Raw genomic sequence first — 57,077 nt, 5'->3', positions numbered from 1 at the left:
GCAACTCACGCGCACTCCGTCGGAATTTCTTCCGCGCGCCCTAGCGCGCGCGATCTCGCTGGCTACGTTGCGCGCCGCTTCTGACCCTTCGCTCCTTTTAACTCCGTCCCGCGAGGCGGAGAAAGGCGCTCGATGGCGAACGACGGCTCCGGACAGCACGCGCGCGCAAGCACGGACGCAGCGCCCTCCGAGTCGCTTCTCCTCGACGACGCCGCGATTCGCCGCGCGCTGATGCGCATCGCGCACGAGATCGTCGAGAAGAACGACGACATCTCGCGCCTCTACCTCGTCGGCATCCCGAACGGCGGCGTGCCGCTCGCGAAGCAGCTCCTCGCGAACCTGCGCGAGATCGCCGGGATCGACCCGCTGGTCGGCACGCTCGACACCACGCTCTATCGCGACGACCTCGTCTCGAGCGGGGCGCGCCCGCGCCTGCGGCGCACCGAGATGCCGAGCTCGGTGGACGAGCGCGTCGTGATCCTCGTCGACGACGTCGCGAGCACGGGCCGCACGATCCGCGCCGCGATGGACGCGCTGCTCGACTTCGGCCGCGCGCGCTCGATCCAAGTCGCAGCGCTCGTCGACCGCGGCCACAGGGAGCTGCCGATCAAGATCGACTACGTCGGCAAGAACATCCCCACGCAGCGCGGCGACCGCGTGCAGATGCGCGCGAACGGCGCCGCGCTCGAAGTGGTGTTGTTACGGAGCGCCAGCGCGGCGAGAGCCGGCGACGCGGGAGGAGCGGCCTGATGATGGGGCGCGGTCTGCTCAGCATCGAAGACCTCGATCGCGACGACATCGAGAAGATTCTCGATACGGCGATGAAGATGAAGGAGGTCGGCGAGCGGGACGTGAAGAAAGTCCCGACGCTGCGCGGGCGCACGATCATCAACCTGTTCTTCGAGCCGTCGACGCGCACGCGCACGAGCTTCGAGATCGCGGGCAAGCGCCTCAGCGCAGACGTCGTGAACTTCTCGCCCTCGTCGTCGAGCCTCACCAAGAGCGAGAGCATTCTCGACACCGCGAAGACGCTCGACGCGATGGATCCCGACGCGGTGGTGATCCGGCACAAGGTGAGCGGCGTGCCCAAGCGCATCGCCGACGAGCTCGATGCGCCCGTGATCAACGCGGGCGACGGCGCGCACGAGCACCCGACGCAGGCGCTGCTGGACATGATGACCGTGCTCGAAGAGAAGGGGCGCCTCGACGGGCTCACCGTGACGATCATCGGCGACATCGCCCACTCGCGCGTCGCGCGCTCGAACATCTACGGCTTCCGCAAGATGGGCGCCGAGGTTCGCGTCGCGGGGCCGCCCACGATGATGCCGGCCCACGTGGAGTCGCTCGGCGTGAAGGCGTACTCGTCGCTGCGCGAGGCGCTCGACGGCACGGACGTGGTGATGGCGCTGCGCATCCAGACGGAACGCCTCACCGGCGCCGCGTTCCCGACCGTGCGCGAGTACTCGTCCACGTTCGGCCTCGATCGCCAGAAGCTCCGCTTCGCGAAGGACGACGCGATCGTGATGCACCCCGGCCCCGTGAACCGCGGCGTCGAGCTCTCGCACGATCTCGCCGATCGGCGGCCCAGCGTGATCCTCGACCAAGTGCGCAACGGCGTCGCGCTGCGCATGGCCGTGCTCTACCTGCTCGCCGGCCGGCGCAAGCAGGCCGCATGACGCGCGTGTACATCGAGGCCGCGAGCGAAGTCAACGCGGTAGCGGCCTAACAAGGAGTGCTCCCCCCATGTCCCGAGTTCTGATCCAAGGCGGGCGCGTGATCGATCCCGCGAGCGGACGCGACGAGGTCGCGGACGTGCTGCTCGCGAACGGCGTGGTCGAAGCGGTCGGCGCAAAGCTCGCGGCGAACGGCGCCGACGTGGTCGACGCGCGCGGCTGCTGGGTGACGCCGGGCTTCATCGACTTGCACACGCACCTGCGCGAGCCGGGTCAGGAGTACAAGGAAGACATCGCGTCGGGCGGGCGCTCCGCGGCTGCGGGCGGCTTCACCACGATCGCCTGCATGGCGAACACGAACCCGGTGAACGACGACCCCTCGGTCACGGACTACATCCTCGACCGCGCGCGGCAGGACTGCCCCGTGAAGGTGCTGCCGGTCGCGGCGGCGACGAAGGGGCTCGCGGGCGAGGTGATGACCGAGATGGTCGCGCTCGCGAAGTCGGGCGCCGTCGCATTCAGTGACGACGGCAAGACGATCATGGACAGCGGCATGCAGCGCCGCGTGCTCGAGTACTCGAAGCTGACGGGCAAGCCGGTGATGGTGCACGCCGAGGACCGCTGCCTCGTGAAGGATGGCGTCGTCAACGAGGGTCCGGTGTCGACGAAGCTCGGCCTGCCGGGCAATCCCGCGATCGCCGAGACGGTGCACGTCGCGCGCGACATCCAGCTCGCGGAGCTGACCGGCGCGCACCTTCACGTCGCGCACGTCTCGACCGCGGGCGCCGTCGCGCTGATTCGCGACGCGAAGAACCGCGGCGTGCACGTCACCGCGGAGGTCTCGCCGCATCACCTCACGCTGACCGACGAGGCGACGCTCGGCTTCAGCACGAACACGAAGATGGCGCCGCCACTGCGCAGCGCGGCGGACGTCGCCGCCTGCGTCGCGGGCCTCGCGGACGGCACGCTCGACGCGATCGCAACGGATCACGCGCCGCACGCGGTGCACGAGAAGGACGTGGAGTTCACCGCGGCGCCGCCGGGCATCCTCGGCTTCGAGACCGCGCTGTCCGTCGTGCTCGCGCTGGTTCGTAACAACTCGGTGACCGCGCAACAGCTGGTCGCCTCGCTCACCGTGAACCCCGCGCGCGTGCTCGGGCTCGCGCAGGGGCGGCTCGAAGCGGGCGCACCGGGCGACGTGGTGGTGATCGACCCCGAGAAGAAATGGATCTACGACCCGGCGAAGGGATTCTCGAAGAGCCGCAACTCGCCGTGGGCCGGGCAGGAGATGCACGGCCGCGTCACGCACACGCTCGTGAACGGGCGGCTCGTCTATCACGCTGACCGAGGAGTGCTGGTTCCGTGAGCAAGCCCGCTTCCGCGCCTGCGCCCGCCGCGCTCGCGCTCGCCGACGGCACGATCTACCGCGGCATCGCCTGGGGCGCGCGCGCCACCGCCGCCGGCGAGGTGTGCTTCAACACCTCGATGATGGGTTATCAGGAAATCCTGACCGACCCGAGCTACGCCGGCCAGATCGTGACGATGACGTACACGCAGATCGGCAGCGTCGGCGCGAACCCCGAGGACGACGAAGCCGCGCGGCCGTTCCTGCGCGGGTTCGTGGTGAAGGAGATGTTCGCGAAGCCGAGCAACTTCCGGTCCACGGAGACGCTGCCGGAGTTTCTCGCGCGCTTCGGCGTGCCCGCGATCAGCGGCATCGACACCCGCGCGCTCGTGCGGCGCATCCGCGACACGGGCTTCCAGAACGGCGTGATCAGCACGGACCCCGAGCACCAGGGCGCGGAGGAGCTCGTCGAGCGCGCGCGCAAGGCGCCGGGGCTCGAGGCGACGGACCTCGCGTACGAGGTGAGCACGAAGCGCACTTATCAATGGAGCGAGCCGGGCTGGCGCGGCGTCGACGGCCAGCTGAAGCGGGCGGCGCGGCCGGAGCCGACGCTGAAGGTGGTCGCGTACGACTTCGGCGTGAAGCGCAACATCTTGCGCCGCCTCGTCGACCAGGGCTTCGACGTGACGGTGGTGCCTTCGCGAACCCCCGCTTCGGAAGTTCGCGCCATGAAGCCCGACGCAGTGTTCCTCTCGAACGGGCCCGGCGACCCAGCCGCAGTGCAGGCGATTCGCGAGAACGTGCGCTCGCTCGCAGACGACTACCCGATCTTCGGGATCTGCCTCGGGCACCAGATTCTCGGCCTCGCGCTCGGCGGCGAGACGAAGAAGCTGAAGTTCGGGCACCACGGCGGCAACCAGCCGGGCAAGGATCTCGCGACGGGCAAGGTCGCCATCTGCGCCGAGAACCACGGCTACGCGGTCGATGCCGACTCGCTGCGCCGCGCGGGCGAGCCCGTCGAGATCACGCACATCAACCTCAACGACGACACGGTCGAGGGCCTCGCGCATCAGCGCCGGCCGCTCTTCAGCGTGCAGTACCACCCGGAGGCGTCTCCGGGCCCGCACGACGTCGACTACTTCTTCTCGCGCTTCCGAGAGATGACGCTTCGCCACAAACGCGGCGAGAGAGTCAGCGGAGCGCAGATCGCCAAGGGGAATTAGGGAAGTGCCGCGCCGCGACGACCTCCACACGATTCTCGTGATCGGCTCCGGGCCGATCGTGATCGGCCAAGCCTGCGAGTTCGACTACTCGGGCACCCAAGCGTGCAAAGCCCTGAAGGAAGAGGGCTACCGCGTCGTGCTCGTGAACTCGAATCCGGCGACGATCATGACCGACCCCGAGACGGCGGATCGCACGTACATCGAGCCCATGACGGTCGAGTCGGTCGAAAAGATCATCGCGAAGGAGAAGCCCGACGCGCTGCTCCCGACGATCGGTGGGCAGACCGCGCTGAATCTCGCGGTGGCGCTCGCGAAGGCGGGCGTGCTCGAGCGCCACGGCGTGAAGCTGATCGGTGCGAACCTCGCCGCGATCCACAAAGCCGAAGACCGCGACCTCTTCCGCGCGGCGATGAAGAAGATCGGCCTCGAGCTGCCTGCTTCCGGCGTCGCGACCACGCTCGACGAGGCGCGCGCGATCGTGAAGCGCACGGGGATCCCCGCGATCATTCGGCCGAGCTTCACGCTCGGCGGCACCGGCGGCGGCATCGCGTACAGCGAGGACGAGTTCGACACCATGGTGTCGTGGGCGCTCGCGCAGTCGCCCGTGACGCAGTGCCTCGTCGAGCAGAGCGTGCTCGGCTGGAAGGAGTACGAGCTCGAGGTGATGCGCGACACGGCGGACAACGTCGTGATCATCTGCTCGATCGAGAACTTCGATCCGATGGGCGTGCACACCGGCGACTCGATCACCGTCGCGCCCGCGCAGACTCTCACCGATCGCGAGTACCAAGTGATGCGCGACGCCGCGATCGCGATCATTCGCGAGATCGGCGTCGACACCGGCGGCTCGAACATCCAGTTCGGCGTCAATCCCGAGAACGGCGCAATCGTCGTGATCGAGATGAATCCGCGCGTGTCGCGCTCTTCTGCGCTCGCGTCGAAGGCGACGGGTTTCCCGATCGCGAAGATCGCCGCGAAGCTGGCGGTGGGGTACACGCTCGACGAGCTGCGCAACGACATCACGCGCGAGACGCCCGCGAGCTTCGAGCCGACGATCGACTACGTCGTGACGAAGATCCCGCGCTTCACGTTCGAGAAGTTCCCGAGCGCGGACAACTTGCTCACGACGCAGATGAAGAGCGTCGGCGAAGTGATGGCGATCGGGCGCACGTTCAAGGAGAGCTTCCAGAAGGCGCTGCGCAGCCTCGAGATCGGGCACGCGGGGCTCGAATCGCCCGCGCTGCCGCCCGGCGAAGCGGGCGAGAAGGCGCTCTGGAACATGATCGATCGCCCGAGGCCCGGCCGGCCGTGGGCGATCGCGGAAGCGTTCCGGCGCGGCCACTCGCTCGACGAGATCTTCGCGCGCTGCAAGATCGATCCGTGGTTCCTCGACAACCTGAAGGAGATCGTCGACACCGAGCGCGCGCTTCAGGCGGCGGCTCCGAATGACCGCGCCGCGTGGCTGCGGCCCGCGAAGCAGATGGGCTTCAGCGACGCGCGGCTCGGCGCGCTGTGGGGCATGCGCGAGGACGCGGTGCGCGCGCTGCGCAAGCAATCCGGCGTCGTGCCCGTGTACAAGCGCGTCGACACCTGCGGTGCCGAGTTCGAGGCGCACACGCCCTACCTCTATTCGACGTACGAGGACGAGTGCGAGGCGCGCCCGACGAACGCGAAGAAGATCATGATTCTCGGCGGTGGCCCGAATCGCATCGGCCAAGGCATCGAGTTCGACTACTGCTGCGTGCACGCGGCCTTCGCACTGAGCGACGCCGGCTTCGAGACGATCATGGTCAACTGCAACCCCGAGACCGTCTCGACCGACTACGACACGAGCGACCGCCTCTACTTCGAGCCGCTCACGCTCGAAGACGTGCTCGCGATCGTCGACAAGGAGCAGCCGTTCGGCGTGATCGTGACGTTCGGCGGGCAGACGCCGCTGAAGCTCGCCGTCGCGCTCGAGAAGGCGGGCGTGCCGATTCTCGGGACGCCGCCCGACGCGATCGACCGCGCCGAAGACCGCGAGCGCTTCGACCTCGTGCTCGACAAGCTCGAGCTGAAGCGTCCCCCCTCCGGCATCGCGCGCAGCTTCGAGGAAGCCCGCGCCGTGGCCGAGCGCATCGGATACCCCGTGCTCGTTAGGCCGAGCTACGTGCTCGGTGGGCGCGCGATGGAGATCGTGCACGATACGGAGAGCCTCGCGCGCTACATGCAGTACGCGGTGAAGGCCTCGCCCGAGCACCCCGTGCTCGTGGACCGCTTCCTCGCGGACGCCACCGAGGTCGACGTCGACGCGCTCGCGGACGGGAAGCGGGTCGTGATCGGCGGCGTGATGGAGCACATCGAGGAAGCGGGGGTTCACTCGGGCGACAGCGCGTGCTCGATTCCGCCGTACTCGCTCTCGAAGACGGTGGTGGACGAGATCGTCGAGTCCACGAAGAAGCTCGCGCGCGAGCTCGGCGTCGTCGGCCTCGTGAACGTGCAGTACGCCGTGAAGGGCAGCGACGTGTACGTGCTCGAGGTGAATCCGCGCGCGTCGCGCACGGTGCCGTTCGTGGCGAAAGCGATCGGGCGACCCCTCGCGAAGCTCGCTGCGCTCGTGATGTCGGGGAAGACGCTCGAGGAGTTGGGGTTCACCGAGGAGATCTGGCCGAAGCACTACTCGGTGAAGGAGGCGGTGTTCCCGTTCGTGAAGTTCCCCGGCGTCGACACGGTGCTCGGCCCCGAGATGAAGAGCACCGGCGAAGTGATGGGCATCGACTCCGACTTTGGGCGCGCCTATGCGAAGGCGCAGATCGAGGCGAACAACCCGATCCCGACCGCGGGCACGCTGCTCGTGTCCGTGCGCAGCGCCGACCGCGCGCGCGTGGGCGAGGCGGTGCAGGAGTTCGTCGACGCGGGCTTCAAGGTGCTCGCGACGGACGGCACCGCGCGCGTGCTCGAAGCGATCGGCATCAGCTGTGAGGTGGTGCCGAAGGTGGGGCAGGGCGCGCCGAGCGTGGTCGACCGCATCGAGCGCGGCGACGTGCACCTCGTCTTCAACACGGTCGAGTCCGTGCCGAGCGCCGTGCGCGACTCCTTCTCGATCCGCCGCGCCGCGCTGAACCGCGGCATCCCGTACTTCACGACGCTCGCCGGTCTGCGTGCCGCGGCGGGCGCGATTCGCGCGCTGCGCAAGGGCTCGATCGGCGTGAAGCCGCTGCAGGAGGTGCACGGGCTGAAGTAGCGGCGGCGTACGCGGGCCCGCCGCGGACGCCGTTACCCTGCGCCCCATGCACGCGACGCCCTTCGCCGCCGCGCTCGATGCGGTCGCTGCGCCGCTCGAGTTCGCGGCGAAGGACGAGTTCGCGCGCGCGGATCGCGTGCGCAATCTCGAGGCGTCCGTAACAACCGCCGCCGACCGCGCGCTCGCGCTCGCGATTCCGCCCGAAGCGCGGCGCCTGCTCGAGGCAGTGCGCGCACGCTTCGCGGCGCCGCTCGCCGAGAGCGAAGCGCGCCGCCGCGCGACCGCCGACTCGCTGCACGATCTCGCGCCGCTGCGCGACGCGGGCTACCCGGACCGCGCGATCGCGCGCGCGGTGGCGACGCTGCCGGGCGTCGGCCCGAAGCGCGCGCAGCAGCTCGCGCAGCGCGGGCTGCGCACGATCGCGGACCTCTTGTTCCACCTGCCCACGCGCTACGACGACCGCCGCGATCAGAAGACCATCGGCGAGCTGCCGCCCGGCTCGCGCGGCACGTTCGTCGGCGAGGTGATCCTCGCGGACTTCGTGCCGATCCGCGGCCGCGGGCGCATCTATCAGGCCGTCGTCGGCGACGGCACCGGAACGATCAATCTCAAGTGGTTTCGCGGCGGTGAGGCCGTCGCGAGCTCCATCAAGAAGGGAGTGCGCCTGCGCGTGACGGGCGACGTGAAGCGCTTCCGCTTCGACAAGGAGATCATTCACCCCGAGATCGATGTGTTAGGGGAATCCGGGGACGGCGGGAGCGAGGGCGTCGTGCCCGACTACGCGACGCCCGAGGGCATCCCGCCGCGCACGTTCCGCCGCATGATCGCGGCCGCGGTCGCGGACTACGCGGACCTCGTGCTGAACGCGCTGCCCGAGAAGCTCGCAGCGGAGCGCGGCCTGCCGGCGACGCCGGACGCGCTGCGCGCGATCCACAAGCCCGGCCGCGACGCCGACCCCGACGCGCTGCGCGCGCGCGCGACGCCCGCGCACGAGCGGCTCGTGCTCGAGGAGCTGTACCTGCTCGAGCTCGGCCTCGCGCTGCGGCACGCCGAGCGCGCCCAGAAGGCGGGCATCGCGATCGCGCCGGACGGCGCGAGGCTGCGGGCCGCGCTCGCTGCGCTGCCATTCTCCCTGACCGGTGCGCAGCAGCGAGCGTGGAACGAGATCGCGCGCGATCTCGCGCGCCCGCATCCGATGTCGCGCTTGCTCCAGGGCGATGTCGGCAGCGGCAAGACCGCGGTTGCGGCGCTCGCCGCAGTCGCGGTCGCCGAGGCGGGCGCGCAGAGCGCGCTGATGGCGCCAACCGAGATTCTCGCGGAGCAGCACGCCGCCACTCTGCGCACGCTCGTGCCGAGCCTGCGTATGGCGCTGCTCACGGGTTCTACGCCGCGCGCAGAGGCGAGCGCGATTCGCGCGCAGCTCGCTGCCGGCGAGCTCGAGCTCGTCGTCGGCACGCACGCGCTCGTGCAAGAGGACGTGCGCTTCGCGCGCCTCGCACTCGCAATCGTGGACGAGCAGCACCGCTTCGGCGTGCTGCAGCGCGCTGCGCTCGCCGCGCGCGCGCCGGCCGGCCTCGAGCCGCACATGCTGGTGATGACCGCGACGCCGATCCCGCGCAGCCTCTCGCTCACGCTGTTCGGCGACCTCGACGTCTCCGTGATCGACGAGCTGCCGCCCGGCCGCACGCCCGCGCACACGGAGTTGTTACGGGCGGGCGAGGGCCGCCGCGTGATGGAGGCGGTGCGCGCCGCGCTCGCGCGGGGTGAGCAGGTGTACGTGGTCTACCCGATGGTCGAGGAGAGCGAGAAGGTCGACCTGCGCGCCGCCACCGAGAGCGCCGAAGCGATCCGGCGCGCGTTCCCGCAGCAGCGCGTCGACCTCGTGCACGGGCGGCAGACGCAGGCCGAGCGCGCCGCGGCGATGGATTCGTTCAAGCGCGGCCAGACGCAAATCCTCGTCTCGACCACGGTGATCGAAGTCGGCGTCGACGTTGCCAACGCCACGCTCATGGTGATCGAGCACGCCGAGCGCTTCGGCCTCGCGCAGCTGCACCAGCTGCGCGGCCGCGTAGGCCGCGGCAAGAAGCCCGGCACGTGCCTGCTCGTCGCGCGCGGCAGCTCCGAGCAAGGCGAGGCGCGCCTGCGCGCGATGCTCGAGACGACCGACGGCTTCGTGATCGCGGACCACGACCTGCGCATCCGCGGCCCCGGCGACTTCCTGGGCACGCGCCAGAGCGGCTTCCTGCCCGACCTGCGCTTCGCCGACCTCGTGCGCGACGCGCGTCTCGTCGCGCTCGCGAAAGAAGCCGCGCGCGAGACCGTTCGCCGCGACCGCAAATTGTTACGGGCGCCCGAGCTCGCGCGCGCGGTAGAGACGCGCTGGGGCGAGCGGCTCGCGCTGGTGGGGGTGGGATGACGAGCCCCGCCGCGCTCGAGGCCCGCGTGCAAGCCATCGGTCGCGAGTTGTTCGAGCGCGCGCAGGGCGAGACGCCGGGCGTGTTCTCCTCCGCGTACTGGGAGGGTCAGCTGCTCGCGTGGGCGATGCGCGACGCGAGCTTCAAGGTCGACCTGTTCCGCTTCGTCGACGCGTTTCCGATGCTGCGCACGCGCGAGCAGGTGGCGCAGCACGTGGAGGAGATGCTGCTGCGCGACGGGCGCGAGCTGCCCGCGGCGATCGCGACCGCGCTGCGCGCGACGACGTCGCGCATCACGGGCAGCGTCGCGCAGGCGGCGCTGCGCAAGAACGTCGAGGCGATGGCGCAGCGTTTCATCGTGGGGCGCGATGCGCGCGACACGCTGCCGAGCTTGCGCAGGCTGTGGGACGCCGGCATCGGCTTCACGGTCGATCTGTTGGGCGAAGCGACGCTCAGCGAGCCGGAGGCGGCGGCTTACCTCGCGCGCTAACGCGATCTGATCGAGAACCTGCCCGCGCAGATCGCGAGCTGGCCGCGCGACGAAGTGCTGGAGCGCGGAGCGCAGCGCGAGATCCCGCGCGCGAACGTGAGCGTGAAGCTGTCGGCGCTCGACCCGCAGATCGACGCCGTCGATCACGAGGGGTCGGTCGCGCGGCTCGTTCAATGCGCGCTTCCGCTGTTCCTCGAAGGCAGGCGTCGCGGCACGTTCCTCAACGTCGACCTCGAGCAGTGGGCGAGCGCGGGCATCGCGTACGACACGTTCGAGCGCATCGCGCTGCACTCCGAGCTGAGAGACTGGCCGCACCTCGGCGTCGTGGTGCAGGCCTACCTGCGCGACGCGGAGCGGATCTACGAGCGCTTGCTGGCGCTCGCGCGCCGGCGCGGCGCGCCTCTCACGATTCGGCTCGTGAAGGGCGCGTACTGGGATTACGAGACGGTGCTCGCGGATCAGAACGGCTGGCCCGCGCCGGTGTGGCGCACGAAGGCGGAGACCGACGCTTGTTATGAGCGTCTCGCGCGGCGGCTGCTCGAGACGCATGCCGAGACCGCGCCCGCGTTCGGCTCGCACAATCTGCGCTCGCTCGCGCACGCGTTCGCGGTCGCGGAGGAATCAGGAGTTCCGCCGAGCGCGTACGAGGTGCAGATGCTCTACGGCATGGCGGAGCCCGAGCGCGCCGCGATCCGGGCGAGCGGGCGGCGCGTGCGCGTGTACGCGCCGGTCGGCGAGCTGCTGCCCGGCATGGCGTACCTCGTGCGGCGCCTGCTCGAGAACACCGCGAACGCGGGCTTCCTGCGCCTCTCGCATCACGAGCACGCGGACCCGAGCGCGCTGCTCGCCGCGCCGCAGCCGAGCGCCGGGCCGCAAGCGGCGCCCCCTCGCATGAAGCGCGGCGACCTCGCGACTCCGTTCGAGGGCTGCCCACCGACCGACTTCGCGGACGGCGCACAGCGGGCCGCGTTTGCGGCTGCGGTCGAAGCCGCGCACGCGCAGTCTCCGATCGACGTGCGCGTCGCGATCGCAGGGCACGTCGCGAAGCCCGCCGGCAGCTTCGAGCGCGCATCGCCTTCGGATGCATCGCGCAGCGTCGCGCGCGTCGAGCTCGCGAGCGTCGCCGACGCAGACACGGCAGTAACGACCGCGGCGGGCGCCTGGCCCGAGTGGCGCGATCGGCCGCTCGCCGAGCGCGCCGCGCTGCTGGAAGCGCTCGCGGACGCGATCGAGCGAGACCGCTGCGCTCTCGCTGCGCTGCAGTGCCTCGAAGTGGGAAAGCCGTGGCGCGAAGCGGATGCCGACGTGGCCGAAGCCGTCGACTTCTGTCGCTACTACGCGCGCCAAGCCCTCGTCGAGCTCGGGCCGCGGCGCGTGGGCGATGCGCTCGGAGAGGAGAACACGTTCTCGTATGAGGGCCGCGGCGTGTGCGTCGTGATCGCGCCGTGGAACTTTCCACTCGCGATTCTCACGGGCATGGCGACGGCGGCACTCGTTGCGGGAAACACGGCCGTGCTGAAGCCAGCCGAGCAGTCGAGCGCGATCGCGCAGGAGCTGCATCGCCGCATGCTCGCGGTGGGCTTCCCGCCTGACGTCGTCGCGTTTGTACCAGGGAGCGGAGAAGAGGTCGGCGCTGCGCTGGTCGCACATCGCGAGGTCGCGCAGATCGCATTCACCGGCAGCAAGAGTGTCGGCCTCGCGATCGTGGAGGCGGCAGCGAAGACGCGGCCGGGGCAGCGACAGGTGAAGCGCGTCGTGTGCGAGATGGGCGGCAAGAACGCGATCGTCGTGGACGACGATGCGGACCTCGACGAGGCCGTCGTGGGCGTGCTGCGCAGCGCGTTCGGCTACGCCGGGCAGAAGTGCTCCGCTTGCTCGCGCGCGCTGGTCGTCGACGGCGTGTACGACGCGTTCGTCGCGCGTCTCGCCGCGGCGGCGGGCTCGCTCGCGGTAGGCGCGGCGCATCTCGCGAGCACGACGGTGAGCCCCGTCGTCGACGCCGAAGCGCAGCAGCGCCTGCTCGCCGCGATCGAGTCTCCCGGCGCGCGCAAGCTCTTCGTCGGCGCTGCGCCGAGCGGCGGCTGCTTCGTGCCGCCCGCGATCCTCGCGGTCGACGACGCGCAGCACGCGCTGATGCAGCGCGAGCTGTTCGGCCCCGTGCTTGCCGTGTTTCGCGCGCGCGACTTCGCGCACGCGCTCGACGTCGCGACGAGCAGCGAGTTCGCGCTCACCGGCGCCGTCTACTCACGCTCGCCCGCGCATCTCGACGAGGCTCGCCGGCGCTTCCGCGTCGGCAACCTCTACCTGAACCGCGGCTCCACCGGAGCGCTGGTCGCGCGCCAGCCGTTCGGCGGCTTCGCGATGAGCGGCATCGGCACGAAGGCGGGCGGCCCGAGCTACCTGCTGCAGTTCGCGGATCCGCGAGTCGTCACGGAGAACACGCTGCGGCGCGGCTTTGCGCCGGAGCTCGTGGAGTAGCCCCGACTCAGCCCGCGCCCGCGAGAAACTCGCCCACCGCGCGGTTCCACGCGTCCGACTCCTCGAAGTACGGCGAGTGCCCTGCACGCGGGATCGTGACGACGCGCGCACGACATGCGGGCGGGAGCTGCTTCGCGCTCGCGGCGATCAGCGAAGGCGAGAACAGCGCGTCGACTTCGCCGACGAGGAGCAGCACCGGGCACGCGAGCTTCGCGAGCGCGGCGGCGTCGTGACGCGCGGCGACGAGGCTCGGCAGCACGTCGGCGAGCTTCGGATCGCCGAAGCCGCCGAGCTGCTGGTAGAGCACGGCGCGCTCGGGACGACGATCGAAGAAGTCCGGTGCGACAGCGGGATGGCGGCCGAGCTCATTCGTCGCGAAGCCGGCCCCGCGGCCCACGTTCGCCCAGCTGGCTCGCAGCTCCGGCGTGTCGATGCCTCCCGGCGTGTCGGCGAGCACGAGGGAGCGCACGCGTGCGGGCTGAGCGAGCGCGAGCCCGAGCACGGCCCAACCGCCCATCGACTGGCCGACGACGTCGGCGCGCGCGATGCCGAGATGGTCGAGCAGCGCGCCGAGATCGGCCGTGGCGCGCGCCGGGCTGTTAGGGCCGCCGCGCGCGGTGGAGCGGCCGAAGCCGCGCTGGTCCCACAGCACGACGCGCCGCGACTCCGCGAAGTGGGGAACTTGCTGAAACCACACCGCGTGATTGCCGCCGGCGCCATGGGTGAGCACGAGCGGCGGGCCGTCGCCGCTGACCTCGTAGTAGATGCGCTCGCCGTCGCGCTCGAGGTAGCCGGTGTCGCGTTTCATCGCGCGACCGTATCACGGGGCCGACACCGCTCGGTGTCGCGCATTGACACTCACGCGCGGGCTCGGCTACTCCACCCCGCGATGCAACGAAACGCGCACAGCCTGCTGGCCCTCGGCCTGCTCCTCCTTCGGAGGGCGGGAAGGGGCTAGCGCGCAGCGCACCACGAAGCCCTCTCCCGCCGCGCCGGCCGGAGAGGGCTTCGTGTTTCGAGGGTCGAAATCGCGAGAACTCCTGGTACGGCGCCGCGGGCGGGCGAACCAGGAGACCTCATGCCCAGCTCTCACGATCGATCTCGAGTCCCGAGCAACGCGGCCGCACCCTCGCCAAGTCCGTCGACACCGGGTGCCCGATCAGCGCACCCCGAGGTCCCGCCGCAGATCGAGGCCGCTGTTCGATCTCCGCTCGGCTCCGAAGACTCCGCCTCGCTGCGCGCTGCGCTTGCCCGGCGCATCGCGATCTTCGACACGACCCTGCGCGACGGCGAGCAGTCCGCCGGCGTGTGCTTCTCGGCGCACGACAAGGCGGAGATCGCTTTGCTTCTCGACGCGCTCGGCGTGGACGTGATCGAGGCGGGCTTTCCGGTGAGCTCGCCGGAAGAAGCCGCCGCGGTCGCGGCCGTCGCGCTCGAAGTGCGCGATGCCAGCGTGTGCGCGCTCGCGCGCGCGGTGCCGCGCGACGTCGCCGCGGCGGGAGAAGCGCTGCGCCACGCGCGTGCGCCGCGCATCCACGTGTTCGTGAACGCGAGCGACATGCAGCTCGCGCATCAGCTCGGGAAATCGCGCGAGCAGGTCGTCGCGATGGCCGCGGCGATGGTGCGAAGCGCGCGCGAATTCACGGATGACGTCGAGTTCTCACCGATGGATGCCACGCGCGCAGAGCCGGAGTTTCTCGCGGAGCTGGCGCGCGCCGTGCTCGCGGCGGGAGCGCGCACGCTCAATCTGCCCGACACCGTGGGATGCGCGACGCCCGAGCAAGTCGCCGAGATGATTCGCGGCGTGCGCGCGCGCGTGCCGGAGCTCGAGCGCGCGACGATCTCGTTCCACGGTCAAGACGACCTCGGCCTCGCCACCGCGAACTCGCTCGCCGCAATCGCCGCGGGCGCTGGCCAGGTGGAGTGCACCATCAACGGCATCGGCGAGCGCGCGGGCAACACCTCGCTCGAAGAGGTGGCCGCTGCGCTGCGCGTGCACGGCGCGCGGCTCGGCATGACGACAGCGCTGAAGCTCGACACGCTCTACGCGCTCTCGCGCATCGTCGCCGAGCGCAGCGGGATCGAGGTGCCCGCGAACAAGGCCGTCGTGGGGCGCAACGCATTCCGCCACGCTTCGGGCATCCACCAAGACGGCGTGCTGAAGCACCGCGAGACGTACGAGACGCTCGACCCGGCGTGGATCGGGCATCCCGTCGGCAGCGAGATCGTGCTCGGCAAGCTCTCGGGGCGCGCGCGCTTCGCGGCGCGAGTCGCTGCGCTCGGCGAGGTGCTGAGCGAGGCGCAGTGCGAGCGCGCGTTCCGCGCGTTCCAGCAGCTCGCGGCGCGAAGCCGCGAGGTGAGCGACGTGCAGTTGCGGGAGATCGTGGCGCGCAGCGCCGCGTGAGATCGGGCACGAAGCGGCGTGCAGCGGCGCGGTAGGATGAATCGCGCCGCTGCTCGTCAGCCCGAGGAGCCCGACATGCCCGCCTGCCTCCAGCGCCTCCGCGCGACCGACTCGCTCGACGCGATCCATCAAGCTCTCAAAGACGACGGCGGCGTGATCGTCGAGGGCTTCCTAACAAGCGACGTCACCGCGCGCGTCCGGGACGAAGTCGCGCGCGCGCGCCGCTGCGAGCCCCGGGCTCAAGCACCTGAACCCCGCGATCCAGTTCTTCTTCGGCGACAAGACGCGGCACGTGAACGGGATGGCCGCGCAGTCCCGCACGTTCGCGACGGAGGTGATGACTCACCCGATCTTCCTCGGCGTGTGCGACCGCGTGCTCTTGCCTGCGTGCGCGCGTTATCAGCTGAACCTCGGGCACCTGATCGATCGCGGTCCCGGAGCCGCCGCGCAGATGCTGCACCGCGACGAGCTCGTGTGGGTGCACCTGCCGCGGCCGCATCCCGAGGTGCAGGTCGCGTCGATGATCGCGCTCGAAGACTTCCGCGTGGAGAACGGCGCGACGCGGCTCGTACCGGGCAGTCACCGCTGGCCGCACACGCGCAAGCCCGAGCAGCACGAGATCGCCGACGCCGTGATGCCTGCGGGCAGCGCGGTGATCTACCTCGGCTCGACGATTCACGGGGCGGGCGCAAACTCGACCGCGAGCGAGTGGCGGCCGGGGCTCCACATCTCGTACGTGGTGGGCTGGCTGCGCACCGAGGAGAACAACTACCTAGCCGTGCCGCCCGAGATCGCGCGCACGCTGCCGCGCGCCGCGCAGGAGGTGCTCGGATACGCGGTGCACGACGCGATCGCGAGCGCGGGTGGTTACCTCTGGATGTTAGGCCTGCGCGATCCGGTCGATCTCATGCAAGAAGGGAAGCTGTGATCGCAAGTTGACGAAGGCTCCGCCGCCGGAAAGTGGGAACTGTCGTGAGCAAGCTCGAGCTCGTCTCTTTGACCGGGGAGCTGGCGCCGCCGCAGACGGGCGCGTGGCACGTGAAGCTCACGGACCCGGCGCGCAGCGTGATGACCGACTTCAACGAGCACGGCATCGTGAGCGTGCGCCGCGACGACGCGATCGACACCGCGCTGGAGCACATGCGCCACGCCGGCGTGCGCTCCGCGTTCGTGCTCGACGAGCCGCGCACGCGCGTGCTCGGCCTGATCACGGCCTACGACATCATGGGGGAGAAGCCGCTGCGCACCGCGCAAGAAGCGAACATGCGCCGCGACGAAGTGCTCGTGCGACACCTGATGGAGTCTACGCTCGACTGGAGCGTGCTCCGCTTCGAGGACCTCGCGCACTTCTGCGTGAGCGACGTGCTCGATGCGTTCAAGCGCTCGCGCCGCACGCACCTGCCCGTCGTCGAGAGCGCGGCGGGCACCCGCCTGCGCGGCGTGTTCTCGTCGGCGAAGTTGTTACGGCTCACCCACTGAGTCCGCTCGCCCGCGCTGCTCCGCCTTCCAGCGCATCGCCATGAGTATGCGGCTGCGCCCCGACGGGTGATCGAACATCAGCGCCTCTTCGAGCGGGCCTGGCGCGAGCTTGCGCGCCGGCGCCGGCCCAAGCCCACCACGCACGCCCGGCGCGGCGAATCAGCGCGCAGAGCGCGGCGATCGCGGGCGCGAGCATCACGACGTCCACGCCGAGCGCGATGCCTTGCTCCGCGAGCCACGCGCCGAAGCCCTGCGTCGCGAGGCCGTACTCGTGCTCGCGCACGAACTCGGCGTAGATCGTCCAGGGCAGCTCGAGCAGCGTGATCGCGACGATCGCGAGCGCGCCGAAGATCAGCGCGACGAGGCTCGGACGCTTCGTCACGCGCTCCGCGAGTGCCCGCATGCGGACCGCGGCGCCGAAGGACAGCAGCAGCCACGCAGCGGCGATCGACCAGAGCGCGCCCCACAACAACAGCCAGTAGCCGCCCTCGAAGTACGCGTCGGAGCGCGCCGCGACGTCGGGCGGAACCGTGGCGAGGAGCGCTTCGGTGGCGGCGACCGGATCGAAGCTGTCGGGCATGAGAACCTCGGGGCGCGAAGTGCGCGCGCTACGCGACGCCGCGCGCGGCGGATCGCGCGCTCACGCCAGCACCGCCTCCACGAGCGTCGGCCCCGGCGTCGCGAGCGAGCGCTTCAGCGCCTCCACGAGCTCGCTGTCCGTCGCGGCGCTCACGGCCGGTACGCCGAAGCCCCTCGCGAGCGCGGTCCAGTCGATCGTCGGGCTGCCGAGATCTGTTAGGGCGCGCGCCTTCGGACCCGGCTCGGCGATGCCCGCTCGCGCGAGCTCCGCCTGGAGGATGCGGTACTTGCGGTTCGCGCAGACGACGACCGTGGCGTTCACACCCTCGCGCGCCATCGACCACAGCGACTGCAGCGTGTAGAGCCCGCTGCCGTCGGCCTGGAATGCGATCACGCGGCGATCCGGGCACGCGATCGCGGCGCCGAGCGCGGTCGGGAGGCCTTGACCGATCGCGCCACCTGTCAGGCCCAGCATCGTGAACGGCGCGGCGCTCGCGGCGGCGCCCGCGTTCCAGGGCAGCCCGCTCGTGGCCGCCTCGTTCACGACGATCGCGTTCTCGGGCTGCAGCGACGCGAGCGCGCGGCCGAGCGAGGTGAGGTCGAGCTTCGCGCCCGTGGGTGCGAAGCTCTCGTGCGCGCGCGCGGGAATCTCGACGCGCGCGGGCGCGCCGAGCTCGTCGGCGAGCGCTTCGAGCGCGCCCGCGGCGTCGATGCCGGCGTCGGGATCCGCGAGCGCGCACAGCGGCGCGTTCGCAGGTGCGAGGCGCGGGGCCTCGTTCGCGTAACCGAAGAAGCCCACGGGCTCGCGCGCGCCGGCGAGCACGAGGCTCTTCGCCTTCGCGAGCGCGGCGCGCGCCTGCTCGGGAAAGTACGGGAGACCCGCGAAGCTCGGCAGGTGGCGGCCGCGCTCCATGCGCGACGGGAACGTCTCGATCAGCACCGTCGCGCCGCTCGCTGCGGCGATGCGCGCGGCAGCTGTTAGGCCGCGCAGCCCGAGCGCGTCGCCGCCGAGCAGCACGTAGCCGCCGCCGGCGCGCAGCAGCCGAGCGGCTTCGCGCACGCGCTCGGGCGCCGCGCTCGGGGCGCTCGCGCGCGGCGCAGGTGTGATGGCCGCGCTCGCGGGATCCCACTGCGCATCCGCAGGCAGGATCAGCGAGGCGATGCGCGCGGGGTGGCCGAGCGCCGCCGCGATCGAGGCTGCGCTCGCTTCCGCCATCTCGCTCGCGCTCTTCACCGCGAGCGTCCAGCCCGTCCAGCCCGTGAGCGCTGCGATGTCGGAGGTGAGCGGCGCGTCGAACGGGAGGTGCTCGACGGTCTGGTCGCCGATCCAGTTGATGACGGGCACGCGCGCGCGGCGCGCGTTGTGCAGATTCGCGAGACCGTTGGCGAGGCCGGGGCCGAGGTGCACCAAAGTCGCGGCCGGTCTGCCGCTCATGCGCGCGTAGCCGTCGGCGGCGCCCGTGCACACACCCTCGAACAGGCCGAGCACCGCGCGCACGCCCGGCGCCTTGTCGAGCGCCGCGACGAGCGGCATCTCGGTCGTCCCGGGGTTCGCGAAGCACACCTCGACGCCACCGCGCCGCGCCGTCTCGATCAGGACCTCTGCGCCGTTCATGGTTCGCCTCCCAAGTTGGGAATCGATAGTCCAGCGTCAGACGCCGAGTCCTCGATTCCGGAGAAATCGCAAGTTCAGCGTCAGACGCCGGATCCTCGATTCCGCGAGTCCAGGGAGCGTCCAGCATCGCTGATCTCGCCTGCTTCCGAACGGAGTTCTGCGCGCGCCGTGCGCCAAATTCCTCTGGAATCACGCGGGTCATGCCCCTATCGTGCGGCCCGCCGCGACCGGGCCGGTGCATCGCTCCGCACGCTCGCAGCGAGCGCCCGCCTCGCCGTTACCTCGGCGCGCGCGGGGCCCACTCACGCCCCGTTTCTCGAAGACTGCTCAGGAGATGTCATGGATTTCTCGGTACTTGCCCTTGCTGCCGGCGTTCTCGCCGTGGTGTTCGCCGGTCTCTGGTATCGCGCGGTGCTGGCGTCGCCGACCTCGACCGACAAGGCCAACGAGATCGCGGCTGCCATTCGCGAGGGCGCCGAGGCCTTCCTGAGCCGTCAGTACCGCACGGTCGCGATGGTCGGCGTCCCGCTGCTGATTCTCATCGCCGTCGTGCCGTCGCTCGGCATGTGGTACGCGATCGGCTTCCTGGTCGGTGCGCTGGCGAGCGCGGCGGCGGGCTTCATCGGCATGAACGTCTCGGTGCGCGCCAACGTGCGCGTCGCGAAGGCGGCGAGCAGCGGCTTCGGTCCCGCGTTCGACCTCAGCTTCAAGGGCGGCGCCGTGACGGGCATGATGGTCGTCGGCGCGGGCCTGATCTCGCTCACCGCGCTCGTGATGGCAGCGCCCGGTGCGCTCGAGAAGACCCACGCGCTGATCGGCCTCGCCTTTGGCGGCTCGCTGATCTCGGTCTTCGCGCGCCTCGGCGGCGGCATCTTCACCAAAGGCGCCGACGTCGGCGCGGACCTCGTCGGCAAGGTCGAGAAGGACATTCCCGAGGACGATCCGCGCAACCCCGCCGTGATCGCCGACAACGTGGGCGACAACGTCGGCGACTGCGCGGGCATGGCCGCGGACTTGTTCGAGACCTACGGCGTGACCGCCACCGCCGCGATGCTGCTCGGCCACATCCTCTATCCCGGCAGCGAGGCGATGTTCCTGTATCCGCTCGCGGTCGGCGCCGTCGGCATCGTCGGCTCGATCATCTCCGTGTACTTCGTGCGCATCAGCGAGCCCGCCGCCGGCGAGACGCCCGCGGTGATGGGCGCGATGTACAAGGGCCTCGCGATCGCATCGCTCCTGATGCTCGCGGGCGTGTGGTTCATCAACGGCCAGACCGCGATTCCCGCTGAGCTCAGCGCAAACGCGCTGCTGCTCTGCGCTGCGGTCGGCGCAGTCGTCACGGGCGCGATGATGTGGGTGACAGACTACTACACCGGCGGCAACTCGCCGCACGTCGTGCACATCGCGACCGCGAGCAAGGGCGGCCACGCGACGAACATCATCGCCGGCCTCGCCGTCGGCATGCAGAGCACGGTGATCCCGGTGCTCGTGATCGTGGCCGCGATCTGGGCGACCTACGACCTCGCGGGCCTTTACGGCGTCGGCATCGCGGCGATGAGCATGCTCTCGCTCGCAGGCATCGTGGTCTCGATCGACGCCTACGGCCCGATCACGGACAACGCCGGCGGCATCGCGGAGATGGCGGAGCTGGGCAAGGACGTGCGCGCGGTGACGGATCCGCTCGACGCCTTCGGCAACACCACGAAGGCGGTGACGAAGGGCTACGCGATCGCGTCGGCGGGCCTCGCAGCGGTGGCGCTGTTCGCGACGTTCATCGAGGACCTGAAGCTCGCGGGCGTGACGGCGAACTTCTTGCTGTCGGACCCGAAGGTGATGGCCGGCCTCTTCATCGGCGCGATGACCCCCTTCGTGTTCGCCTCCTTCGCGATGAGCGCGGTCGGCGAGGCCGGCGGCAAGGTCGTCGACGAAGTGCGCCGCCAGTTCCGCGAGATCCCGGGCCTGATGGAAGGCACGGGCAAGCCGGACTACCGCACCTGCGTCGACATCGTGACCGCCGCTGCGCTGCGCCTGATGGTCGCGCCCGCGCTGATCCCGGCGGCGATTCCGATCGTGGTCGCGCTGGCGCTCGGTGCGGAGGGCCTCGGTGGCCTCTTGATCGGCTCGATCGTCGCGGGCGTGTGCCTCGGCATCTCGATGACGACGGGCGGCGCCGCGTGGGACAACGCGAAGAAGTACATCGAGAGCGGCGCGCTCGCGGGCGAGAAGAAGGGCAGCGACGCGCACAAGAGCGCGGTCACCGGCGACACCGTGGGCGATCCCTACAAGGACACCGCGGGCCCGGCGATCAACCCCATGCTGAAGCTCGTGAACATCGTCGCGCTGCTGCTGATCCCGTTCCTCGCGTAGCAAGCCGTCGCCGGAGTGCGTCGAACGCACAGGGCTGGCTAGCCTCGCGGGGCGGAGGCACCAGTCATGCGAACCGTACACGTGCTGCTTCTGTCGGTTGCTGCAGTCGCCGGCGGGCAGCGAGTTCACTCTGAGGTCGAGACCGGAGACTTCCTTTCGACCGGCGATGGCCTGCTCGTTCGTGACACTGTTGCGAATCGAGAGTGGTTGAATCTCACGCTGCTCAAGGGGAAGGAGTCGACGTATCTCCACGGCCACCCCTACCTGACGCTCCATTGGTTCACTCACGCAGCGCGCAGCGATGTCTCGGAACTGTGGTTGAACGCGGGGATCCCATTCCAAACTGGAGCGAGTGGCGCGAACTCGCCGGGCGCCCAGAACCTCGTTGCGCTTTTGGGAGCGACCGAGGGCACCATCGGTGCCCACGGCACCTACGCCGACCCGCTGGGAGCGTCAGGAGCTCGCGTAGCATGGCTCTCGATCGGCGGGGCCGTGCCGAGCGCAGACATCATCGGTTCGCCGATTCACTCCACCCTCGGCAACCCGATCGTTGGACACTACCTGATGCGGCCCTCCACCGGCGCCGATTGCTCTGACGGAGTCGACAACGACCGCGATGGCCTCGCGGACTACCCGACAGACCCGGGGTGTGACTCACCGACCGACGAGCTCGAGCGGAGCGACGCCTTCGAGTGCGACGATGGGCGGGATCAAGACGGCGACACATTCATCGACTTCGCGCCCGGAGGCGGCGGCGATGCCGAATGCGACTGTCCGTCCGACGCCTCAGAAGCAGGCGCGCCGAGCTGTCTGATCTCCGTCGACTTCGCGGTCACGGGAGACGGGAAGCTCACGCTGGACCTCGGCAGCGGACTCGAGTGGCTCGACCTCACGGTCACGAGGGGAATGAGTCCCGTGAATGTCGGGAACTCTGTCTACGTGACGCAACATGGGTTTTCGATGTCCGACAGCGCGGGCGTCTCAGAGCTCTGGAGCGACGCCGGGATTCCTTTTCAATCGGGCTCTCACCCTTCCAACTCACCGGGAGTACAGAGCCTGATCGCGCTGATCGGGGCGACTGATGGAACCGATGCGGCGCACGGAGTCAACGTTGGCGGCAACCTCACTGGAACGAGTGTGTCACGACTCTGGACGAACGGCGGCAATCCGATCGCATCTCTCAACAACGATCCGATCCACGCGACCGTAGGAAACTCCGCAGTGGGGCACTATCTCGCGCGCCCCACCAGTGGACCCGATTGCAGCGACGGCGTTGACAATGACGGCGACGGGCGCGTCGACTCTGCGGACGCAGGGTGCTCGGGGCCGACTGATTGGCTCGAGCGTCGGAACGGGATGGAGTGTGACGATGGCGTCGACAACGACGCCGACGGCATGATCGACTATCCAGCGGATTTCGGCTGTTTCGGGCCCAACGACAGTTGGGAGGGTGTCTCGTCCGGGTCCTGCGGGATTGGGCCCGAGTTGCTCCCCGCATTGGGCGTGATCGCGCTGCTCCGAAGGAGGCGGCGCGGTTGATCGAGTCGAATACGTCCGAGCGTGATCCGCGCGACAAGCTGCGACCGCAGCTCGGGCTGCAGGATGCGGTGTTTCTCGTGGTCGCGTCGGTGGTGGGCTCGGGGATCTTCCTCACGCCCGGCGAGATCGCGGATCGGCTGCCGCACGCGGGGCTGATCTTCGCGGCGTGGCTCGTCGGAGGTGCGCTCTCGCTCGCGGGTGCGCTCGCGAACGCCGAGCTCGGGGCGATGTTCCCGCACGCGGGCGGCGACTACGTCTACCTGCGGCGCGCGTTCCATCCCGTCGCCGGCTTCGTCGTCGGCTGGATCACGTTCTTCGCGATCTTCGCCGGCACCGTGGCGACGCTCGCCGTCGGCTTCGCGGACCGCGTCGGCGCGCTGTACGGCTGGTCGCTGCCGAGCGTGTTGTTACTGGCGGCGCTCACCACGCTCGCCTGCACGTGGCTGAACGTCGCGGGCCTCAAGTACGGCGCGTGGGCGAACAACGTCACGGGCTACGTGAAGGTGATCGCGCTCTTCTCGTTCGGCCTCGTCGCGCCGTTCACGGGTCGCGGCGAGGTCGCGAACCTGTTCCCCCTCGTTTCGGGAGCGACCGAGGCGGCGAGCTTCACGGCCTTCGCCCTGGCGATGTCGCCCGTGCTGTTCAGCTACCTCGGCTGGAACGCGATCGTGTACGTCGCGAGCGAGCTGAAGGAGCCGCAACGCAACCTTCCGCGCTCGCTGTTCGCGGGGCTCGCGCTCTGCACCGCGATCTACATCGTGATCAACGCGGTCTACCTCTACGCGCTGCCGCTCGCAGAGCTGCGCCAAGCGAGCGATGTCGGCGCCGCGACGGCGACGGTGCTGTTCGGCGACATCGGCGGGAAGCTGATCCAAGGCTTCGTGCTGATCTCGATCCTCGGCACGCTGAACGCGACGGTGCTCGTGGGCGCACGCATCGCCTATGCGATGGCGCTCGACGGCCTGTTCGTGCCCGGCGTCGAGAGGGTTCACGAGACCCACGCAACGCCGGCCGTCGCGCTCTGGCTCCAGGCCGCCGTCGCGATCTCGATCATCGCGTTGCTGCAGACCTATCCCGGCGCGCTCGATTTCACCACGTTCGCGATCCTGCTCGCGACCAGCGCCGACGTGACCGCGCTCTACGCGCTGCGCATGCGCCAGCCGCAGCTCGCGCGCCCGTATCGCGCATGGGGCTACCCCGTGGTGCCTGCGCTGTATCTCGCCGCGAACCTCGCGATCGCGGCGTCTCTGCTCGTCGGTTCGCCGAAGTCGGCGCTCTGGTCGCTCGCGGTCTCCGCGACGAGCGTGCCGTTCTACTTCTTGTTCGCACGTCTGAAGCGGGGCCGCGCATGATCGACTTCTCCATTTCGCACACGCTCGCGCCCGTCGACGCGAAGATCGCCGCCACCGCGAATCCGCGGCACCGCGCGCTGCTCGAGAATTTCCGCGCGCATCTCGTCGCGGAGCTGCGCGGCGACGTCGAGGCGATCATGCAGACGCAGTGCGCGGAGCCGCAGTACCACTTCTACGGCTCGGGCGTCGGCGACTTCGGCCCGAAGGGCGGGGCGGCTGTGCGGGGCTTCTACGAGAACATCTTCGCGCAGGGCTACAACAAGCTGCGGTACGACGTGGAGCGCTGGGTGATCGACGATCGCGCGCTGTTCCACGAGGGCTGGATGCACATCGTCTTCCCGGGCCGCGCGCTCGTTGCGATGGGCATTCCGTGCGACGACTCATCAGGGAGTTTCGTGTTCTCGTATCGCCAGTCCGCGATCTTTCACTACGACGCGAGCGGCACGTGCACCGGCGAGGACACCTACAGCGACGGGCCGATGACGCCGCAGCGGCTGCGCAGGCTCACGCCGGAAGAAGAGGCGACGCTGCCGCGCTGATGCGCGAGCTCAGCCCGCGAGCGGGTTGCGTGTCGCGAGTGAAGGGAAGCGACCGAAGTCGCGGTCCGCAGTCCATAGCTCGCGCACCCCGTGCGAGATGCACACCGCGGCGATGCGCGCGTCGTGCGTGCGCGGACCGACGATTCGCCCAGCCTCGAGGAGCCGGCGGAGCTCGCTCCACGGCATGTCGCGTTCGCTCAAGAGAAGGACACGCGGAGAGCTCAGCCAGGCTTCAATCTGGGCGAAGGCGACCGCTGCTGGCGTAGGAGGTTTGTAGATGTTCGGGTGCGTGACGAGGCCGAAGAATTCCCCGATGCACTGCCATGGGATTCCCCAGGCAGCGCCGCCCTCCGCGAGCTCACGCATGAGCTCCGCTGCCCGCTCGTTCCAGTCGTGCTCGGTCCGGTGCGCATAGACGAGCAGGTTGGTGTCGACTGCGATCACTTCTCGACGTCTCCGCCCCGTTCGCCGTAGGAAGCAGCTCGCATCTTCGAGAAGTCGTTCAGATCCCAACCGGGTTGAAGGCCTTCACCACCGAACCGGCAATCACGCAGCTTGAACTCCGGGGTCTTCTCTTTGCGCTGCTTCAGCAGGAGCCGCAGGCCCTCTTCGATCAGGGCGCGCAGTGTCGTGCTCTCGCGAGCGGCCAGCGCCTTCGCTTCGCGGAGCAAGCCCTTCGGTAGCTCGATGGTCGTCTTCATATGGGCGACCATATCGGCGGCTCCGTAGAGCCACCACAGCGCCAAACCGCGACGCTCCGCGGTGGGTCTCCGGAGTGCGCCACGGCTTCCTTGCCCACCCCCGGAAACCTTCGTAGCTTCGCGCCCCTACAGCGTTTTTCTCCGAATCCGAAGAGGCTCCCGTGTCCGCCATCCGCCACGATTTCGACAAGCTCCGCCGCCTTCCGCCCTACGTCCTCGCCGAGGTCGTGGCCTTGAAGCACGCGGGGCGCAAGGCCGGTGAGGACATCGTCGACCTCGGCATGGGCAACCCCGACATGCCGACGCCGCCGCACATCGTGGAGAAGATCCGCGAGTCGTCGCTCGATCCGCACGCGCATCGCTACTCGGCCTCGCGAGGCGTGCCGAACCTGCGCGCCGCGGTGTGCGAGTGGTATCAGCGCAACCACGGCGTCGAGCTCGATCCCGAGGGCGAAGCGATCGCAGTGATCGGCGCGAAGGAAGGTCTCGCGCACTTCGTGCTCGTAACGGTGGGGCCCGGCGACGTCGTGCTCGCGCCGGATCCGACCTACCCGATCCATCAGTACGCCGTCGTGATCGCCGGCGGCGACTTGCGCCACGTGCCGATCGGCCCCGAGACCGACTTCATCGCGAATCTCGAGACGGCGGTGAAGCGCACGTGGCCGAAGCCGAAGCTCCTCATCGTGAGCTTCCCGCACAACCCCACGACGATGATCGTGGACAAGCCATTCTTCGAGCGGCTCGTTGCGTTCGCGAAGGAGCATCACCTGATGGTGATCCACGACTTCGCGTACGCGGAGATCTCGTACGACGGCTACAAGCCGCCGAGCATCCTCGAGGTCGAAGGCGCGAAGGACGTCGCGATCGAGTTCATCTCTCTCTCGAAGAGCCACAACATGGCGGGCTGGCGCGTCGGCTTCTGCGCCGGCAACCGCGAGATGATCCACGCCCTGACGAGAATCAAGTCGTACCTCGACTACGGTATTCCCACCCCGATCCAGGTGGGCGCGATCGTCGCGCTGCGCGGGCCGCAGGACTGCGTCGAAGAGACCGTGGCCGAGTACAAGGCGCGGCGCGACGCGCTGATCGACGGGCTCGCGAAGCCGGGCGCGGGGCAATGGAAGATCGAGAAGCCGCTCGGCACGATGTTCGTGTGGGCGCCGGTGCCCGAGCCGTTCAAGGCGCTCGGCTCGCTCGAATTCAGCAAGCGGCTCTTGCTCGAGGCGAAGGTCGCCGTTTCGCCCGGCGTCGGCTTCGGGCAGAACGGCGAGGGCTGGGTGCGCTTCGCGTTGATCGAGAACGTGCACCGCACGCGCCAAGCCGTGCGCGGCATCCGCAAGTTCCTCCGCAGCGCGGGGGCCTAGGCCGTGAGCGCAGAAGCGGTGGGCGTTGGCCTGATTGGTCTCGGGACCATCGGCACGGGCGTCGCGAAGGTGCTCCGTAACAACCGCGCGGTGATCTCGCAGAGGCTCGGCTTTCCGCTCGAGCTGGTGCGCATCGCGGACATGGACACGGAGCGCGATCGCGGCGTCGATCTCAGCGGCATTCGCTTCGACCAGGACGCCGCGGGCCTGATCGCCGACCCGAACGTGCAGATCGTGATCGAGCTGATCGGCGGCTACGGCGCCGCCAAGCAGTTCATCCTCGCCGCGATCGAGGCGGGCAAGCACGTCGTCACCGCGAACAAGGCGCTGCTCGCGATGCATGGTCGCGAGATCTTCGACGCGGCGGCGAAACGCGGCGTAGACGTCGCGTTCGAGGCGAGCGTCGGCGGCGGCATCCCGATCCTGCGCTCGCTGCGCGAGGGCCTCAGCGCGAACCGCATCCTCTCGATTCACGGCATCGTGAACGGCACCACGAACTACGTGCTCACCGAGATGGAGAAGACCGGCGCGCCGTTCGAGTCGGTGCTGAAGCGCGCGCAGGATCTCGGCTACGCCGAGGCCGACCCGACCTTCGACGTCGACGGCATCGACGCCGCGCACAAGCTCACGCTGCTCGTCGCGATGGCCTACGGCGCCGACATCACGCCGAAGGACGTGCACACCGAAGGCATCCGCGGCATCACGCCGCTCGACTTCGAGGCCGCCGAGGAGTTCGGCTACCGCATCAAGCTGCTCGCGATCGGCCGCTCCCATCGCGACGCCGCGGGCCGGGAGCGCGTCGAGGCGCGCGTCCACCCCACCATGATTCCCGCCGACTCGCTGCTCGCGAAGGTCGACGGCGCCATGAACGCGATCGCGGTGCACGGCGACGCGGTCGGGCCGACGCTGTTCTACGGCGCGGGGGCAGGGGAGATGCCCACCGCGAGCGCCGTCGTCGCGGACTTGATGGAGATCGCGCGCGAGATTCGCCGCGGCAGCGCGGGCCGCGTGGCGCCGCTCTCGTATCGCCCCGATCACCTCGAGCGCAAGGATCTGCTCTCGCTCTCGGAGATCGAGGCGAGTTGTTATTTGGTGTTCACCGTGCGCGACGAGCCGGGCGTGCTCGGCCGCATCGCGACCGCGCTCGGCGAGCACGGCATCAGCATCGAGTCCGTGCTGCAGAAGAGCGCGAACGCGGCGACGGGCACCGTGCCGATCGTGGTGTTCACGCACCCCGCGCGCGAAGCGGCCGTGCGGCGCGCGCTCGCGGTCGTCGACGCGATGCCCGAGGTCGCGGCGCGCACGCGGCTCGTGCGCATCGAAGAGGGGGTGTGATGGCGGCGAAGGCTCGTCACCGCGCTTGGTTCCAGTCGCTGAAGAACCCGGCGGAGCGCTACGCGCTCGACGAGATCGTCTACACCGATCGCAGCGGCGGCCTCCTGCAAGTCGTGCACGACATGGACGCGCTGAAGCGCACGTCGGGCAATCGCTGGAAGGAGCTGTTCGAGCGCCGCGCGCACAAGACCGAGTGGCCGTACGGCTCGGGCGTGTGGGGCAAGAAGGAGTGGGTGCTGCCGGAGATCGAGGCGGACAACGTCGTCTCGATGTACGAGGGGCACACGAACTTGTTCTGGGCCGACCGCTACGGCCGCGAGCTCGGGCTCGAGGATCTCTGGATCAAGCTGTGCGGCAACACGCACACCGGCTCGTTCAAGGACCTCGGCATGACCGTGCTCGTGTCGATGGTGAAGGAGATGCGCGCGCGCGGGAAAGCCGTGCGCGCGGTCGGCTGCGCGTCGACGGGCGATACCTCCGCGGCGCTCGCCGCCTATGCCGCTGCGGCCGCGATTCCGTCGATCGTGTTTCTGCCGCGCGGGAAGATCTCGATCGCGCAGCTGATTCAGCCCGTTTCGAACGGCGCAATCGTGTTCGCGCTCGATACCGACTTCGACGGCTGCATGGAGATCGTGAAGCAGATCGCCGAGAAGGACGGGATCTACCTCGCGAACTCGATGAACTCGTTGCGCATCGAGGGCCAGAAGACGGTCGGCATCGAGATCGTGCAGCAGTTCGATTGGGACGTGCCGGACTGGATCATCATTCCGGGCGGCAACCTCGGGAACGTGTCGGCGCTCGCGAAGGGCCTCGACATGCTCGTGGATCTCGGACTCGTCACGAGGCGCCCGCGCATCGTCTGCGCGCAGGCGCAGAACGCGAACCCGCTCTATCGCGCCTACCAGCGCGGCTTCGCGACGTTCGAGCCGATCCACGCGCAGCCCACGCTCGCGAGCGCGATCCAGATCGGGAACCCCGTCAGCTACGAGAAGGCCGTCGACGCGATCAAGCGGTACGACGGCATCGTGGAAGAGGCGAGCGAGTCCGAGCTGGCCGAAGCTGCGGCGCGCGCCGATCGCACGGGGCTGTTCAACTGCCCGCACACGGGCGTCGCGCTCGCGGCGATGGAGAAGCTGGTCGCGAGCGGCACGATCAAGAAGAGCGACAAGGTCGTCGTCGTCTCGACCGCGCACGGCCTCAAGTTCGTCGACTTCAAGCTGAAGTATCACGAGATGCGCATCGAAGGCGTCGAATCGCAGTGGCCGAATCCGCCGATCGAGCTCGATGCGAAGTACGGCCTCGTGCGCGACGCCATGCTGCGCGAGATCGAGCGCCGCTTCGGCAAGCACGCGTGAAGCGGATCAGCGCGGCTCGGCCTCGGCCGCTGCGCCCGCCGCGCAGCTCGCCCGCGACCGAGGGAGGAAAATGTTCACCGGCATCGTCGAAGCCGTAGGCGAGGTCTCCGCCATCACGCCGCGCGGCGAGACCACGCGCATCGCGGTGCGTTCGCACCTCGCGCGCGAAGTGCGGCTCGGCGACAGCGTCGCGGTGAACGGGTGCTGCCTCACGATCGTCGAGTCGCACGCGGAGGAGCTGCGCTTCGACGCGATTCGCGAGACGCTGGAGAAGACCGCGCACGGCGACCTCGCGCCCGGCGCGCGCGTCAACCTCGAGCGCGCCATGAGCGCGAGCGCGCGCTTCGACGGGCACATCGTGCAGGGCCACGTCGACGAGGCGGGGCGCGTGCGCGAGTGGCGCAGGCGCGGCGAGGACGTGCAGCTGTTCGTCGCGACCTCGCGCGAGTTCGCGGACCAGTGCGTGCCCAAGGGCAGCGTGACGGTGCACGGCGTCTCGCTCACGATCGTGGGCGTCGCGAGCGACGGCTTCGACGTGGCGCTGATTCCGCACACGCTCGAGGTGACGAACCTGCGCGACCTCGCCGTGGGCGCGCGCGTGAACCTGGAGGCCGACGTGTTGGGGCGATACGTGCGCAAGTACCTGGAGCGCATGCTGCCGGAGCGGCGCGCGTGAGACAGCTCGCACGTGGGGTGGTCGCAACGGTCCTCTCGTTCAGCACCAGCGCTGCACTCGCAGCGGATCCCTGGGAAGCCACGATCGATCGCGTCGCGCGCGGCGTGGTCGCGCTCAAGGTCTCGGCGGTGCGCGCCTTCGACACCGAGGGGCCGTCGACCTCGGTGGCGACGGGCTTCGTCGTCGACGCCGAGCGCGGACTGATCCTCACCAACCGCCACGTGGTGCAGCCCGGTCCGGTGAAGGCGCACGCGATCTTCCTCAATCACGAGGAGATCGAGGTCGTCCCGATCTACCGCGATCCGGTCCACGACTTCGGCTTCTACCGCTACGACCCGAAAGCACTGCAATTCATGCAAGCCGTCGCCCTGCCGCTCGCGCCCGAGGCGGCGCGCGTCGGCGTCGAGCTGCGCGTGATCGGCAACGACTCGGGCGAGAAGCTCTCGATCCTCGCGGGCACCCTCGCGCGGCTCGATCGCGACGCGCCGAGCTACGGCAACGGCTCGTTCAACGACTTCAACACCTTCTACTACCAAGCCGCGTCGAGCACGTCGGGCGGCTCCTCGGGCTCGCCCGTGGTGGACCGCGCGGGCCGCGTGATCGCGCTCAACGCAGGCGGCTCCCGCGGCAGCGCGACGAGCTTCTACCTCCCACTCGACCGCCCGCTGCGCGCGCTGCGCCTGCTGCAGGCGGGCGAAGTCGTCATGCGCGGCACGCTGCAGACCGTGTTCGTGCAGCGCCCTTACTACGACCTCGAGCGGCTCGGGCTGCGCAAAGAGACCGAGGCGCGCGTGCGGCGCGCGAACCCCGAAGCGGTGGGCATGCTCGTGGTGCAGGAGGTCTCGCCCGAGGGCCCCGCGGACGGGAATCTCGCGCCGGGCGACATCGTGGTCGCGCTCGAAGGCAAGCCGCTCACGGGCTTCGTGCCGCTGGAAGAGGTGCTCGACGCGAAAGTCGGCGCGACGGTCGCGCTCGAGATCGAGCGCGGCGGCGAACCGCTCACGCTCGAATTGCCGGTGGGCGACCTGCATGCCGTCACGCCCGCGAGCTTCCTCGAGTTCGGCGGCGGCGTGGTCACGCCGCTCTCGCTGCAGCTCGCGCGCGCCTACGCGATGCCGGTGCGCGGCGTCTACCTCGCGTCGTCGGGCTACGCCTTCGGGCGCTCGGGCATCGGCGCGGGGCAGGTGATCGAGGCGCTCGACGGCGTCCCGATCGGCAGCCTCGCGGAGCTCGAGCGCGAGCTCACGAAGCGCCCCGACGGCGATCTCGTGCGCGTCCAGCTGCGGCCCCTCGGCGAGACCGGCGCGCCGCGCATTGCGCCGCTGCGCGTAGACCGGCGCTGGTTTCCGATGCAGCGCTGCGACCGCGCAGACGGCGAGCCGGCCTGGAAGTGCCGCGCGTCGGATCCGCCGCCGCCGCCGAAGCCCGCGCCGCGCGTCGCGGTGAACCTCGCGACGGAGGGCCCCGGCCCGGTGCCGCGCCTCGCGCACTCGCTCGTGCAGGTCCGCTTCGACGTGGCGCTGCCCGTCGACGGCGTGCAAGGGGGACAGTTCTCTGGCGCGGGTCTCGTCGTCGACGCGGCGCGCGGCCTCGTGATCACCGATCGCGACACGGTGCCGATCTTGTTGGGGGACGTGGAGCTCGTGATAGGCGGCTCCGCCGTGATTCCCGGCCGCGTGGTCGCCCTGCACCCCGAGCACAACCTCGCGCTCGTCTCTTACGACCCCGGCTTGTTAGGCGCGACTCCGCTCGCGAACGCGGAGCTCGATCCCACGCCGCTCTCGCCGGGCGAGAAGGTGTGGCTCGTCTCGATGACGGCGCGCCAGCAGCTGCTCGGCCGCAGCACGAAGGTCGAGCGCGTCGACGTGCCCGCGATCCCGGTGCCCGACACGCCGCGGTTCCGCGAGACCAACGTCGACCTGATCTCGCTCTCGGAAGACGCCGCTGGCATCGGCGGCGTGCTCGCCGACAAGAAGGGCCGCGTGCGCGCGCTGTGGGCCTCGTTCTCGACCGACGCCGGCGGCAAGTCGAACTCGTTCTTCGCCGGAGTGCCGATCGCGCTCGTGCAGGACTGGCTCGCGACGAATGGCGGGGGCTGGCGGACGCTCGGCGCAGAGCTGGAGGCGATCCCGCTCTTCCGTGCGCGCGAGCGCGGCCTGCCCGACGAGATCGCGGCGGAGCTCGAGCGCGCGGACGGTGATGCGCGCCGCGCGCTGGTCGTGCGTCGCGTGACCCCCGGCACGCCTGCGGAGAAGCAGCTGCGCGTGGGCGACCTCGTCGTGCGGCTCGGAGGGCGGGCGCTCGTGAGCCTGCACGCGCTCGAGCGCGCGGTGCAGAGCGGACGCGTCGAGCTCGGTGTGGTGCGCGACGGCGCGCTCGTGGGCGCCAGCTTCGAGGCGCAGGTGGCGCCGCCGACTGCTGCGGAGCGCGTGCTGCTCTGGGGCGGCGCGTTGCTGCAGGAATCGCCCGCGGCGCTCACGCAGCAGCGCGGCCTCCCGCGCGAGGGCGTGTACGTGGCAGGCCGCTGGCGCGGCACGCCCGCCGAGGCGCACGGGCTCTCGCCCACGTGGCGCATTCTCGCGGTCGACGGTGCGCCGGTGCGCGACCTCGACGCGTTCCTCGCCGCGGTCGCGCACAAGCCGGACGGCGCCTCGCTGCGACTCTTCGTCGCGGACCTCGAGGGCCGCGAACGCGTGATCACGCTCGAGATCGATCTCGCGTACTGGCCCACGACCGAGCTGCGCCGCGTCGATGGCGGCGCCTGGGAGCGGAGTGAAGTACGCGGGCGTTGACCTGCGCGGGCCAGTGACAACCCGCGCGAGCGCGCCACCCTCGCGGAGCGGAGAGCCGAAGTGGCGAAGCGAATCGGAACTGCGATGGCGGCGATGGCGTGCGCGCTGTGGGCCTCGTCAGCGAGCGCGCAGACGCTCGAGCCCCCGCCGGCCTCGCCGACCGCGCGCGAAGTCGCCGAGCGCGTCGAGAACAACTTCCGCGGCGAGTCGGGTTTTCTCGACGCCACGATGATCGTGAAGTCGCCGCGCCTGCCCGAGCCGCGCCGCATGCGCTTCCAGAGCTGGGACGATCGCGGCGGGAAGCGCTCTTTCGTTCGCGTGCTCGAGCCCGCGAAGGACAAGGGCACGGCGTTCCTGAAGCTGCATCCGAACCTGTGGAGCTACATCCCGCGCGTCGAGCGCACGATCCGCATCCCGCCCTCGATGATGCTGCAGTCGTGGATGGGCTCGGACTTCACGAACGACGACCTCGTGCGCGAGTCGTCGACGCTCGACGACTACACGCATCGCTGGCTCGGCGTCGACCCGAGTCATCAGGGCTCGCGCGCCTTCGTGATCGAGCACGTGCCGAAGGAGGGCGCGCCCGTCGTGTGGGGCCGCATCGCGGTGTGGGTCGACGCTGCGCGCCTCGTGCCCGTGCGCCAAGAGTTCTTCGACGAGGCCGGGGAGAAGCTGCGCGTGATGACCCTCTCGGACCTGCGTGCCGTGGGCAGCCGCGTGTATCCGCACCGCTGGTCGATGACGCCGCTCGACAAGCCGGGCCACGAGACGCGCATCGAGGTGAACGAGATTCGCTTCGGCGAGAAGTTCGCGGACGACATCTTCACGCAGCGGAATCTGACGCGGAGAGACTGAACCTTGCGCTGAGGTGACCGTGATCCTGCGCCTCGCATGGAGAAACATCGGCCGTAACAAGCGGCGCACGGGGCTCACCGTGGCCGCCGCGGTGTTCGCGGTCGTGCTCGTCGTGCACATGATCGCGCTCACGACGGGCGTGCACGAAGGCATGATCGAGACCAACGTGCGCATGCACGCGGGCCACCTGCAGGTGACCGGCGCGGGCTACCTCGAGGACCGCACGCTCGAGCGCTTCGCGCGCTGGACGCCCGCGCTCGCGCGCGCCATCGACGGCGCGCCGGGCGTCGCCGCGGCTGCGCCGCGCGTCAACGGCTTCGCGCTGCTCTCGAACGGTCCGGCCTCGCAGGGAGTAGCGCTACTCGGGGTGGATCCCGCACGCGAGGGCGCCGTGTCGGTGTGGCCCGAGCGCGTGGTACGCGGCGAGTTCCTCGGCGGCGGCGAGCGCGAGATCGTGCTCGGGGAGCGCGTCGCCGAGGCGCTGCGCGTCGACGTGGGCGACGAGCTGCTCGTGTTCACCGTCGCCTACACGCTCGAGAACGCGTACGAGATGTTCCGCGTGCGCGGCGTGCTGCGCGCGCCGGACCCGACTCTCGACCGCTCGCTCGCGCTGATCTCGCTCGCCGATGCGCAGGCGCTGCTCGTGTACGAGGAGCGCGTGAGCGAGATCGCGCTGCTCGCGCGCGACGCGGCGCGGCTCGCCGAGACGCGCGCAGCGGTGGCCTCCGCCGTGACGACCGTTTCTGCGGAGGCGCTCGACGTGAACCCGTGGCAGCGCGTGATGCCCGAGCTCGAGCAGATGCTCGTGATCGACGACGCCCAGAATTACTCGATGCTCGGGATCCTCGTGCTCGTGGTCACGTTCGGCCTGCTCAACACGATCCTGATGTCCGTGCTCGAGCGGCAGCGCGAGCTCGGCGTGATGCTCGCGCTCGGCCTGCAGCCGCGCGCGCTGTTCCGGCTCGTTTACGTGGAGTCGCTGCTGCTGTCCGGTGTCGGGCTCGCGGTGGGCCTCGCGCTCGCCATTCCGGGGGCGGCGATCATGGAGCAGAATCCGATTCCGCTGACCGGCGAAGTCGCGCAGATGACGGCTCAGTTCGGCGTCGACCCGATCATCACGTGGAAGCTCGAAGCGTGGAATCCGCTCGCGGCCACGGCGCTGATGATCGGCATCGCGCTGCTCTCGGCGCTCTATCCCGCGGCCAAGGCTGCCTCCGCGCGTCCCGTCGACGCGCTGCGGAGCCTGTGATGGCGCCCGCGCCGATGGAGTTCGCGCGTTCACTCGCGCGCCCGAGTACTTGGCGCCTCGCGCTGCGCGGGCTCGGGCGCCAGCCGCGGCGCAGCGGCGTCGTGCTCGCGGCCGTCGCGATCGGCCTCGGCGCTCTCGTGCTCGCGATGGCGCTGCAGTTCGGGCTGATCGAGCAGATGGTCGAGACGGCGATTCGTACCGAGATCGGCGACCTCCAAGCGCACGCGCCCGACTGGAACGAGGCGCCGCCGCTCGAGCGGCGGCTGCCCCTGGCCGAGTCGCTCGCGGCGCTCGAGGGGGCGCCGACACTGAGCGGTGTCGCGCCGCGCGTGCGCGGCGAAGGCCTCGCGCAGTCGCCGCGCGCGAGCGTGGGCGTGCGCGTGCTCGGCGCGGACCCGGAGCGCGAGCCGAGCGTGTCGACGCTCGCGAGCTTCGTGCGCACCGGCGCGTGGCTCGGCGAGCCGCGCCGCGTCGTGATCGGGTCCGGGCTCGCGCGCCGGCTCGGCGTCGAGGTGGGCGGGAAGGTCGTGCTCTCCGTGCAGGACGCGCGCGGCGATCTCACGGGCGAGTCGTTCCGCGTGGGCGGGATCGTGAACGCGCCGTCGCGCGAGCTCGACGAGAGCGTCGTCGTGGTGCGCATCGACGAGGCGCAGCGGCTCTACGCGATTCCCGGCGAGATCTCGGAGGTCGCGCTTCGCGCGCGCGACGGGGAGCAGCTCGCCGCAGCGAGCGCGGTCGCGAAGCGCGCACTCGGCGAATCCGCCCGCGTCGAGACGTGGCGCGAGCTCGAGCCGATGCTCGTCGCATTGCTCGGGCTGTTCGACCAGATGGGCTGGGTGATCTACGCGGCAATCTTCGTCGCGATGGCCTTCGGCATCGCGAACGTGCTGCTGATGAGCGTGTTCGAGCGCACGCGCGAGATCGGCGTGATGCTCGCGATCGGCATGCTGCCCGCGCGCATGGTGGCGATCGTCACGGCGGAGAGCGTCGTGCTCGTGGTCACCGGCGTCGCGCTCGGGCTCGCGCTCGGCTTCGGCGCGATCTGGCTGCTGCGCGACGGCATCGATCTCGCAGCCTGGAGCGAGGGCATGCGCGAGTTCGGCGTGCCGACGCTGCTGAAGCCGGTCGCGCGAGCCGGGGACGTGTGGGCGCCGCTGTGGGTCGCCGGAATCACGGCGCTGATCGCGGGCTTCTGGCCTGCGCTGCGCGCCGTGCGCATTCGCCCCGCCGAAGCGCTGCGGAGAACCTGATGCCGATCCTCGACGCGCGTGACGTCTCCAAGCATTACGACGTGCGAGGAATTCAGACCTGGGCGCTGCGCGGCGTCTCGCTCGCGATCGAGCCGGGCGAGTTCACGGTGCTCGCAGGCCCGAGCGGCTCGGGCAAGACCACGCTGCTGAACCTGTTCGGCGCGCTCGATGCGCCCACGTCGGGCGCCGTTGCAATCGACGGGCAGGACCTCGCCGCGCTGTCGCGTTCGCAGCTGGCGCAGCTGCGGCTCGAGAAGCTCGGCTTCGTGTTCCAAGCCTTCAACTTGATCCCGGTGCTCTCCGCCCGCGAGAACGTCGAGTTCGTGATGGAGCTGCAGGGCGTGCCGGCGAAGGAGCGGCGCGAGCGCGCGCTCGCGATGCTCGCGGAAGTGGGGCTCGCAGAGATCGCGGACAAGCGGCCCCTCGAGATGAGCGGTGGCCAACAGCAACGCGTCGCGGTGGCGCGCGCGATCGTGAGCCAGCCGCGCGTGATCCTCGCCGACGAGCCGACCGCGAACCTCGACTCGACGACCGCGACGAAGCTGATCGAGACGATGGAGCGCCTCAACCACGAACGCGGCGTGACGTTCGTGTTCTCGACGCACGATCCGCAGGTGATCGCGCGCGCGCATCGCGTCGTGCGCCTGCGCGACGGGCAGGTGGTCGCGGACGAGAAGGGCGGCGCGTGAAGCGAGCGGTGCTCGCGCTGGCGCTGCTGCTCGCGGCGCAGACGAGCGCCGCGCGCGAGCTGTGGCGCTCGGGCGAGCGTGTCCTCGAGTCGTCAGGCTCGCTGCGCGAGGTGCTGACGACGACGAACGGCACGAGCGCGGACGAGTTCCTGACGCGCGCAGGGAGCGATGCGAGCTGCCTCGCGGCGGCGACCTTCGCCGATTGCGCGGGCTTCGAGGCCGTGGGCGACAAGGACGTGTGGCTGAGCCTCACGCGCGCGCGCGTGACGCTCGACGCCCGCGCCTCGAAGCAGTGGTCCGCGACGCTCACCTACGACCACGAGTGGCGCGGCGGCACGCTGGACACGTTCGAGGGCGCGCTCGGGGACGAGCCAGAGACGCTGCTCGATCTCGAAGACGAGATCGAGCTGTTCGGGCTCGAGCCGCGCGGCGACCACTTCCGTTGGCGGCATCGGCTGTATCGCGGCTACGTGCGCTACGAGGGCGCTCGCCTCCACCTAACAATCGGGCGGCAGCGCCTCGCCTGGGGGACGGGCCGCCTCTGGAACCCGATCGATCGCCTCTCCGCGGTCGGCCCGCTCGCGATCGAGAGCGACGAGTTCGGCGGCATCGACGCGGTGGAAGCGCGCTGGATGATCGATGGCGACAACTACCTGCAGGCCGTCGCCGCGCCGGGCGACCACGCGCACGAGTCGCGCTACGCGCTGCGCTTTCACGGCGTCGTGCGCGACGTCGATGTGTCGCTGCTCGCCGGCTCGTTCGAGCAGGCATGGGCCGCCGGCGCGGATCTCGCGGGAAATCTCGGCGGTGCGGCGTGGCGCATCGAAGCGGTGTGGACGGACCCCGAGCGCGAGGTGTGGCTGCTGGACGACGCGGCGTCTCGCCAGCTCGCGAAGTTCTGGCAGGCGGTGTTCTCGATCGACTACACGCTCGATGTCGGCCCCGGCGTGTACTTGTTATTCGAGCACCTCTACGACGGGAACGCGCTCGGCTTCGGTCGCGGTCGCGCGGGCGTGCTGCTCCCGTTCTTCGCCTCGACGGGTTCCTCGATCGGCGACGTACCGCGCCCCCACGGCTCCGAGCGCTTCGGCGGCTCGCGCGTGATCTCGCTCGCGAAGCACACCACCGGTGCACAGCTCGGGGCCGACGTCACCGCGGCGGTTCGCGTAGACCTGCTCGTGCTCTACGACTGGACGGGCTCGAGCGCGGCCTTCGCGCCGATCGTCTCGTACACGGGCTTCAACTCGCTCGAGCTGCGCCTCGGCGCGCAGCTCTTCGCTGGCCCGCGGCGCTCCCAGTTCGGAGCGCAGCAAGCGATCGGCTTCGCGATCGCCGAGTGGTTCTTCTGATGCGCACGCACTCGGCGCTCGCGGACTCGCTCCAGCTCGCGACTTCGCGCGCCGCGACGTGGCTGCGCGGTGCTCAGCCTCCGCGCGTCGCAGCAACTCCTCCGGCGCTGCCGTTGATCCTCTACGAGTTCGAGGCGTGCCCGTACTGCCAGCGCGTTCGCGCGGCGCTCGAGGCGCTGGGTCTCGAGGCCGAGATCCGGCCGTGCCCGAAGGGTGGAACGCGCTTTCGGCCGGAGGTGATCGCGCGCGGCGGCAAAGCGCAGTTCCCGTATCTCGTCGATCCGAATCAGTCGCGCGCGCTGTACGAGTCGTCGGACATCGTGTCGTATCTCTACGCGCAGTACGCACCCGCCGCGCCGCGCCCGCACACGACTCCCGCGCTCGCCGGTTCCCTCGCGTCCCTGCTGCGAGGAGCGCGCGGCGCGCGCGTGGCGCCGTCGCGCGAGCCGCTGGAGGTCCTGATCCTCGTCGGAGCCGAGTCGAATCCCGAGGCGCGCCTGGTGCGGGAGCTGCTCTGCGAGCTCGAGCTCAGGCACCTCTCTCGCCGGGGTGATCCGAACGGGTCTCCTCGGCTCGAGGACCCGAGTGCCAGTGCGAACGCAGTCGGCTGGCGGGCGATTCGAGCGCTCCTGCGCGCGTACGCGTTCCCCGAGGAAAAATTAGCGCCCCGAAGTCGGCCGAATCGGCGTAGACTGAAGTTCGCGGGGACGGGGCGGGGGCTCGAGACGGGGTAGCGGCATGAAGCAGCTCATCGAGGCGATCGTGCGAGCGCTCGTCGACAAGCCGGACGAAGTGCAGATCAAGGAAGTGATCGGGGAGCACGCGCATGTGCTCGAGCTGCGCGTCGCGAAGGACGATCTCGGCAAAGTGATCGGCAAGCACGGCGCGCACGCGTCTGCGATTCGCACGATCATGGCGGCCGCGAGTGGCAAAGAGAAGAAGCGGTACATCCTCGAGATCATCGAGTACTGAGGCGCTCGCCGAGTTCGTAACCCGCGATTTCAGTTTCGTACTCGTGGGGACTTCGCCCCTCGCGAGCGCGCCGGCCGAATGCGCCCGCGCCAGCGCGCACTTCGCGCCCCGACTTGCGCGCCGGCGATGGCGCGGCACGTCGTTTGCGAATCGCTCCACGCTGCGGTGAGGTCGATCACGCGCGGAGGGGCCAGTGGAGCAGACGATGGCGTCGCATACGGCAGAGGATCACTTTCGAGCGGGACGCGAGGCGCTGGCGGGTGACGCCGCAGCGGAAGCGCTCGACCACTTTCGGTCGGCGCATCAGATCGATCGCGCGAACCCGCGCTACCGCTCGTTCTACGGACTGTCGATCGCGCTCGTCGAGCGGCGCTTCGACCGCGCGCTCGAGCTGTGCCGGTCGGCCGCGAAAGAGGAGTTCTTCAATCCCGACCTCTATCACAACCTCGCGCGCGTCCACCTCGCGTTCGGCTTCAAAGCTGAGGCGATTCGGTACTTGCGCCGCGGCTTGATGATCGATCCCGCGAATGGCTCGATGCAGAGCGATTTGCGAGATCTCGGAACGCGCGGGCGGCCGCCACTCGGATTCTTGCCGCGCCGGCATCCGCTGAACCGGATGGTGGGCCAGCTGCGCCGCTGGTGGAGCGAACGCGCCGCGCCGGCCCAGCAGAGCGCCTAACAACCGATCGCCCCAACAACTCTCGCCGCGGCGCGGCAGCGCTGCCGGTCTTGCGCGCGGTCGACTCGGGGTGCGCGCGGGATCTCCGTCGGATTCGCCTCGCTGCGCGCTTCGCTGCCGCGTCGTTCTCCGCTCGGCTTCGCCTCGCTGCGCGCGTCGCTTGCGCTAGCGCTTCTTGTGGCGCTGCCGCTTCAGCATCTTGCGCTTCTTGTGCTTGCGCATTTTCTTGCGGCGCTTCTTGACGACGCTTCCCACGACGAGTCCTTCCGAATGAGACGCGGAGAGTTAGGCAGGACGTTTTCGCGAGTCAAGGCGCGCAGCCTCGGTCGCTCGCGGATTCGCAGCTTCGTAGGCAAGGGCATGATTCTTTTGCATTTCTCCCTTGACTCGGCGGAGCGGCAGGGGTTAGTTTCGCTCGCAACTCCCGGCCTAAACGCCGAGAGCAGCGACGGAAGAAGGCGCAGTTGCCTTCAAGTCGCCGGTTCGATCGCCGATGAGGTGCTCGAACCATCAACCAGGGGGTGACCCAGAGATGGCAGCCAAGAAGAAGGGCGGCAAGAAGAAGGCCGCGAAGAAGAAGTAGTCGAGCTCGAAAGAGACGATTACGAAGTCTTCGGACCCCGGCTGGCGGCAACGCCCGCCGGGGTTTCCTGTCTCTGGGCGAGCGCATCTCGGTCGACCCGTTTCGGGGCTCGCCGATCGCCGTTAGCTTGCGCCCCCTTCCGCGTCACCCAGGGAGATTCCGATGGCCCGCATCACGATCGAAGACTGCATCGCGAAAGTGCCGAACCGCTTCGATCTCGTGCAGATGGCGTCGATCCGCGCCAAGCAGCTGCGCAAGGGCGCGCGCACGCTCGTCGACTCCGCCGAGAACAAGGAAGTCGTGACGTCGCTGCGCGAAATCGCGGCGGGCCTCGTGAAGCCCGACTACTCGCAGAGCGAAGAAGGCCCGGCGTAGCGCGAAGGGCCGCGGCCGAGCGGCTGCTAGGTCCCTAACAAGCGAATCGGCACCGTGAACGTGACCGACGTGCCCTGGCCGACTTCGCTGGCGACCTCGACGCTTCCCTCGAGCAGCGTCACGAGCTCGCGCACCAGCGTGAGCCCGAGGCCCGCGCCGCGGTAACGCTGGGAGCTCGCGTCTTCGACTTGGAAGAACTCGTCGAAGATGAACTGGCGGTCGTCCGCGCAGATGCCGATGCCGGTGTCGCGCACCGAGCAGCGCAGCTCGCCACGCGCGACGCTCGCCTCGATCTCGATCTTCCCGCGCGGCGTGAACTTCACGGCGTTGTCGAGCAGCAGGAACAAGATCTGGTTCACCTTCGCGAGATCGGCGCGGAACTTCGGCATCTCGTGGACGGTGCGCTCGATCGTGACGTCGCGTCCGGCGAGCGTGTCCTGCACGCTGAAGATCGCCTCTTCGACCACTTCGCGGAAGTTCACCTCCTGCAGCTGCACCGGCAGCTCGCCCTGCTTGATGCGCCACAGGTCGAGGATGTTCTGCAGCGTGCGCTGGAAGGCCGTGCCGTCGTCGAGCGCCGCGCGCAGGCTCTGCTTGGCGGACTCCGAGAGCTGCTCGTTCTCGCCGGCGAGCACGGCGATGATCGCCTCGATGATGCTGTTCAGCGGCGTGCGCAGCTCGCGCGACATCTTCTCGATGAAGTCGCTCTTCAGGCGCTCGACCTTGCCGAGCTGTTCGCTCTTGCGCAGCAGCTCGATGTCCTGCGCGAAGAGCGCTTCCGAAAGCTTCAGCACTTCTTCGCCGGACTCGCCGGCGGCGTCAGGAGCGTGCTCCTTCTCGAGTCGCTCGATGCGCGCCTCGAGGTGGGCGTGATCGAGCGCGGTCGCGGCGGCCTGCGCGATCAACGCGAGCGTCGCGTTCGCACGCTCGTCGAGCGGCGCCGAGAGACCGACGACGAGCACGCCCCAGCCTCGCTCGCCCACGGTGAGGGGCAGGGCGATCGCCCCGGCACTGACGCGTGACCCGAATCCCTGCACGCCTGCTGCGCGGACCGGCTCGCGCGTCTCGGTGGCCTTCTGTACGAGCGCGTCCGTCGCGCGTGCTGCGCTGCGCGCCTCTTCTGCCGACGCGAAGCCCGCGGCCGCACGCAGAGACGCGGCAACGCCCGCACGGGGTGCGTGGCCGCGCGCGAAGAGCAGGGCGGCGCCGCGTGCGAGCTCGGCGGCGCTGGCGGTCGCGTGCCGCAGTACAGCGGAGAGGGGGTCGCCGCCGGCGCCGCTGGCCGTTTGGGTGACGGTCCGCATCGGTTAGAACCGCACGTCCGAGCCGAAAGCGTCGTCCTTCTCGACGTCGGACCCGCTGACCTCCTCGTCCCCCTCGAGCTGCAGCTTGGTCTGAAAGTCCGTCGGGTTCGACGCCGCCGCGAGCGCGGTCTCGGTGTTGATCTTGTTCGCCTTCAGCAGATCGAGCAGATGCTGATCGAACGTCTGCATGCGCTCTGGCCGGCTTCGCGCGATGTAGTCCGTGAGCTCGGCGGTGCGCGTCGCGTCGCGGATGCACTCCTGGATCGAGCGAGTCGAGCGCAGGATCTCGACCGCCGGCACGCGCGCGTCTTCCTTCTTGTTCACCAGCAGCCGCAGCGAGACGATCGCCTTCACGTTGTCCGCGATGCGCCCGCGTACCGCCAGCTGCTCGTCGACCGGGAAGAATGAAACGAGCCGGTTGATCGTCGAAGCCACGTCCGCCGTGTGAATCGTGGAGAAGACGAGATGCCCGGTCTCCGCAGCCTTCAGCGAGGTGTCGACCGTCTCGAGGTCGCGCATCTCGCCGACCATGATCACGTCGGGGTCCTGGCGCAGGGCCGCGCGCAGCGCCGCCGGAAAGCTCTCGGTGTCGGTGCCGATCTCGCGCTGGCTGATGATCGCCTTCTCGTGCGTGAACACGAACTCGATCGGGTCCTCGATCGTGACGATCTTGCATTTCCGGGCGCGATTCACTTCGTTGATCATCCCCGCGAGCGTGGTGGACTTGCCCATGCCCGTCGCGCCCGTGACGAGGACGAGGCCGCGTCTCACCTGCGCGATGTCCTTCAGCACCGACGGAAGATTCAGCTCGTCGAGCGCCTTGATCTGCAGCGGGATGACGCGCAGCACGATGTTGTAGAAGCGGCGCTGCCGAGAAATGTTGGCGCGGAAGCGGCCCTCGCCGGGCAGCTCGTACGCGAGGTCGACCTCGTTGAAGTCCGTGCGCGCGCGCGGATCGCCCTCGAGCAAGAGCGCGACCATCGCCTCGGTGTCCTGCGCGGAGAGCACCTTGTACCCCAGCTCCACCAGGTTTCCGTTGAAGCGGTAGAGCGGCAGATTTCCGACTTGGAAGTGAATGTCGGATGCGCCCTTCTCGATCCCGAGCCGAAGCAGGCGGTGAAGTTTCTCGCGATCCATGCGCAGCGGGCTCCCCAAACCTCAGGAGGTGGCAAGCGATTCGCTCATTCATCGGCAAACGCGAGGGCTCGCTTGACCGAAACACCGCGCCGCGCCGGTTATGCTCGGCCGCCTGCACGGGAGCAGTCGTGATGCGTCGGGTTGGCTTCGCCGCGGGCGCGGTGTGCGTCGGTTGGTGGCTCGCGGTCGCTGCGCTGGCGCAGGAGTCCGGGGCGCCGCCTGCGGAGCCGGTCGCGGCGGAGCCCGCGGTCGCCCTCGACCAGCTGCTGACCCTGCCCGAGGACCGCACCTACGCGGTGGACAAGAAGGGCGGCCTCACGCGCGGCGAGTGGCGACGGCGCTTCCACGAGGTGCGCGCCGATCTGGTCAAGGAGCGCGAGGCCCTGGAGGCGACCGAGGTGAAGCTCGAGGACGCCGCCGGCGCGGCCTGGTCGGTGAATCCGATCCCCGGCAGCGAGACCGACACCAGCCGCTCGCCCGTCGACTTCCAGCTCCGCACCGAGCTGCGCAGGCACCGCGAGGAGATCGAGCGCCTCGAGCGCAAGCTCCGGCAGCTCGGCATCGAGGCGAACCTCGCGGGCGTGCCCGAGGAGTGGCGCAGTTAGCTCAGAGCCATCGGCCACTCGGTGCCCGGCACGGAGTGGCGGTTTCGGGCTCGGCTACTCGCGTCGCCCCCAGCGCACCGCCGCGGGCACGAACGCGAGCGCCGGCAGCGTCAGCGCACCGGTCAGCGCGAACCACGCGGCGTAGCTCGTCGCGGAGACGACATCGCCCGAGACGCCGCCCACGAGGCGCCCCACGAGCGGCGATAGCGCCGTCAGCACCGCGAACTGCGTGCCCGCGTGCTCGCGCTCGCACGCGCCCACGAGCAGGCTCACCAGCGTCACGCTCGCGACGCCGCCGCAGATCGATTCGGCGAGCGATGCACCCGTCACGGCGGCGAGCGGCGCGCCGGCGACCGCGGCGGCGGCGTATCCGAGGTTCGACGCGGCGGCGAGGGCGCCGCCCACGACGAGCGCCTTCGCGATCGACGTGTGCGCGACGAGCACGCCGCCGAGCGCCGCGCCGAGAATGCCCATGAGTGCGCTGACGCCACTCGGGATCAGGCCGATCTGTGTGAGCGAGTGCCCGTGGTCGCGCCAGAACGGGCCGACCATCGGTCCCATCGCGAGATCGCCGAGGCGGAAGAACACGAGGAATCCGAGCGCGCCGACGAAGCCCGGCCGCGCGAGGCTTCTGAGCCCGCGCAGCCAGTCGGCGCGCTCGCTCGCGACGCCTTGGAGGCGCGGCAGCGCGAGCGAGGCGAGCGCGAACACCGCGATCGCGAGCGCGAACGCGCCGTGCAGCGTGGCCCAGCCGAGCTGGTCGGCGAGCACGAGGCCGCCCGCGCCGAAGGCGAGCTTCCCGACGCGATACACCGCGACGCGCACCGACGAGAGCTGGGCCTCCTCGCCGCGTGCGGTCAGGGCGACGGCCGAAGCGTCGATCGCGATGTCCTGCGTCGCCGAGGCGAGGCAAAACGCGAGGATCAGGACGATCGCTGCGCTGCCCGCCGCGTGCCCGGGAAGCAGCGCGACGGCGCACGCCATCACGACGAGCGCGGCCGTGATCCAGCGCCGCCACTCGCCGACGGCGTCGACGGCGGGCGCCCAGAGCGCCTTCAGCGTCCAGGCGAGACCGAGCAGCGACATGCGCCCGATCGTCTCCAGGCTCGCGCCGGCGTCGCGCAGGTAGACGGGCCACACGTCGGAGAAAATCCCCATCGGGAAGCCCTCGACGAAGTACAGCGCCGCGACGAGCGCGACTTTCCGCCGAAGCTCCACGCGATCCCCCTCCCGCACAGAAGAACACCTCGACGCCGGAAACGCTCGTGGGTACTGTGCGCCGCCTTCCACGAACTCTCGGTGATGCGCGAGGAAACGATGTCGGATCAGCAAGAGCCCAAGGGCAAAGTCGACGCGGTGGCGATCCTCTACATCGTGGGCGGGATCCCCGCGATCGTCGCGTTCGTCCTGATCCTGTTCGCGCTCGTGCGCATGGGCGCCCCGATTCCGGCCTGAAGTCCTGCGGGGCGGCGCTCAACTCGCCGCACGCCTGAGCCGATGCGAACAGGGCCATGCCCTGTCCTCGCGCTGCCCGCCGAATCGTTGCATCTCTGCTGCTCGTCGCGTCACTGACGCCGGGCTGCGCGCACATGCCCATGGCAGATCGCGCGATCGGGCCGTTCGCATACTTCAGCGCCCCGGCTCTCGACGATCCGTGGAGCCCGAAGATCGCCGGCTGGCAGGCGCGCGAGCGCGCCGCGCAGGCCGACGTCGCCGAGGCGCCGGCCTCCGTGTCGGGCGCCCCCGAGGCGGCGGCTGCGCCAGACAGCGCGACGCTGCGCGAGAAGTTCGAGGCGTTCCGGCGCGAGCAGCGCCGCGCGCAGGTGCGCGAGGTGGCCGCGTGGATCCAGGAGAACTCGCGTAGCCACTACCGGCCCGATGGCGCCTTCGACCATTGGGCCACGCTCGAGGAGACGCTCGCCGCGGATGGCGATGACTGCGACGGACTCGAGCTGCTGCCCTTCACGCTGCTGCGCGACCTCGGCATCCCCGAGCAGGAAGTCTTCCGCGCGATCGTCTACCGCGAGAGCGACGGCCAACACCACATGGTCACGCTCTGGTTCGAGAGCCCCGACGACCCCTTCGTGATCGACCCGACCGGCGCAATGACGCGCGGCATGCCGCGCATGTCCGAGGTGCCCGGCTGGGCGCCGCTCAAGCTGTTCAGCGACACGCGCGAGTACACGCCCCGGGAGCTCGCGGCCACGCGCTAGCGCGCGGGCCATGACCTGGGCGCAGCGTTCGATACCGTGCGCGCCCCTGTTAGGGAGCCCGCGCGCGTGGACCGGCGAGACGAGAACGGCGAGTTGTTATTGCCCGTGATCGAGAAAGAGAACGATCACCCCTGCTTCGAGTGCGCCAAGTGCTGCACCTACGTCGCGGTCGAGATCGACGGGCCGACGACGCCGAAGGAGTACGACCAGGTCGTCTGGTACCTCTACCACGCGAACGTCGAGGTCTTCGTCGACTGGGACGACGCGTGGCACGTGCTGTTCCGCACGCGCTGCGAGCATCTCTCGCCCGCCGGGCTCTGCGGCGTGTACGAAGCACGCCCCGCCATCTGCAAAGACTTCGACTGGCGCGAGTGCGAGCAGCGCTTCACGCCCGCCGACGGCCCGCCCGACAAGCTCGCGTGGGTGAGCGCGGGCGAGTTCCTCGCGTGGCTCGAGAAGACGCGGCCGCGCGCCTTCGCGCGCTACCAGGCGCACGTCGCAAAGAAGCACGCGACCGGCCACGAGCGCGAGCTGCTGCGGGTTCGCGCGAAGTCGCGCGCGCGCTAGCTAGCCGCGGCGCGCGGGGCTGCGTCATGCTGCGCGCATGGACACCATCCAGCGCAAGCTCGACTCCGAGAAGCTCAAGGAATACGCCAAGCACGTCTTCGGCCTGCTGAACGGCGCGGTCACCTCGTCGCTCGTCTACCTCGGCGACGAGCTCGGCCTCTACCGCGCGCTCGCGGAGGGCGGCCCCGCGACGTCCCAGGAGCTCGCCGGCCGCACGAAGCTCGCGGAGCGCTGGGTGCGCGAGTGGCTCTACAACCAGGGCGCGGCGCGAATTCTCGACACGCTGCCCGACGGCCGCTTCGCGCTCTCGCCCGAAGGCGCCGCGGTGCTCGCGAACGAGCGCCACCCCGCGTTCGGCGCGGGCATGTTCTCGCAGCTGCCGAAGACCCTCGCGCTGGTGGAGCAGCTGCGCGGCGCGTTCCAGAGCGGCGTGGGCTTGCCCTACGACGCGATCGGTCCCGAGGGCGCGCGCGGCATCGAGCGTGGCTTCGCGCCCTGGGTGAAGAACTTCCTCGTGCGCGTGGGCGTGCCCGCGATCGAGGGCCTGAAGGCGAAGCTCGAGGCGGGCGCGAAAGCGGCCGACGTCGGCTGCGGCTCGGGCGCCGCGCTGATCGAGCTCGCGAAGGCGTTTCCGAGGAGCGACTTCCACGGCTACGAGCTGTCTCGCTTCGCGCTCGCGCGAGCCGAGGAGAACAAGCGCGCGGCCGGCGTCACGAACGTGACGTTCCATCACGTCGACGAGGAGCCGCTGCCGGCGGACGGCTCGTTCGCGCTCGCGCTCACCTTCGACTGCCTGCACGACATGACGCATCCCGAGCGTGCGCTGGCCGCGATCCGAAGAGCGCTCGCGCCCGATGGCGTGCTCTGGATCGCCGACATCAAGGCGCTGCCGACTTATCAGGAAAACGTGGCGAAGAACCCGATGGCGTCGCTGATGTACGGCTTCTCGGTGCTCACCTGCATGTCGTCCGCACTCTCGGAGCCGGGCGGCCTAGGCCTCGGCACGCTCGGCTTTCACGAGGGCTGTGCGCGCGAGATGACCGGGGCAGCAGGCTTCACGCGCTTCAAGCGCCTCGACATCGATCACGCGGTGAACGCGTTCTACGAAGCGAGGCCCTGAAGCCGCGTCGGCTCCGCTCGCGCCGCGCGTGCAGAGCGCGAGTCGTTACCGGTCATCTTCCTCGTCTTCCGGCGCTTGCTCGATGCGCAGGCTGCGGCGCTCCTTCTCGGCTTCGGCGGTCGCCGCCTCGCGCTCGCGCTTGATCTTGATCTCGAGCTCCTTGCGCGCGGTCTCGGCCGCCTCGCGCTCCGCTTCGATGCGCCCGCGCTTGATCGCGATCAGGCGCCGCTCGAGCAGGCGATTGCGCATCGCCACGAGCTCGCGCGGCAGCGTCGCGGAGGGCGCGCCGGGCGCGTAGCTCACGGTCACTTCTTCGCGCGCGAACGTGCCGTCCGTCGCCTTCGCCACGACCTCGAGGCGATTGAGCCCCGGTTGCACCGGGACGAGCGCGCCGAACGAGCCGTCGGCGTTGATGATCGTCTCGCTCGCGCCGGAACCGTTCGTCAGGTTCTTGATCTCGAGCGACTCGAGGTTCGCGAAGTTCACTTGCTCGACGACGTTCGGGAGGTCACCGGGCGTGCTCACGGGGAAGAAGTAGCCGCCGGTGTAGGCCGCGAGCTGAACGCACGTGATCGGGTTATCGAGCGCTTCCTTGCCGATCGCGAACGTGTGGATCTGCACGTCCGCGCGGCGCGCCTGCGAGGCCGCGCGCAGCACGGAGCGCGTGTTCTCGGAGCTGAACTCCATCGGGTACGGCGCGGTGGGCCGGCCGTCGGTGAAGAACATCACGACCTTCTGGCTGCCGGAGTCCGGCTTCGAGAGGCTGCCGCGGAAGCCGCGCAGCTCGCGCACCGCCATGCGCACCGCCTCGGTGATGTTCGTCGCGCCCTGCGGCCCGCGCTTGAAGATGCGGTCGAGCGACTTGCCGACGCGCTCGAAGTTCGTGGTGAGCGGTTCCTCGGTGATCGCGGCGGGCATGTTGCTCTCGTAGATCATGCCCGTGTACGGGTCGCGCTGACCCGACTCGCCCGCGAAGGAGACGACTCCGACGCGCGTGTTGCGCGGGTCGAGGCTCTCGATCACGCGCTTCGCCGCGGCGATCTCGGCGGCGAGAATCGAATCGCCGGGGTCGGATTGCTTGAAGATGCCCGAGAGCCCCGACGCGCCGACGACGCCGTTGCCGTTGATGTCCGCACCCGAGGCGCCGCTCGTCGAGCTCGAGGTGTCGATCACGACGATGACGTCGAAACGCTTGAACTCGCCGAGCAGCGCGAGCGCGCGGCCCGCAAGAAAGGCGCCTTCGGGGCTGCCCACGATCCCGCCGTCGTGCGGCTCCTCGATCTCGAGCTTCAGCGTCGTCGAGAGCGCGCCCGCCTCGCCGAGCAGCGCCTCGCCCTGTGCGAGCTCGCGCTCTTCGCCGATGTCGACGTCGTCGCCGACGGACGGCGCCTTCGCGACCGCGTCGATCTCCTCCTTCGGCGCGAGGTGCACGAACTTCGCGAACGCTTCGCCGCGCCCGGCTGCGAGCGGCTTCGTCATCGCCGAGAGGACCGCGCCGATCGGCGCGATGCCGAGTCGCAGCGTGCCCTCGTTCTCCTCGGGCCAGGCGGCTTCGAGGATTCCGATGACCTGGTCGCCGGGATACCGCACGACCGGCGCGCCGCCCCAGCCGCGCAGATCTGCGGGTACGTCGAGGCGCACCTCGATGCGGCCCTCGGTCGCGGCCCGCACGGTGCCGAAGAGGTCGTCCTCGTCGGCGCTGGTGCCGCTCGGCACGCCGAGGATGCGCACGCGCTGATTGAGCGTGCTCTGTACGGGGTTCACGTCGGGCTCGAGCACGCGCACGCCGCTCGGCTTCAGGTCGAGTGCGAACACCATGAAGTCCTCGGACAGCACGCCCTCCGTCGCCGACGAGAACGCCTTGCCCGGCGCGACGAGGAAGCGGCTCGAGACGCTCGCGCGGCGCTTCGTGCGCGCGGTCTCGAAGCTGACCTCGGTCGTGCGTACGAGCTTTCCGATCTCGAACTGGTGCGCGGTCGCCACCGCCACGGCGCCCTCGTCGTTCTTCGCGGCGATGAAGAACGCGGTGCCCGCGGTGAACACTTCTTTGCCCACCTGCATGCGCGGTCGCACGACGGCGGGGTCCGCTGCGAGTGCGGCGGCACCGATTAGGGAGACGAGGGCGAACGTCAGAAGGCGCGGTGACTTCATGGGCCGGCCAAGATAAGGGAGCGACTCGGTGCTGCCAGAAACGCGCGCAGGGCTCCAGGTTCCGCGCGGCTTCCGATACGTTGCGACCTCGGGGGGAGTTTCGTGAGAGCACTCACGCTCGCGTGCGCGCTCGCGCTTTCGACGGCGCCAGCGCTCGGAGAGACGCCGCGCGCGCGCGATCGCTTCGATCGCGTCGTGATCGACGCCGGCCACGGCGGCGACGACCGCGGCGCCGAAGGGCCCGCAGGCCTCGTCGAGAAGGAGCTCGTGCTCGACCTCGCGCAGCGGCTCGCGAAGAAGCTGCGCGCGCGCGGCATCGCGGTCTCGCACACGCGCGCGGGCGACGCGTTCGTCTCGCTCGACGAGCGCACGCGCATCGCCAACGCCGCGGGTGCGGATCTGTTCCTGTCGATTCACGCCAACGCCTCGCGCAGCGCGAGCGTGCGCGGCATCGAGACGTTCTTTGCCTCGCCCGAAGCGAGTGACGAGGCAGCGGAAGAGCTTGCGCGCGCCGAGAACGCGGCTTTCGGCGCCGGCGCGGCGAAGCTCGCAGAAGGCGACCCCGTGCTCGCGATCCTCGGCGACCTGCTCGCGACGCAGCATCTCGCCGACTCGCAGGCGTTCGCGCGCCTCGCGCAGGGCGAGCTCTCGCGCGGCGCCGCTCGCTCGCGCGGCGTGAAGCAGGCGCCGTTCGTCGTGCTGATGGGCGTGCGCATGCCGGCGGTTCTCGTCGAGGTGGGCTTCATTACCAACCCGAGCGACGAGAAGGCGTTGCGCAAAGGCGCGGAGCGCGAGCGCATCGCGAGCGGGCTCGCGCGCGCGATCGCCGCGTTTCGCGAGCAGCAAGACGCGCGCGCGGGAATGAAGGCCGCAAGCGGAGGCGAGTGATGAAGAGGCTCGATGGGCGTCTGCCCGAGCAGCTGCGGACGGTGAGACTGATCCCGGACTTCACCGACAATCCCCTCGCTTCGGTGCTGTGCGAGTTCGGCGCGACCAAGGTGCTGTGCACGGTGTGCGTCGAGGAGACCGTGCCGCGCTTTCTCCAGAAGCAAGGCAAGGGCTGGGTCACCGCGGAGTACTCGCTGCTGCCGGGCTCGACGGATCGCCGCACCGAGCGCGAGGCGGCGAAGGGCAAGCAGTCCGGCCGCACGCTCGAGATCCAGCGCCTGATCGGCCGCAGCCTGCGCGCGATCGTCGAGCCCGCGGCGCTCGGCGAGCGCACGCTGTGGGTCGACTGCGACGTGCTGCAGGCCGACGGTGGCACGCGCACCGCCTCGATCACGGGCGCCTACACCGCGCTCGCGCTCGCCACGCATCGGCTGCGTCGCCGCGGCGCGATCGACAAGAGCCCGCTGCGCGACTCGATCGCGGCCGTGTCCGTGGGCGTCGTCGGTGGTCGCGTCGTGCTCGACTTGCCGTACGAGGAGGACTCGCGCGCCGAGGTGGACATGAACGTCGTGGCGACGGGCAGTGGGCGGCTCGCGGAAGTGCAGGGCACCGGCGAGGGCGCGACGTTCTCCCGCGAGGAGCTCGAGCAGATGACTTCGCTCGCGCTCGCGGGCATCGCGGAGCTGACGCGCCTCCAGCGCGCCGCGCTCGAAGCCGCGGGCGTGACCCCCTAACGAGCGATGCCGACGCGCCTGCTGATCGCCACGGGCAACCGCGGCAAGCTGCGCGAGCTCGCCGTGCTGCTCGGCGATGGCTTCGCGCCCGAGAGCCTCGCGGCGCATCCCGAGGTGAAGCTGCCGCCCGAAGGCTCGGACTACGCCGCCAACGCGCTCGCGAAGGCGCGCAGCGCGGCCCGCGCGAGCGGCCTGCCCGCGCTCGCCGACGACTCCGGCATCGAGGTGGAAGCGCTCGGTTTCGCGCCGGGTCCGCTCTCCGCGCGCTACGGCGGCGACGCCCTCGACGACGCGGGCCGCGTGCAGTTGTTACTGCGCGAGCTCGCGGAGCGCGGCCCGAGCGCGTCGCGCGCTGCGCGCTTCGTCTGCCTCGCCGCGCTCGCGCTGCCGAGCGGCGAGACGTGGCAGGGGCGCGGCGAGTGCGCCGGGCGCATTCTCGAAGCGCCGCGCGGCGCCGGCGGCTTCGGCTACGACCCGGTGTTCGCGCCCGCCGGCGAGGAGCGCAGCATGGCCGAGCTCGCCGAGGCGGAGAAGAACCGCATCTCGCATCGCGCCCGCGCGCTGGTGGCGCTCGCACCCGCGCTCGCGCTGCTCCCGGAGCGCTAGGGCCGGCTCGCGAAGAGCGACCCGAGCACCTCTTCCGGCGTGCGGCGCGCGGGATCGAAGCGCGCGACCTCGTGCAGGAGCCGCGCACTCGCGCGGCCTTCGAGCGGCGCCGCGCCGACGCTCGCGAGGAACTCGCTGAGGCCAGCGCGGCAGAACGCGCCGAGCGCAGCCGCCGATTCGAGGTGGCGCGCGCACGCTTCCCACAGCGCATGGCGCGGGACGCGCTCGCCGATCGCGAGCGACAGCTCGATCGCGAAGTGGTCGAAGCGGCGGCGCTGCGGCGTGGTCATGCGGGGGAGTGGCTCGCGCGGGGCCGCGGGTGACTCGCTCGCGGCTACGGTCGCGCCCATGTCTCGCTCGCATTCGGCGCTCGCCCTCGCGCTGGTCCTCGCGCTCGCTGCTTGTGCGCCGCCCTCGCCCCCGGACGCGCCGGCAACGCAGGTGCAGCTCGCGCCGATCGCGCCGGAAGCGCTCGCTCCGTTCGTCGCGCGCGTCGAGGCCGTGCGCGGCGCGCGCTTCACCGAGCCCGTGCGCGCGTTCGAGATCGCGCCCGCCGACGTCGAGCGGCTGCTCGACGCCGAGATCGACCGCTTCGCCCCTCGCGAGCAGCTCGCGGCCGAGTCGCGCCTCGCCGCGGCGCTCGGCCTCGTGCCGCCGGGGGCCGATCTGCGCGCACTGCTGCTCGAGCTCGCGAGCGGCAGCATCGCCGGGATGTACTCGCAGGCGGATCGCGCCTTCTACGCCGTCGCCGGCGCGGAGTCGGCGGGTGCCGCGAGCGGCGGCTCGCTCGAAGTGCACGAGCTCGTGCACGCGCTGCAAGATCAGCGCGGCGAGCTGTTAGGCGCGCTGTTCGGCCTCGCCGGCGACGACGACATCGCGTTCGCGCTCTCCGCGCTGCTCGAAGGTGAGGCCACCTGGGTGGAGCTGCACGATGCTGCGGCGCGCGGCGGCCCCGCGCCGCCGGATCCTGCCGCCTTCGACGTGCAGTTCCGCGCCCAGATCGCGTCCTTGGACGGCTTCCCGCGCCTCCTCGCGGAGTCCACCACGGCGACATATCCGCTCGGCTATGCGCTCGCCGACCGCCTCGCGCGGCGCGGCGGCCCTCCCGCGCTCGACGCCGCCGCTGCGGACCCGCCGCTCAGCAGCGAAGAGCTGCTGCACCCAGCGCAGTACCTGGATGCCTCGCAGCGCACGCCGCTCGCGCAGCTTCCGCGCGCGCCGCGCGTGCCCGGCTGCCGCGTCGTGGCCACCAACACGTATGGAGAGCTCGGCGCGCGCGTGTGGCTGCTCGATCGCTGCGCGTCTGCGGCGGCCGCGGAAATCGGCGGCGCGGGCTGGGATGGCGATCGCGCGTGGCTGCTCGCGTGCAGAGGCGAGGAGGGCGCGGCCTGGCTCGTGCAGCTCGACGAGCCCGCCGCGGCCGAGCGCCTGGCGCGCGTCGTGAGATCGCGCGCCGCCGTGCTCGGCACGCTCTTCGTCGAGGCGAGCGGGCGCCGCATCCTGCTCGCGTCGAACCTCGCCGCGCCGCAGCGCGCGCAGCTGCTCGCACTCGCCGAGGAGCCCCGCATCGCGAGCTTCGCCGCGTACCTGCGCGCGCATCCCGAAGTGTCGGCGCGCATGCGCGAGCTGCGCCGATGACGCGCATGCTCGGGTTGGCGCTCGCAATCGGCGCAGCGGCGGCGTGCATGGCTCCACCCGCGAGCAGCGCCGCCGGACCGCCAGCGCAGGCGCGCGAGCTCGTCTACTTCCCCCGCGGCGACTGCGAAACCGAGACGATCGAGCTCGAGCTCTACGACCGCGCGTCCGCCGCGTGGATCCCGCACCCCGAGCATCCACGCCTAACAACCGGCCAATGCGTCGCCCTCGACGCCAGCTCCCTCCTCAACGAGCTCCGCCTCCGCTGCATCGACCCCGCCGGCAAAGCTCCCCCCTCAGACTGGATCACCGGCTTCGAAGTCGCGCACGGCGATCCATGCAGCAACCGGAGCTCGCAAGCAGCCAACGCCCAAGCCACGAGCTGACTGGGCGCAAGCCAGAGCAACCAAGACCGACGCGCCACGCAAACGCCAGAACACCCTCGCAGTCGAACGCTCCACCCAAGCATGTCGGCCGAGACCGCAAGCGAAGCGCGCAGCAAACCGCGGAGTCTTCGACGCGGTTTGCGAAGTCGACAAGCAAGAGGCGCTGGATCTCGGTGTCGAGAAACGGCAAGACGCCCCGCACCCCACCTACCCCGTAAACCGCCCCAGCTCCCGTTCCAGCGCCGCGCTGCGTTAGTGCAGCGCCTTCACCGTCGCGCGCATCGACTCGGCGCGGCGCGTGGTTTCGGCAGCGCCATCGCGGAAGACGTGCGTCGCCTCGAGGATGTGGCCGGCGGCGGCGCGCTGGGATTCGGCGCCGTCGCGAATCTGCGTGAGCGCCGTCGCGACGCTCTCGACGGCGCGCGACGAGACGCGGCTCTGGTCCGAGAGGTCGCCCGTCGAGCGCTTCAGGCCCTCTGCGAGATCGCGCACGGTCTCGATGCCGCGCTGAATGTCGCCGCCCGCGTTGTCCTGCTCGCGCGTCGCGCGGCCGATCTCGTCGACCATCGTGCGCACGCGCATCAGCTCCGCCGAAAACGTCTCGATGCCGCGCACCTGATCCTCGGCCGCGCGCGCGATTGCGTCGACCGCGCCGCTCGAGCGCTCGGCGCTCGTGCGAATCACGCGCAGCGCAGCGCCGGCCTCCTCCGAGCGCCGCGTGCCTTCGCGCACGCGCTCTGCGCCGGACGAGGTCGCTGCCACGGCGGCGTCGATGCCCTTCAGCACGGAGCCGATGGAGCTGCCGATCTCGCGCGCGGATGCGGCGGTGCGCTTGGCGAGGCCCTTCACTTCGGCCGCCACGACCGAGAAAGCTTGTCCGTGCGAGCCGGCCTGCGACGCGATGATCGCGGCGTTGAGCGCGAGCAGGTTCGTCTGATCCGCGACTTCCTCGATGACCCGCAGCACCTGCTCGATCGCCTTCGAGCGCTGCGCGAGGTCGCCGACGATGCGCTCGACCTCGCCGAATCCGTGCGCGACGGCGCCCATCCCGGAGACGACTTGGTCTACCGCCGCCTCGCCGCTGCGGGCTGCGTCGGCGGCCTGCTGCGTCGCATCGCGGCTCTCGCGCGCGTTGCTCTCGACTTCGCGCAGGGCCTGATCGAGCGAGAGCATCGCGTCGGCGGTGGATTTGGTGGCATCGCCGAGTTGGCTCGCGTTGCCGGCGATCTGGCGCACGGCGGCCGTGAGCTCGAGCACCGAGGCAGCGGTTTCGTCCACCGTCTCGAACAGCTGGTTCACGCCGCTCGCCGAAGCGGTGAGGGCGCGGTCGGTCGCGGCGGTGGTGTCGCTCGCCTGCTTCGCGCTCTCCGCGAGAACTCCCGTCGTGCGGCTCAGCTCGGCGACCTGGGTGCTCAGCTGCTCCACGGAGGTCGCGGTGTCGGCTGCGGCGCCTTCGTGTTGGCGCGCGTCGTCGAGCATCGCGTTGCCTGCGTCGGAGAGGCGCTTCGCTTCGCCCGCGATGGCGTGCGAGCTCTCGCGCGCCTGCGCGACGAGGGCACGCAGGCTCTGGCCCATGCGATTGAAGCTGCTTGCGAGTCCGCCGATCTCGTCTTCGCGCGCGATCTTGGCTTCGGCGCGTAGGTCTCCGCCCGCCATCGCCTCGGCGCTGCGGGCGAGCTCCGCGAGAGGGCGTGCGATCTCGTCGCGCAAACGGCCCGAGAGCACGGCGGCGATCGCGAACGCGCCGAGCGCGATCGCAGTCATCACGGCCGCCATCGAGGCGATCTGCGCGAATGCGCCGTTCAAGCTCGTGCTCAGCACCAGCGTGCCGAGCGAGCGGCTGCCCGAGCTGATCGAAGCCTTCCAAACGGACTGATTGGCGAGCAGGGAGGCGCCGGACGCTTGCTCGGGGAGCGCGGCGACATCCTCCGGGATCTCGCCCCACGACGCAAAGACTTCACCCGAGGGCTTCACGAGAACGGCGTACGCCGCGTCGGGCTGATTGGCGAGCGTCGCGAGGGCTTCCGCTGCGGCATCGGCGTCGTCGAACTCGAACGCGGCCTGCGAGAACGTCGAGATCACCTCGCCGACGGTCGCGAGGCTGCGCTCCGCATCGCGCGTCACCACGTAAGCCTCGAGCGCGAGCATCGCCGCCAACGCGACGCCGAGCGCACCGCCGGTCGCGAGCAGCATGGAGCGCGTGAGCGCGGCGCGAAGCGACGTCTGCTGGCTCATTCGAAGCTCGAGGCAAGCCGCATCAGCTTCGAGCTGAGCTTGAGGCCGCGCCTCGCGACGTCGCCGCGGTTCACTGCGAACGCGGCGCGGCCGGACTCCAGGCGAATCGCGATGTCGGTGTCGGCGAGCTTCGTCGGCTTCTCGCTGATGCGGATCGGCTTCGCGCTGGCGAGCGCTCTCGACTCGTCGGGCGAGGAGACGAACACGATGTGCGCTCCAGCGGCGCTTGCGGCGTCCGCGGCGGCGCGAACCTCGAAGGCGCGCCCTTCGAGGACCTGGCCATTCGCCAGTGCGCGCATCCGTTCAGCGAGCGCGGGGTTGCCGACGACGGCGACGACGATGGGAGCTGTCGGAGAGGCGAACGCTCCGTCCGGCCAAGTCACGTACTTGCTGAGCAACAGGATGAACGTCGCGCGGATTTGATCCTCCGCGGAGTTCGCGAGCGCTGGCGCCGCGCTCAGCGCGAGAATGCTGAGCAGCGAGATTGCGAGATGGCGCAACGAACGACGCATCCCCCCCCCCCCCCCCCCCCCCCCCGCGGGGGCGCTCTCT

General features: G+C 70.3%; 52 protein-coding genes. 39 read left to right on the top strand and 13 right to left on the bottom strand.

The genetic code is table 11. The features are described 5' to 3' along the window. The first annotated feature begins 132 nt into the window (after positions 1–132). The 8 genes from pyrR (at position 133) to FJ091_15085 (ending at position 12,846) form a co-directional block, all read left to right on the top strand. Positions 133–750, top strand: coding sequence for a bifunctional pyr operon transcriptional regulator/uracil phosphoribosyltransferase PyrR (pyrR, locus tag FJ091_15120; protein ID MBM4384683.1), 618 nt, complete (start codon positions 133–135; stop codon positions 748–750). Between the two features lie 2 nt (positions 751–752). After that, positions 753–1,676 carry an aspartate carbamoyltransferase catalytic subunit gene (locus tag FJ091_15115; protein ID MBM4384682.1) on the top strand — a complete coding sequence of 308 codons (924 nt, stop codon included), beginning with the start codon at positions 753–755 and terminating at the stop codon, positions 1,674–1,676. 67 nt (positions 1,677–1,743) lie between these two features. Further along, positions 1,744–3,039 carry a dihydroorotase gene (locus tag FJ091_15110; protein MBM4384681.1) on the top strand — a complete coding sequence of 432 codons (1,296 nt, stop codon included), beginning with the start codon at positions 1,744–1,746 and terminating at the stop codon, positions 3,037–3,039. Continuing rightward, positions 3,036–4,241, top strand: coding sequence for a glutamine-hydrolyzing carbamoyl-phosphate synthase small subunit (gene carA, locus FJ091_15105; protein ID MBM4384680.1), 1,206 nt, complete (start codon positions 3,036–3,038; stop codon positions 4,239–4,241). Before FJ091_15110 ends, carA begins: the two co-directional genes overlap by 4 nt. A gap of 4 nt (positions 4,242–4,245) precedes the next feature. Continuing rightward, the gene (carB, locus tag FJ091_15100; protein ID MBM4384679.1) at positions 4,246–7,464 is read left to right on the top strand and encodes a carbamoyl-phosphate synthase large subunit; all 3,219 of its coding nucleotides are present in this window, start codon (positions 4,246–4,248) and stop codon (positions 7,462–7,464) included. Positions 7,465–7,510: 46 nt separating this feature from the next. Next, entirely contained in the window at positions 7,511–9,880 is a 2,370-nt protein-coding gene (gene recG / locus FJ091_15095) for an ATP-dependent DNA helicase RecG (protein ID MBM4384678.1), read from the top strand. Then, positions 9,877–10,368 carry a hypothetical protein gene (locus FJ091_15090; GenBank protein MBM4384677.1) on the top strand — a complete coding sequence of 164 codons (492 nt, stop codon included), beginning with the start codon at positions 9,877–9,879 and terminating at the stop codon, positions 10,366–10,368. The genes recG and FJ091_15090 overlap by 4 nt, the downstream gene beginning before the upstream one ends. A 54-nt stretch (positions 10,369–10,422) precedes the next feature. Further along, on the top strand, positions 10,423–12,846 hold the full coding sequence (locus tag FJ091_15085) for a bifunctional proline dehydrogenase/L-glutamate gamma-semialdehyde dehydrogenase (GenBank protein ID MBM4384676.1): 2,424 nt from the start codon (positions 10,423–10,425) through the stop codon (positions 12,844–12,846). Between the two features lie 7 nt (positions 12,847–12,853). Here FJ091_15085 and FJ091_15080 read toward each other — a convergent pair whose 3' ends face one another. Then, positions 12,854–13,654 carry an alpha/beta hydrolase gene (locus FJ091_15080; protein MBM4384675.1) on the bottom strand — a complete coding sequence of 267 codons (801 nt, stop codon included), beginning with the start codon at positions 13,652–13,654 and terminating at the stop codon, positions 12,854–12,856. Positions 13,655–13,924: 270 nt separating this feature from the next. On the opposite strand from FJ091_15080, the gene FJ091_15075 reads away from it, so the two are divergent. The 3 genes from FJ091_15075 (at position 13,925) to FJ091_15065 (ending at position 16,729) form a co-directional block, all read left to right on the top strand. Next, positions 13,925–15,250: a 2-isopropylmalate synthase gene (locus FJ091_15075; protein ID MBM4384674.1), complete on the top strand. Its 1,326-nt coding sequence runs from the start codon at positions 13,925–13,927 to the stop codon at positions 15,248–15,250. A gap of 301 nt (positions 15,251–15,551) precedes the next feature. Continuing rightward, a complete protein-coding gene (locus tag FJ091_15070; GenBank protein MBM4384673.1) occupies positions 15,552–16,178 on the top strand; it encodes a phytanoyl-CoA dioxygenase family protein in 627 nt (208 codons plus the stop codon). 44 nt (positions 16,179–16,222) lie between these two features. Further along, a complete protein-coding gene (locus tag FJ091_15065; GenBank protein ID MBM4384672.1) occupies positions 16,223–16,729 on the top strand; it encodes a CBS domain-containing protein in 507 nt (168 codons plus the stop codon). On the opposite strand, the gene FJ091_15060 is transcribed toward FJ091_15065, so the two are convergent. Then, positions 16,719–17,309 (bottom strand): hypothetical protein, encoded by a 591-nt coding sequence (locus FJ091_15060; GenBank protein ID MBM4384671.1) that lies wholly within the window; start codon positions 17,307–17,309, stop codon positions 16,719–16,721. The two genes, FJ091_15065 and FJ091_15060, sit on opposite strands and share 11 nt — an antisense overlap. A gap of 60 nt (positions 17,310–17,369) precedes the next feature. Beyond that, positions 17,370–18,923: an acetolactate synthase large subunit gene (locus FJ091_15055; protein ID MBM4384670.1), complete on the bottom strand. Its 1,554-nt coding sequence runs from the start codon at positions 18,921–18,923 to the stop codon at positions 17,370–17,372. Between the two features lie 339 nt (positions 18,924–19,262). Between FJ091_15055 and FJ091_15050 the strand changes: the two genes are divergently transcribed. The 4 genes from FJ091_15050 (at position 19,263) to FJ091_15035 (ending at position 24,720) form a co-directional block, all read left to right on the top strand. Beyond that, a complete protein-coding gene (locus tag FJ091_15050) occupies positions 19,263–21,290 on the top strand; it encodes a sodium-translocating pyrophosphatase (GenBank protein MBM4384669.1) in 2,028 nt (675 codons plus the stop codon). A gap of 66 nt (positions 21,291–21,356) precedes the next feature. Further along, the gene (locus tag FJ091_15045) at positions 21,357–22,829 is read left to right on the top strand and encodes a hypothetical protein (protein MBM4384668.1); all 1,473 of its coding nucleotides are present in this window, start codon (positions 21,357–21,359) and stop codon (positions 22,827–22,829) included. Next, a complete protein-coding gene (locus tag FJ091_15040; GenBank protein MBM4384667.1) occupies positions 22,826–24,181 on the top strand; it encodes an amino acid permease in 1,356 nt (451 codons plus the stop codon). The genes FJ091_15045 and FJ091_15040 overlap by 4 nt, the downstream gene beginning before the upstream one ends. Next, positions 24,178–24,720, top strand: a complete 543-nt coding sequence (locus FJ091_15035; GenBank protein ID MBM4384666.1) for a nuclear transport factor 2 family protein — start codon at positions 24,178–24,180, stop codon at positions 24,718–24,720. Before FJ091_15040 ends, FJ091_15035 begins: the two co-directional genes overlap by 4 nt. Positions 24,721–24,729: 9 nt before the next feature. Here the strand turns inward: FJ091_15035 and FJ091_15030 are convergent, their stop codons facing one another. Both FJ091_15030 and FJ091_15025 read right to left on the bottom strand, forming a co-directional pair. After that, entirely contained in the window at positions 24,730–25,164 is a 435-nt protein-coding gene (locus tag FJ091_15030) for a PIN domain-containing protein (protein MBM4384665.1), read from the bottom strand. Continuing rightward, entirely contained in the window at positions 25,161–25,466 is a 306-nt protein-coding gene (locus FJ091_15025; protein ID MBM4384664.1) for a DUF2191 domain-containing protein, read from the bottom strand. The genes FJ091_15030 and FJ091_15025 overlap by 4 nt, the downstream gene beginning before the upstream one ends. A 125-nt stretch (positions 25,467–25,591) precedes the next feature. On the opposite strand from FJ091_15025, the gene FJ091_15020 reads away from it, so the two are divergent. The 13 genes from FJ091_15020 to FJ091_14960 all read left to right on the top strand — a co-directional run bounded on the left by FJ091_15020 (position 25,592) and on the right by FJ091_14960 (position 39,986). Then, complete coding sequence (locus FJ091_15020; GenBank protein ID MBM4384663.1) at positions 25,592–26,785, top strand: aminotransferase class I/II-fold pyridoxal phosphate-dependent enzyme; 1,194 nt, start codon at positions 25,592–25,594, stop codon at positions 26,783–26,785. Positions 26,786–26,803: 18 nt separating this feature from the next. Beyond that, the gene (locus FJ091_15015; protein MBM4384662.1) at positions 26,804–28,120 is read left to right on the top strand and encodes a homoserine dehydrogenase; all 1,317 of its coding nucleotides are present in this window, start codon (positions 26,804–26,806) and stop codon (positions 28,118–28,120) included. After that, on the top strand, positions 28,120–29,475 hold the full coding sequence (thrC, locus tag FJ091_15010; GenBank protein ID MBM4384661.1) for a threonine synthase: 1,356 nt from the start codon (positions 28,120–28,122) through the stop codon (positions 29,473–29,475). Before FJ091_15015 ends, thrC begins: the two co-directional genes overlap by 1 nt. Before the next feature lie 70 nt (positions 29,476–29,545). After that, the gene (locus tag FJ091_15005; protein ID MBM4384660.1) at positions 29,546–30,151 is read left to right on the top strand and encodes a riboflavin synthase; all 606 of its coding nucleotides are present in this window, start codon (positions 29,546–29,548) and stop codon (positions 30,149–30,151) included. Beyond that, entirely contained in the window at positions 30,148–32,943 is a 2,796-nt protein-coding gene (locus tag FJ091_15000; GenBank protein MBM4384659.1) for a PDZ domain-containing protein, read from the top strand. Before FJ091_15005 ends, FJ091_15000 begins: the two co-directional genes overlap by 4 nt. A 60-nt stretch (positions 32,944–33,003) precedes the next feature. Then, positions 33,004–33,798, top strand: coding sequence for an outer membrane lipoprotein-sorting protein (locus tag FJ091_14995; GenBank protein MBM4384658.1), 795 nt, complete (start codon positions 33,004–33,006; stop codon positions 33,796–33,798). 13 nt (positions 33,799–33,811) lie between these two features. Further along, complete coding sequence (locus FJ091_14990) at positions 33,812–35,047, top strand: ABC transporter permease (GenBank protein ID MBM4384657.1); 1,236 nt, start codon at positions 33,812–33,814, stop codon at positions 35,045–35,047. Next, positions 35,047–36,297 carry an ABC transporter permease gene (locus FJ091_14985; GenBank protein ID MBM4384656.1) on the top strand — a complete coding sequence of 417 codons (1,251 nt, stop codon included), beginning with the start codon at positions 35,047–35,049 and terminating at the stop codon, positions 36,295–36,297. Before FJ091_14990 ends, FJ091_14985 begins: the two co-directional genes overlap by 1 nt. Continuing rightward, on the top strand, positions 36,297–36,986 hold the full coding sequence (locus FJ091_14980) for an ABC transporter ATP-binding protein (GenBank protein MBM4384655.1): 690 nt from the start codon (positions 36,297–36,299) through the stop codon (positions 36,984–36,986). The genes FJ091_14985 and FJ091_14980 overlap by 1 nt, the downstream gene beginning before the upstream one ends. Continuing rightward, positions 36,983–38,335: a hypothetical protein gene (locus tag FJ091_14975; protein MBM4384654.1), complete on the top strand. Its 1,353-nt coding sequence runs from the start codon at positions 36,983–36,985 to the stop codon at positions 38,333–38,335. The genes FJ091_14980 and FJ091_14975 overlap by 4 nt, the downstream gene beginning before the upstream one ends. Further along, entirely contained in the window at positions 38,335–39,069 is a 735-nt protein-coding gene (locus FJ091_14970; GenBank protein ID MBM4384653.1) for a glutathione S-transferase N-terminal domain-containing protein, read from the top strand. The genes FJ091_14975 and FJ091_14970 overlap by 1 nt, the downstream gene beginning before the upstream one ends. A 4-nt stretch (positions 39,070–39,073) precedes the next feature. Continuing rightward, positions 39,074–39,307 (top strand): KH domain-containing protein, encoded by a 234-nt coding sequence (locus FJ091_14965; protein MBM4384652.1) that lies wholly within the window; start codon positions 39,074–39,076, stop codon positions 39,305–39,307. A 205-nt stretch (positions 39,308–39,512) separates the two neighbouring features. Then, positions 39,513–39,986, top strand: coding sequence for a hypothetical protein (locus FJ091_14960; GenBank protein MBM4384651.1), 474 nt, complete (start codon positions 39,513–39,515; stop codon positions 39,984–39,986). Between the two features lie 165 nt (positions 39,987–40,151). Here the strand turns inward: FJ091_14960 and FJ091_14955 are convergent, their stop codons facing one another. Next, positions 40,152–40,241, bottom strand: a complete 90-nt coding sequence (locus FJ091_14955; protein MBM4384650.1) for an AURKAIP1/COX24 domain-containing protein — start codon at positions 40,239–40,241, stop codon at positions 40,152–40,154. Positions 40,242–40,731: 490 nt separating this feature from the next. Between FJ091_14955 and FJ091_14950 the strand changes: the two genes are divergently transcribed. Then, the gene (locus FJ091_14950) at positions 40,732–40,944 is read left to right on the top strand and encodes a DNA-directed RNA polymerase subunit omega (protein ID MBM4384649.1); all 213 of its coding nucleotides are present in this window, start codon (positions 40,732–40,734) and stop codon (positions 40,942–40,944) included. Between the two features lie 26 nt (positions 40,945–40,970). Here FJ091_14950 and FJ091_14945 read toward each other — a convergent pair whose 3' ends face one another. Together FJ091_14945 and FJ091_14940 are read right to left on the bottom strand one after the other, a co-directional pair. Beyond that, the gene (locus FJ091_14945) at positions 40,971–42,248 is read right to left on the bottom strand and encodes a HAMP domain-containing histidine kinase (protein MBM4384648.1); all 1,278 of its coding nucleotides are present in this window, start codon (positions 42,246–42,248) and stop codon (positions 40,971–40,973) included. A 3-nt stretch (positions 42,249–42,251) separates the two neighbouring features. Beyond that, positions 42,252–43,385, bottom strand: a complete 1,134-nt coding sequence (locus FJ091_14940; GenBank protein ID MBM4384647.1) for a PilT/PilU family type 4a pilus ATPase — start codon at positions 43,383–43,385, stop codon at positions 42,252–42,254. A gap of 131 nt (positions 43,386–43,516) precedes the next feature. Here FJ091_14940 and FJ091_14935 point away from each other — a divergent pair, with 131 nt between their 5' ends. Then, a complete protein-coding gene (locus FJ091_14935; GenBank protein MBM4384646.1) occupies positions 43,517–43,990 on the top strand; it encodes a hypothetical protein in 474 nt (157 codons plus the stop codon). A 54-nt stretch (positions 43,991–44,044) separates the two neighbouring features. On the opposite strand, the gene FJ091_14930 is transcribed toward FJ091_14935, so the two are convergent. Then, a complete protein-coding gene (locus tag FJ091_14930) occupies positions 44,045–45,208 on the bottom strand; it encodes an MFS transporter (GenBank protein MBM4384645.1) in 1,164 nt (387 codons plus the stop codon). Between the two features lie 84 nt (positions 45,209–45,292). On the opposite strand from FJ091_14930, the gene FJ091_14925 reads away from it, so the two are divergent. The 4 genes from FJ091_14925 (at position 45,293) to FJ091_14910 (ending at position 47,890) form a co-directional block, all read left to right on the top strand. Then, positions 45,293–45,445, top strand: coding sequence for a hypothetical protein (locus tag FJ091_14925; GenBank protein MBM4384644.1), 153 nt, complete (start codon positions 45,293–45,295; stop codon positions 45,443–45,445). A gap of 140 nt (positions 45,446–45,585) precedes the next feature. Then, positions 45,586–46,203: a hypothetical protein gene (locus FJ091_14920; GenBank protein MBM4384643.1), complete on the top strand. Its 618-nt coding sequence runs from the start codon at positions 45,586–45,588 to the stop codon at positions 46,201–46,203. 66 nt (positions 46,204–46,269) lie between these two features. Next, positions 46,270–46,770, top strand: a complete 501-nt coding sequence (locus FJ091_14915; GenBank protein MBM4384642.1) for a YkgJ family cysteine cluster protein — start codon at positions 46,270–46,272, stop codon at positions 46,768–46,770. Positions 46,771–46,807: 37 nt separating this feature from the next. Continuing rightward, complete coding sequence (locus FJ091_14910; GenBank protein MBM4384641.1) at positions 46,808–47,890, top strand: methyltransferase domain-containing protein; 1,083 nt, start codon at positions 46,808–46,810, stop codon at positions 47,888–47,890. A 45-nt stretch (positions 47,891–47,935) separates the two neighbouring features. On the opposite strand, the gene FJ091_14905 is transcribed toward FJ091_14910, so the two are convergent. Next, a complete protein-coding gene (locus FJ091_14905) occupies positions 47,936–50,041 on the bottom strand; it encodes a VWA domain-containing protein (GenBank protein ID MBM4384640.1) in 2,106 nt (701 codons plus the stop codon). A gap of 102 nt (positions 50,042–50,143) precedes the next feature. Here FJ091_14905 and FJ091_14900 point away from each other — a divergent pair, with 102 nt between their 5' ends. The 3 genes from FJ091_14900 to rdgB are packed head-to-tail and all read left to right on the top strand — an operon-like array spanning position 50,144 to position 52,269. After that, the gene (locus FJ091_14900; protein MBM4384639.1) at positions 50,144–50,929 is read left to right on the top strand and encodes an N-acetylmuramoyl-L-alanine amidase; all 786 of its coding nucleotides are present in this window, start codon (positions 50,144–50,146) and stop codon (positions 50,927–50,929) included. After that, complete coding sequence (rph, locus tag FJ091_14895; GenBank protein MBM4384638.1) at positions 50,929–51,663, top strand: ribonuclease PH; 735 nt, start codon at positions 50,929–50,931, stop codon at positions 51,661–51,663. Before FJ091_14900 ends, rph begins: the two co-directional genes overlap by 1 nt. A gap of 6 nt (positions 51,664–51,669) precedes the next feature. Next, positions 51,670–52,269 (top strand): RdgB/HAM1 family non-canonical purine NTP pyrophosphatase, encoded by a 600-nt coding sequence (rdgB, locus tag FJ091_14890; protein ID MBM4384637.1) that lies wholly within the window; start codon positions 51,670–51,672, stop codon positions 52,267–52,269. Here the strand turns inward: rdgB and FJ091_14885 are convergent. After that, positions 52,266–52,559, bottom strand: coding sequence for a hypothetical protein (locus FJ091_14885; GenBank protein MBM4384636.1), 294 nt, complete (start codon positions 52,557–52,559; stop codon positions 52,266–52,268). The two genes, rdgB and FJ091_14885, sit on opposite strands and share 4 nt — an antisense overlap. A gap of 58 nt (positions 52,560–52,617) precedes the next feature. Between FJ091_14885 and FJ091_14880 the strand changes: the two genes are divergently transcribed. Both FJ091_14880 and FJ091_14875 read left to right on the top strand, forming a co-directional pair. Continuing rightward, positions 52,618–53,907, top strand: coding sequence for a hypothetical protein (locus tag FJ091_14880; protein ID MBM4384635.1), 1,290 nt, complete (start codon positions 52,618–52,620; stop codon positions 53,905–53,907). Next, positions 53,904–54,290 (top strand): hypothetical protein, encoded by a 387-nt coding sequence (locus FJ091_14875; GenBank protein ID MBM4384634.1) that lies wholly within the window; start codon positions 53,904–53,906, stop codon positions 54,288–54,290. The genes FJ091_14880 and FJ091_14875 overlap by 4 nt, the downstream gene beginning before the upstream one ends. A 252-nt stretch (positions 54,291–54,542) precedes the next feature. Here FJ091_14875 and FJ091_14870 read toward each other — a convergent pair whose 3' ends face one another. Together FJ091_14870 and FJ091_14865 are read right to left on the bottom strand one after the other, a co-directional pair. Then, a complete protein-coding gene (locus FJ091_14870; GenBank protein ID MBM4384633.1) occupies positions 54,543–56,525 on the bottom strand; it encodes a HAMP domain-containing protein in 1,983 nt (660 codons plus the stop codon). Continuing rightward, positions 56,522–57,037 (bottom strand): YfiR family protein, encoded by a 516-nt coding sequence (locus FJ091_14865; GenBank protein MBM4384632.1) that lies wholly within the window; start codon positions 57,035–57,037, stop codon positions 56,522–56,524. The genes FJ091_14870 and FJ091_14865 overlap by 4 nt, the downstream gene beginning before the upstream one ends. Positions 57,038–57,077 lie beyond the last annotated feature (40 nt).

This window comes from Deltaproteobacteria bacterium (assembly GCA_016875395.1).
In the GTDB taxonomy this organism is placed as follows: Bacteria; Myxococcota_A; UBA9160; order UBA9160; family UBA6930; genus VGRF01.
The sequence above is the reverse complement of the archived record's forward strand: the minus strand, read 5'-3'. Positions and strand labels throughout refer to the sequence as shown.

Bases quoted from the DNA above. Each gene is read 5' to 3' on its own strand.
- pyrR (MBM4384683.1), top strand. From the start codon at position 133: ATGGCGAACGACGGCTCCGGACAGCACGCGCGCGCAAGCACGGACGCA.
- FJ091_15115 (MBM4384682.1), top strand. From the start codon at position 753: ATGGGGCGCGGTCTGCTCAGCATCGAAGACCTCGATCGCGACGACATC.
- FJ091_15110 (MBM4384681.1), top strand. From the start codon at position 1,744: ATGTCCCGAGTTCTGATCCAAGGCGGGCGCGTGATCGATCCCGCGAGC.
- recG (MBM4384678.1), top strand. From the start codon at position 7,511: ATGCACGCGACGCCCTTCGCCGCCGCGCTCGATGCGGTCGCTGCGCCG.
- FJ091_15090 (MBM4384677.1), top strand. From the start codon at position 9,877: ATGACGAGCCCCGCCGCGCTCGAGGCCCGCGTGCAAGCCATCGGTCGC.
- FJ091_15080 (MBM4384675.1), bottom strand. From the start codon at position 13,654: ATGAAACGCGACACCGGCTACCTCGAGCGCGACGGCGAGCGCATCTAC.
- FJ091_15075 (MBM4384674.1), top strand. From the start codon at position 13,925: ATGCCCAGCTCTCACGATCGATCTCGAGTCCCGAGCAACGCGGCCGCA.
- FJ091_15070 (MBM4384673.1), top strand. From the start codon at position 15,552: ATGGCCGCGCAGTCCCGCACGTTCGCGACGGAGGTGATGACTCACCCG.
- FJ091_15060 (MBM4384671.1), bottom strand. From the start codon at position 17,309: ATGCCCGACAGCTTCGATCCGGTCGCCGCCACCGAAGCGCTCCTCGCC.
- FJ091_15055 (MBM4384670.1), bottom strand. From the start codon at position 18,923: ATGAACGGCGCAGAGGTCCTGATCGAGACGGCGCGGCGCGGTGGCGTC.
- FJ091_15050 (MBM4384669.1), top strand. From the start codon at position 19,263: ATGGATTTCTCGGTACTTGCCCTTGCTGCCGGCGTTCTCGCCGTGGTG.
- FJ091_15045 (MBM4384668.1), top strand. From the start codon at position 21,357: ATGCGAACCGTACACGTGCTGCTTCTGTCGGTTGCTGCAGTCGCCGGC.
- FJ091_15035 (MBM4384666.1), top strand. From the start codon at position 24,178: ATGATCGACTTCTCCATTTCGCACACGCTCGCGCCCGTCGACGCGAAG.
- thrC (MBM4384661.1), top strand. From the start codon at position 28,120: ATGGCGGCGAAGGCTCGTCACCGCGCTTGGTTCCAGTCGCTGAAGAAC.
- FJ091_15005 (MBM4384660.1), top strand. From the start codon at position 29,546: ATGTTCACCGGCATCGTCGAAGCCGTAGGCGAGGTCTCCGCCATCACG.
- FJ091_14985 (MBM4384656.1), top strand. From the start codon at position 35,047: ATGGCGCCCGCGCCGATGGAGTTCGCGCGTTCACTCGCGCGCCCGAGT.
- FJ091_14980 (MBM4384655.1), top strand. From the start codon at position 36,297: ATGCCGATCCTCGACGCGCGTGACGTCTCCAAGCATTACGACGTGCGA.
- FJ091_14970 (MBM4384653.1), top strand. From the start codon at position 38,335: ATGCGCACGCACTCGGCGCTCGCGGACTCGCTCCAGCTCGCGACTTCG.
- FJ091_14965 (MBM4384652.1), top strand. From the start codon at position 39,074: ATGAAGCAGCTCATCGAGGCGATCGTGCGAGCGCTCGTCGACAAGCCG.
- FJ091_14960 (MBM4384651.1), top strand. From the start codon at position 39,513: ATGGCGTCGCATACGGCAGAGGATCACTTTCGAGCGGGACGCGAGGCG.
- FJ091_14950 (MBM4384649.1), top strand. From the start codon at position 40,732: ATGGCCCGCATCACGATCGAAGACTGCATCGCGAAAGTGCCGAACCGC.
- FJ091_14945 (MBM4384648.1), bottom strand. From the start codon at position 42,248: ATGCGGACCGTCACCCAAACGGCCAGCGGCGCCGGCGGCGACCCCCTC.
- FJ091_14940 (MBM4384647.1), bottom strand. From the start codon at position 43,385: ATGGATCGCGAGAAACTTCACCGCCTGCTTCGGCTCGGGATCGAGAAG.
- FJ091_14935 (MBM4384646.1), top strand. From the start codon at position 43,517: ATGCGTCGGGTTGGCTTCGCCGCGGGCGCGGTGTGCGTCGGTTGGTGG.
- FJ091_14925 (MBM4384644.1), top strand. From the start codon at position 45,293: ATGCGCGAGGAAACGATGTCGGATCAGCAAGAGCCCAAGGGCAAAGTC.
- FJ091_14920 (MBM4384643.1), top strand. From the start codon at position 45,586: ATGGCAGATCGCGCGATCGGGCCGTTCGCATACTTCAGCGCCCCGGCT.
- FJ091_14910 (MBM4384641.1), top strand. From the start codon at position 46,808: ATGGACACCATCCAGCGCAAGCTCGACTCCGAGAAGCTCAAGGAATAC.
- FJ091_14905 (MBM4384640.1), bottom strand. From the start codon at position 50,041: ATGAAGTCACCGCGCCTTCTGACGTTCGCCCTCGTCTCCCTAATCGGT.
- rph (MBM4384638.1), top strand. From the start codon at position 50,929: ATGAAGAGGCTCGATGGGCGTCTGCCCGAGCAGCTGCGGACGGTGAGA.
- rdgB (MBM4384637.1), top strand. From the start codon at position 51,670: ATGCCGACGCGCCTGCTGATCGCCACGGGCAACCGCGGCAAGCTGCGC.
- FJ091_14885 (MBM4384636.1), bottom strand. From the start codon at position 52,559: ATGACCACGCCGCAGCGCCGCCGCTTCGACCACTTCGCGATCGAGCTG.
- FJ091_14880 (MBM4384635.1), top strand. From the start codon at position 52,618: ATGTCTCGCTCGCATTCGGCGCTCGCCCTCGCGCTGGTCCTCGCGCTC.
- FJ091_14875 (MBM4384634.1), top strand. From the start codon at position 53,904: ATGACGCGCATGCTCGGGTTGGCGCTCGCAATCGGCGCAGCGGCGGCG.
- FJ091_14870 (MBM4384633.1), bottom strand. From the start codon at position 56,525: ATGAGCCAGCAGACGTCGCTTCGCGCCGCGCTCACGCGCTCCATGCTG.
- FJ091_14865 (MBM4384632.1), bottom strand. From the start codon at position 57,037: ATGCGTCGTTCGTTGCGCCATCTCGCAATCTCGCTGCTCAGCATTCTC.